A 56,472-nucleotide genomic window follows, 5' to 3' on the forward strand; every position below is an offset into this window, starting at 1 on the left:
ATTGGCCGGGACCATCCCCACACCCGATGTCCGGCTGCCCGGTCTGGCGGTGACCACGCTGCCCTCGCTCAGCTCCGACGGTAAGTTCGCCGGTCTGGTCATGGACGGCGCGATGACGCTCGTCGATATCTCCGATCCCGCGAAACCGCGTGCGGGATACCGGTTTTCCAATGCCATCGGGCTGGGATTCGCCGTGGACCGGGCGCTGCTGCTCACGATATCGGCGACACCGCCGAGCTTCCAGGCGTGGAATTACGCCGATCCGGCACATCCGGTGCCGCTGGGATTACCCGTGCAGGTGCAGATCTCGTCGAAGGTCGCCTCGACCGGCGCACAGGTGTCGATGACCCGGGACGGCGAACTGATCGCGGCGTTGACCGACAAGCTGATGCTGTGGGACGCCGATATCCGCAAGCTGGGACCACCGCTGGGCGCAACGGGGGCCGATTGGTCCGGTGGCGGTTTGGGACTCGCGATCAGTCCCGATCATCGAATCGCCGTCGCGGCGGGCGATTTCGGCCTGGTGCGGCGCTGGGATATCAGCGATCCGGCGCACATCGAACCGATCGGCGAACCCTTCCGGGCCAGTGAGATCACCGTCACCGCACTGGATCTCAGCGCCGATGGCCGCCTGCTCGCCACCGGCGGCACCGACTCCACCGTCCGGCTCTGGAATTTCGCCGATCCGGCGCATCCGGTGCCCTACGGCCAATCGCTGACCCCGCCGTCGGCCAGCCCTTGGCACGTCGCCTTCCATCCGAAGGCGAACTACCTGTTCGGCGGCGGCGACAATGGCGCACTGCGGGTCTGGGATCTCGACCCGCGGCACGCCGTCACCCGCCTGTGCGCGTTACTCGGCTCACGAATAAACGCCGACCTCGCCGATCACTTTCCCGCACAACGGCTTCCCCGCCTCTGCGCGTGAAATCGACTGCGTCCCGGTGTTGTTCAGCGGCCCGGGATCGGATGGTCGGCCGGGACCACCACCGCCGGACGCGGCTGGGCGGGAGTGCCCGAGTGCTGGGCGTAGCCGAGCCAGCCGGTGCCCACGAAGATGGCCAGCAGCACGGCGGTGGGGAGTTCGAACAGCAACCAGCCGGGGGCCATCACCGATTCGCGAGCGGTGGGGTACGGGGTGCGGACCGGATGGGTGAGGCGGTGGGCTCGAACGGGTGGACGTTGCCTGCCGATGCTGCCGTGCCTCGTATGTTGCTGTTGCCGGACCACCCATTGCCTCCGTAGCTAGAAATGTGCCGAACCCCAGGATGCCGAATCAGCGGCGAGCGCACAGCGGTGAATGAGCGGACAACAGGGTGTCCGGTCTTTTCAGCGCATGCTCGCATTGGGTAGTCGTGCGGGGCAGGACATTCCGGGCACGGTGACCAACTCGAAGTGCCACCACTCATTGTCGTACGTGCGGCACAGCCCCCAGCGATTGCCATTGTCCTCGAGCCATTGCGCGCCCGCGCGCGGGCCGACATCGATGGCCTGGCCGGAGACGTGCGTGGATTCCTCGGGCGGGAGCACCCACTGGCGGGCCGCCTCCGGACTGCCGTAGGTGCGAATTCCGTCCTCCCACATGGCCTGCTGTTCGGCAGGCGAGCGGTAGCCGGAGGTGATCCAGATGGTCACGCCCTCCTCGCGCGCCTGTGCGGCGGCCGAGGAGTACGCCGAGGCCAGCAGTGGGTCCAGGCCCTCGGTTTCGGCGGAGATGGCCGAGGCGGACGGCAGCGGGGGTACGCCGAACACATTCCCCGGCAGCGGACTCGCGGGCAGATCGATGATCTCCCCGGGCGCGGCGATCGCGGGCGCGGCATGCGCGGACGGCGATGCGGACGGCAGACCCGCGACGAACAGGCCCGCCCCCGCGATCAGCGAGACCGCGGCGGCTCTGCGGGTACCGCGGCTGATTGCCGGATTCGCCCGGAATGCAAGCTTTTCCGGCTCGCATACCGGATTGTCGTCGCGGCGCTCAGCGCGCATACGGCCCTCTTCCTCGTTCAGATTCGTTCCTTGGACCGCTCGCGGACACGCAGCGCGATCGGCTTGGAGGTTTCGGCGAAGAAGTCGTTGCCCTTGTCATCGACCACGATGAAGGCCGGGAAATCCTCGACCTCGATCTTCCAGACGGCTTCCATGCCGAGCTCAGGGTATTCGAGAACTTCGACGGATTTGATGCAGTCGAGGGCGAGTCGCGCCGCGGGTCCGCCGATCGAGCCGAGATAGAAGCCGCCGTGTGCGTTGCACGCCTTGGTGACCTGCGCGGAACGATTGCCCTTGGCCAGCATGACATGTGAGCCACCCGCAGCCTGGAACTGATCGACGTAGGAGTCCATCCGACCGGCGGTGGTCGGGCCGAACGACCCCGAGGCGTACCCGTCGGGGGTCTTGGCCGGACCGGCGTAGTACACGGCCATATCGCGCATGTACTGCGGCATCGGCTCGCCCGCGTCCAGGCGCTCCTTGATCTTGGCGTGCGCGATATCGCGCGCAACGACCAGCGGGCCGGTCAGCGAAAGCCGGGTCTTCACAGGGTATTTGGACAGTTCGTCGCGGATCTCGGACATCGGCCGGTTCAGGTCGATCTTGACCACGTCACCGCCCAGGATGGCATCGGTCTGCTCCGGAAGGTACTGCGCCGGTTCCCGCTCGAGCTGCTCCAGGAACACGCCCTCGGGGGTGATCTTGGCCAGCGCCTGGCGATCCGCCGAACAGGACACCGCGATGGCGACCGGCAGCGACGCGCCGTGCCGGGGCAGGCGGATGACGCGCACGTCATGGCAGAAGTACTTACCGCCGAACTGCGCGCCGATCCCGAAGGACTGGGTCAGCTTGAAGACCTGCTCCTCGAGTTCCAGATCGCGGAAGCCGTGCGCGGACATCGAGCCCTCGGTCGGCATATTGTCCAGATAGTGCGCGGAGGCGTATTTCGCTGTCTTCAAAGCGAATTCGGCGCTGGTGCCGCCGATGACGACCGCCAGGTGGTAGGGCGGGCAGGCCGCGGTGCCGAGCGAGCGGATCTTCTCGTCCAGGAATTCCAGCATGCGATCCGGGTTCAGGATCGCCTTGGTCTCCTGGAACAGGAAGGACTTGTTGGCCGAACCGCCGCCCTTGGCCATGTACAGGAACTTGTACGAGGGCTTGGCGGGATCGCCTGCGGCCGAATACAACTCGACCTGCGCGGGCAGGTTGTTGCCGGTGTTCTTCTCATCCCACATATTGATGGGCGCGAGCTGGGAGTAGCGCAGGTTCAGCTTGGTGTAGGCGTCGAACACACCACGCGAGATCCACTCCGCGTCATCCGCGCCGGTGAGCACGCCCTCGGACTTCTTACCCATCACGATGGCGGTGCCGGTGTCCTGGCACATGGGCAGGATTCCGCCCGCGGAGATGTTCACGTTCTTGAGCAGGTCCAGCGCCACGAACCGGTCGTTACCGCTGGACTCCGGATCGTCGATGATCTTGCGAAGCTGTGCCAGGTGCGCGGGCCGCAGGTAGTGGCTGATGTCATGCATCGCCTCCGCGGTCAGCATGCGCAGCACCTCGGGCTCCACCTGCAGGAAGGTGCGCCCGTTCACCTCGAACGTGCTGACCCCCTCGGTCGTCAGCAACCGATACGGCGTCTCATCGGCACCGATCGGCAGCAGATCCGAATACAGGAAATCAGGCGCGGTCAAGGTTCGCACTCCTCGAGCAGGGCTGGGGGCTGTCCAGCCGACGGTTCAAGCACAGAGACTTTATCCACCGCCCCGGTACCGCCTCCGCGCAGGCAGTCCTAACCGGAAATATCGCCCGTGGGATCGCATTTGCACTTGCATTTGCACACACGAAGTTTGCTGAGACCGTTTCCCGGCCCGCGTCGCGCTGTCAGACTCGGTCCGTGGCTATTCCACGCGGGGCTCGGGAACGCCGAGCCGAGAACACCGATCGACACCAAACCATCAGCAGGCGAAGGCCTTTGCCCGCCATCCTGGGCGACCGCTTCCGGCGACTACGCGAAGCCGGCGATATCACCCAGCGGACCGCGGGTAGGGCCATCCACGCCGACGCCTCCAAGATCAGCCGCCTCGAATCGGGGCGCACCCACTGGCATGAGGACGACGCCGCGGTCCTGCTCGACCTCTACGGCGTCCCCGCCGCCGCCCGGCAGCGCTATCTGACCTGGGCACAGCGGGTGAACGGCCCGAGCTGGCCGGATTATGACGATACGGACGCCGACTCCGGACTGGACGCACTGCTCGGTGACGTGCCGCTGCAACTCGTCCGCGGCTATGAGCACGGGGTCATTCCGGCGCTGCTGCAGACCCGCGAGTACGCGGACGCGGCGCTGCGCATGTCCCGGGAAGAGCTGTGCGAGGACGATGTGGCCGCGGTACTGGAGTTGCGCATGCGCAGCCAGGAGATGCTCTTCGACCGGCATCCGCCCACGGTCTGGCTCGTCGTCGAGAAGACCGCGCTACTGCGGCCCGTCGTCGATACGACGCTGTGGCACAGGCAGATCGATCATCTACTCATGCTCGCCGAACTCCCCCACGTGACGGTACAACTGCTCGACGACGCCGCGTGCGGACCCGCACGAACCGGCGAATCCTTTACATACCTCCGATTCCGGAATTTCCGGCTGCACGAATTGGTGCGCACGCAACAGCTGTCCGGGGCGATCTGCCGGGATCTGCCCGCGGACACCGAACCGTATCTGCGCACCGCGGACCGGCTGGCCATGCTCGCCGCGGCCCCGCGAGCGGGCATCGAGCGAATCGGCGAACTCCGTCGCGCGGTACCCGAGCCGGGTGCACAACCCGGCCCCGGGGCGGGCTAGCGATGCCCGAGACGCGATGTCCGAGTGCGGATTTGTGTGAATACCGGTGCGGATTGTGCGAATCCGCACAGGTTGCACCTTCAAGTCGGGGGGTGTTACCTGTGATGATGCGCTTGTCGGCGGCGGGGAGGATCTAGCATGGCAGCAGACACCGGGAGTGGAATCGTGACCGAAACCCGTTGGCTCGACGATGTCGAGACGCGTGCGTGGCTGGGATTCGTGTTCACCCGCGACCTCATCGCCGCCGCGGTCGGGCGGGATTCGCTGCGCGAATCCAATCTGACCTATGTCGAATACACGGTACTGGCCCGGCTGGCCGACGCACAGGACCATCGGCGCAGCTTCGCCGAACTGGCCGGGGTGCTGGAATGGTCGCAGAGCAGGCTCTCGCATCAGATCACCCGGATGGAGAAGCGCGGGCTGGTGGCCCGCGAATCGATTCCCGACGATGCCCGGCGCACCGCCGCTGTACTCACCGCCAAGGGCGAGCAGGTACTGGCCGGAGCCGCGCCCGCACATGTGGAAAGCGTGCGGCGGCACATGATCGATGTGCTGGACAGCGGGCAGCTCACCGCGCTGGCCGATATCTACGACACCTTATTGGCGCACCACCGAAGACCCGATACGAGGAACCCCATCTGAGCGAAAAATACCCGTCGACCGGCGTTTGGTTTGGCACACGGGGGGTAGTGGGTAAGACTAGGCTCGGCACCGGCTTCCGACGGCGGTCGGCACCGAGCGCATGGTCGGCAAACGACCGCCGCGCTAGTTGACTCGAGTGTGTGCACCCCGACCTGGCCTTAGCGAAAGGGGCAGGAGTTTTCATGTCCGACGTGTCCATAAGCCTTTCGGCGGATTCGCAGCCCGCGGGTTCTGTCGACAACCTGCTCCCGCAGCTCGTCGAACACCTGCGGCAGAACCGCACCGAACTGCGCGAGGAGTGGGCCCGTCGCATCACCGATGCCCAGCTGCTGACCGCCATGACCCCGGAGGAGATCTTCTCCGAAGCGACCTCGGTCTACGACAACTACGTCGAGGTGCTCGAGACCGGTAGCGTCGAAGCGCTGCAGGCCTACGCGCGTGATCTGTCCGAACGCATCATCCCGCGAGGCGTCGAAACCGACGAGGTCGTCGGCATCGTGCTACTGCTGCGAGATGTGCTGGCCCGCAGCCTCTTCGAGAAGTATCAGACCGACTTCGAATTGCTCAAGCGGGTGCTGGACGCGTACGAACCGGCTGCCAACCGCATCGCCAACACCGTGGCCGTGTCCTTCGTGCAGGAGCGCGAGCGCGTTATCCGCCAGCAGCAGGAGGCGATTCGCGAACTCTCCACCCCGGTGTTGCAGGTGCGCGAGCAGCTGCTCATCCTGCCCATCATCGGCGTGCTGGACTCCCAGCGGGCACGCCAGCTCACCGAACAGCTGCTGCGCGCGATCCGCGCCAACCGCGCCAAGGTCGTCGTCATCGATATCACCGGTGTCCCCGCGATCGACTCCACGGTCGCCAACCACCTGGTGCAGACCGTGGACGCGTCCGGCCTGATGGGCGCGAACGTGATCATCACCGGTCTGTCCTCGGAGATCGCGCTCACCCTGGTCACCATCGGCCTGGATCTGTCGAAGATGAACGCGGTCGGCGACCTCCAGGGTGGTATCGAAGAGGCCGAGCGGCTCCTGGGCTACGAAGTGTCGCGTGTCCCCGCTGACCGCGACGGACGGTAACCCGGGACAGGGCCCATGCCGGTACCCATTCTGAAGCAAGGCACCTATCTGATCGCGTCGGTGCAGTCCGCACTCACCGACGCCGATACCGAACGCCTGCAAGACGATCTGATGAAATACGTCAGTAAGTATCGAGCACAGGGCATCATCGTCGATGTCACCGCAATCGACGTAATGGACTCCTTTGCCGCGAGATCACTGCGTACCATCGCCCACATGACCAAGCTGCGCGGCGCGGAGACGGTCATCGTCGGTCTGCAACCCGAGGTCGCTTTCGCGATGGTGCAACTCGGCCTCACCTTCGAAGGTATGCATACCGCACTGGATCTGGAGGAAGGGCTGGCCTGGCTCAACCACAAGATCAGTAATCGGGGCCAGCGAGACGGTCGTGATCGTGGCCGCTGAAGTCATGGTGATCGCGGTGAAGGTGTCCAACGACATCGTGACCGCTCGGCAGGCGGGGCTGGAGCTGGCAAGCACTCTCGGCTTCTCGCTATCCGATCGCACCATGATCGCCACCGCGATCTCCGAAGTGGCGCGCAATATCACCAGTTATGCGGGCACCGGCGAGATCAGGCTCGCGGTCGGCGAACGGGAAGGCCGCCGCTCGATGGTGGTGCAGGCCCAGGATCAGGGGCCGGGAATCATCGATATCGATCGCGCGCTGGAAGACGGCTATTCCACCGGACGCGGTCTGGGACTTGGTCTTCCGGGTGCGCGCCGGCTGATGGACGGCCTCGTCATCACCTCCAAACCCGGGCACGGCACGCTCGTGGAGATGTGGAAGTGGGTGCCGCGCAATGCGTGAGGACGGGTTCATCGGCACGGTCGAATGGGCCGTCGCCGGGCGTGCCCTCCCCGGGCAACGCGTGTCCGGGGACCGCTCCGTCATTCTCGACGCGGGCGGCGGCTCAGTGCTTTTCGCGGTCCTGGACGGACTCGGGCACGGCGCGGCGGCGGCGGACGCGGCCGATCGCGCGGCCCAGGTGCTGTCCGAAAACCGCGCCGAGCCTTTGGATGTGCTGATTCTGCTGTGTCATCGCGCCATGTCCGACACCCGCGGCGCGGCGGTATCGCTGGCGCTCTTCGACGCCGGTGATCGACTGACCTGGCTCGGTGTCGGCAATGTCGAATCCCGCATTGTCGCGGCGGCTCCCGGTAAACCGGCGATTCGCGCGGCGGCCCTGCTGTCCGGCGGCATCGTCGGCTATCTGCTGCCGCCGAATCTGCAATCGCAGACCGTGCCGATCCGGCCCGGCGATCTACTGCTCATGTCCACCGACGGAATCACCAGCGACTACTCCGACGGAATCGATTTGGCCAAGCCGACTTCCGAGATCACCGCCGATATTCTGGCGCGGCACGCCAAGGACACCGACGACGCGATCGTGCTCGCGGCCCGCCATCGCGGGCATACGGTGCGATCCCTGCACTCACCACCGGAGCACCACGCATGAGTTCGGCGCTGGCGGCCTTCCGCGACGCGTACACCGGTGCGCTGCGGCTGCATCTGCGCGCACCCAATCAGAACACCCTGGCCGAGGGCTATGAACTCGGGCGGCGCGCGCTGGTCGAGGGCGTGAGCATTCTCGATCTCACCGAACATCACTTCCGCATTCTGGAAGAGCAGGGCATGGCCCCGGTCAGCGATGACGAACGCGCCGAGGCCGCACTGGAATTCCTGTTGCAGACCATGGCCGCGCTGGACGTGGCCACCCGCGGCTTCCTGGACGGCACCCGCCGGTACGAGCAACAGCGTTCGCGCGCGGACGATCTCGCGGGCCGCGACGCCTTCCGCACCGCGCTGGTGGAATCGCTGCAGGACGGTTTCTTCGTGGTGGACGCGGATGGCACGCTGGTGGAGGTCAATACGGCCTTCGGCGCGCTCACCGGGTACGGCCCCGATGGCGTGCCCTATCCGCTCCCCCATCCGTGGACCGTGGCCGAAGCGCCGCGCTATCCGGATCTGGGCACCGACGCCGCGCGCTTCGTCATGCCGATTCGCCATCGCGACGGCCGCCGCCTCTGGCTGGCCGTCTCCACCAGTTCACTGGTGAAACCCGAGAACGGCGAACGCATTTTCGTCGGCACCATTCGCGATGTGACCGCCGAACACGACGCCCAGGCCCGCGATCAGGCGGTCTCGCGGCTGGCCACCGCGGTCGGCGCGGCCACCAGCGTGGTCGAGGTGCTCACCGTCGGCCTGGAGGAATTGCGCAGGGCGGTCGGCGCGGAATCCGCGGTGGTATCGGTCTGGCCGAATCGCCACACCGGTCCGGAACTCTATGTCTCCGAGGACAATCCGCAGTTGGAGACGGTCGCCGCCGGCGGTATCGCATTGCGGTCCGGTGCGAGCGCGAATCCGATTCCGCTGGGCGGCAGGGAATCCCGGCAGGTGCTCGATGCCCGCGCCCGCGCCCTGCTGGATCGGGCGCGACTGCGGCCCGGCCGCACCATGTTCGCGATTCCCGAGGGCGCGTCGAGTTCGGAGGGCATTGTCGCCCCGCTCGGCGAGGCCGGGGATTCGGCGCTGTGGCTGCGATTCGCCACGCCTCGTGCCATCGCCCCCGAGGATTGGGCGCTGTTCTCGCTGCTGGTGGGGCATTTGAGCCTGGCGGTGCAGCGGGCGCGCAACTTCGATCAGGCGCGCTCGACCTCGCTGACGCTACAGCGCGCCATGCTCGGCCCGATCGAATTGCCGCCGCGCTTCTCGGTGCATTACGAACCCGCCCTGCCGCCATTGGAAATCGGCGGCGACTGGTACGACGTGGTGCGCCTGGCGGACGGCACCATGGGCGTGGTGGTCGGCGACTGTGTCGGACGAGGGCTGTCCGCCGCCGTCGTCATGGGCCAATTGCGCACCGCCGCACGCGCATTGCTGCTACGCGGGGCCGGACCGGCGCAGTTGCTCGCCGAACTGGACACCGTCGCCGCCCGCATTCCCGGCGCCATGTGCACCACCGTATGCGCCGCCATCCTGGATCCCGTGCGCGGTCTGGTGCGCTATTCCAGTGCCGGGCATATGCCGCCGGTGCTGGCCGAACCCGGTACGCGCGGAAGGCTTCTCGAAGGCGGGCGGGCGGTGCCGCTGGCCACCTTCGATCCGCCGCGCCGTCCCGAGGCCACCACCGCACTGGCCCCCGGCTCCACCCTGGTGCTGTTCACCGACGGCCTGGTCGAACAGCGCGGTGTCGATATCGATGATCGCTTCGTCGAGCTCGCCGACGAATTGACCGGCGTCGCTGGACAATTGCCGCGCGAGGTGGCCGATTCGGTGCTGTCCCGGCTCCGCCCGGCGGGCGGCTACGACGATGACGTCGCGCTGGTGGTCTACCGCCAGCCGCCCAAACCGCTGCGTCTGGACGTGCCCGCAACCCCGAGCGAATTGTCCCGTATGCGCCGCGAACTCAAATCCTGGCTGGCCGCCGCCGCGATTCCGCATGACAGGGCGGGCGATCTCATCGCGGCCGCCAATGAGGCACTGAGCAACAGCATCGAACACGCCTACCTCAACGGCGACTCCGGACGCGTCGAGCTGACCGCCGAATGTGGGCTCGACGCAGTCACTCTCATCATCACCGATACCGGTATCTGGCGGCCGCAACCTTCGGATCCCGGCCATCGCGGCCGCGGTATCGCCATGATGCGCGCCCTCACCGATGAGCTGGAGATCGATCACGCCGGACCCGGCACCCGGGTCCGCATGATCTCCCGTTTGCCCGCAGTCGCTTTCTCGGCGGCCAGTCGCGTGTGAACATGGAAGGCACATATGCGCCATTGCCTTCCTGACCAAGCAGAAACGGTGCGGTAGCTGGGTATTTCGCGATCATCCGGCAACTGAAACGAAACCGATGTCGCAGACGATGCAACATGATTGGACGGATCATGGCAGATTGTTCCAACGTGACCACTAACTCCGGAGACGCGTATCCCCCCGGCGAGACGATGACCACCACGGTCACCGTGCACGACGGCGCCACGGTCCTCGCGGTGATCGGTGAGGTCGACCTGGCGACTGCGCCCGCACTCGAGAACGCGATCGATTCGACACTGTCCGGTAAACCCGGCGCGCTCGTCATCGATCTGTCCGAGGTCAGCTTCCTGGCCTCCGCGGGCATGGCCGCCCTGGTTGCCGCCCATCAGCGCGCGGGCGGTACCCGTATCGCCGTCGTCGCCGATGGGCCCGCAACCAGCCGCCAATTGAAGATGACCAATCTGGATCAGGTGTTCGCACTGCACTCCACGCTGGACCAGGCGCTCACCGCGCTCGGCGAGAACTGAGCTCCGGCACATTCGAGAATCGAGTTCGGGCACAGACGAATCGAGCCCCGCCGCGACGGTCGCGGCGGGGCTCAGCTCTGGTACGGGGTCGGTACGGAATCAGTCGCAGATGGCGCGCAGCTGCTCGATCAGCTTGACCCGATCGGCGGGCGTGGCGGCCAGCGGCACCACATTGAGCGCGGTCACCCCGGCCTCGCGGAACGCGGCCACGCGCTCCTTCACGAAACCGGCCGAACCGATCAGGCAGACATCGCGCACCAGATCATCCGGCACCGCCTTGGCGGCCTCATCCTTTTTGCCCTGCAGGAACAGTTCCTGGATGCGATCGGCCTCGGCGCCGTAGCCGTACTTGGTGGCCAGGGTGTGATAGAAGTTCTTGCCCTTGGCGCCCATACCGCCGATGTACAGCGCCAGATGCGGCTTCACGAATTCGCGCAGCGGCTCCACGTCATCGCCGATGGCGAGCGCGGGCCCGGCGAACACCTCGAGCTTGCCCAGGGACGGATCACGCTTGGCCAGACCGGCTTTGAGCGAATCGCCCCAGATGTCATCGGCCTTCTCCGGCAGGAAGAAGATCGGCTGCCAGCCCTCGGCGAGTTCGGCGGCGAGCTCCACGTTCTTCGGGCCCAGCGCCGCGAGCAGCACCGGAATGTTCTCGCGCACAGGGTGATTGATCAGCTTGAGCGGCTTGCCCAGCCCGGTGCCCTGCCCCTCGGGCAGCGGAATGTTGTAGTACTTGCCCTGGTACTCCAGGCGTTCGCGCTTCCACACCTTGCGGCAGATCTCCAGCGCCTCGCGGGTGCGGCCGATCGGCGCGTCATAGGGCACACCGTGGAAGCCCTCGATCACCTGCGGGCCGGACGCGCCCAGACCCAGAATGAACCGGCCGTCCGAGACGTAATCCAGACCCGCGGCCGTCATGGCCGTCAGCGTGGGCGTGCGGGTGTACAGCTGCAGAATGCCCGACGCGAGCTGCACCCGTTCGGTCTTGGCGGCCAGATAGCCGAGCGCGCTCACCGCGTCGAACGAGTACGCCTCAGGCACGAAGACGATATCCAGGCCCGCCCGTTCGAGGTCGGCGACCTCGGCGGCTACCTCTTTGAAGCCGTCCGTGTAGTTGATCGATAGACCGATACGCATGACCCGGACCTTACCGATCTGCCCGATGCCCGCTCACACGGGCCGGGTCCGGACGAACCCGGCGGACGGCCCAGCGACGGCCGAGCCACCGCGCACCGGTACCGTTAGCGGCGAATCTCGCTCGATCACACGCACTCTCAAGGAGGCCATTCCTCATGACTCAGGACGCCGCGCAGACCGGCACCAGCTTCGGTGACTCGACCCTGCAGGGCTACCTGGATGAGCTGGCCGCCAAGGTGCCCGCGCCGGGTGGCGGCGCGGTGGCCGCGCTGCACGCCGCGCAGGGGGCCGCGCTGGTCGCCATGGTGGCGCGCTACACCACCCGCGCCAAGGACGCCGAGAACCGGCCGGTCATCGATCGCATCATCGTGGCGGCCGATATCGCCCGTGATCGCGCGCTGGCGCTGGCCGATGCCGATGCCGCCGCCTTCACCGCGGTCGGCGCGGCCTATAAACTGCCCAAGGAGTCCGGCGAGGAGCAGGCCGCGCGCGCCGAGGCCATCACCGCCGCCCTGCTGGGCGCGGCGCGGGTACCGGCCGCCGTGGTGGCCGCCGCCGACGAAGTCGTCTCGCTCGCAAGCGAATTGCTGCCCATCGGCAATCCGAACGTGGTCACCGATATCGGCGCGGCCGCCGATGCCGCGCGCGCGGCCGCGGCAAGTTCGCAGCTCAATATCGCCATCAATGTGGCCTCGCTCGACGCCGGGGCGGGCGCGGAGTTCGCTCCGGTGCTCACCCAGATCGAGGAGATCATCGCGCGCGCCGAGGCGCTGCATAACGACGTAGTGCTCTCGATCACCAAATAGCCCCTCGATCAGGCGTTTCCAACTTCCCACGCCGCAAACTAGGTCACGAAGCGGGAACATTTCCGGAAGAATGGGATGATCAGGTCATAGGCTGAGCCTCCAGACCACACCCTTTCGAAGGGATGGACCCATGCGGAAAGCATTGCGCCTTCTGTTCGTCGCATCGACACTCGCGGCAGCAGCCGCATTCGGCTCCGGAGCCGCGGGGGCGGTGGGTGTCTCACCCAATCTCCCGGCGGTGCAGGCGATTACGCCGGGGCCCGGTGAAACTGTCGGGATAGCCGCACCGGTCAGGGTGCGCTTCGCCGAACCCGTCGCCGACCGCGCTCGCGCCGAACAGGCCATGAGCGTTCGCGCCGACACCTCCCTCGCCGGGCACTTCTCCTGGGTAGACGACCGACAGTTGACCTGGACTCCGGCCGCGTACCTGCCCACCTCATCGCCTATCACGGTGTCGGTGAGTCGCCTGCACACCCAGTTCGAAACCAACGGCGGCACAACGGCGGACGCGGATATGTCCGCGCACACCTTCACCGTCTCCATCGGCGGGGTACCGGTGCGCACCATGCCGGCCTCGATGGGCAAACCCGGCTGGGAGACCCCGACGGGCACCTTCCCGGTGCTGTCGCACGATCGTTCGGTGACCTTCGATTCGCGCACCATCGGCATTCCGCTGAGCGATCCGCAGGGCTATCTGATTCAAGGTGAATTCGCCGAAAGGCTCACGTGGGGAGGCGTTTACGTACACTCCGCCCCGTGGTCGGTGGATTCACAGGGCAACTCGAACGTCAGCCACGGGTGCATCAACCTCGCACCGGCCGACGCCGAGTGGTACTACGACAATGTCTCGCTCGGCGACCCCGTCACCGTCCACTGGTAGTGGGAGGAACAGGTGTGGGGGCACGCCCCCACACCTCCTGACGCGAACGAATGATCAGCGTGCGGATTCGGCGGCCTGGACGACATGACGCATGAGCAGGGCCGTGGTGACGGGACCGACGCCACCGGGAACCGGGCTCAGGGCAGCTGCCTTGCCGGTGACGGATTCGGCATTCACATCGCCGGTGATTCCGCCGTTCTCATCCTCATTGGTGCCGACGTCGATGACCGTCGCGCCGTCCCGAATGTGCTCGGCGGTGACCAGGCCCGCGCGGCCGACCGCGGCGACGACGATATCGGCGGCCGAGGTCACGGCCGGGAGATCGGCGGTACGGGAGTGCGCGACCGTGACGGTGGCATTCTCGGCCAGTAGCAGCTGAGCCAGCGGCTTACCGACGATATTGGAGCGGCCGATCACCGCCACCAGGCGGCCTTCCAGCGGAATGCCGTGGAACTTGGCGAGCTCCACGACCGCCTCGGAGGTGGCGGGCGGGAAGCCCGGCAGGCCGGAGGCGAGCAGGCCCAGCGAGAGCGGGCTGACGCCGTCCACATCCTTGGCCGCGGCGATCGCCAGGCTCACATCATCGAGACCGACGCCCTTGGGCAGCGGCGTCTGCAGCATGATCGCGTCCACGGACGGGTCGGCGGACAGTTCGGTGAGCTTGGCGCGAATCTCCTCGGCGGTCGCCTCGACACCGAGATCGACGTTCTCACAAGTGATTCCATTGCGCTCGGCGGCGCGATTGAGCGACTTCACGTACCAGGTGCTGGCCGGATCGTCATTGGCGATCACCAGTGCCAGGCGAGCCGGGGCCCCGTTCTCGGTGAGCGCGGCGGCGCGGGCCTTGGTGTCGGCATTGATGGCGGCGGCGAGTTCCTTGCCGATGAGCGAAGTCGTGTCCACGGAAGTACACCCTATCGCCCGGGCGATGCCGCCCGGTAACCCGCGCACGCCCGATGGACTCGGCACCCGGGCCGCAGTGCGCGATCACACGCGCGGGCGCGCGTCCGCGACACGCGCGTGTTCCCGCCCGTGGTGACCGTCAAACCCACGAAAATCACTTCGGCAAATACCCGACAACGGCTGTGGTCAGCCGTATTGTGTCCCCAATCGGTACCGAGCCACCAGTCAGCAAAGTGAGTAGATAACCCAGCAAGCATGCGTGACCCTCTTTCGGAAAGGTCGACAGCAGTGCAGATCGCCAGGCGTTTTCCTACAGTTCTCGCGGCGGCGGCAGCCGCCCTGACCCTGTTCGGCCCGGGCATCGCCCACGCCGACCCCGGCCCGCTCTACAACTCCGCACAGGACAATTTCACCGACGGTGACGCCGGCGCGGGACTCGCGGACCTGCGGAACCTGCTCGCCGAATCCCCCGATGACGCGCAAGCGCTTGCGCTGCAAGCCATTTGGTCCGATTACACGGGCGATCTGCTCACCCGTGAGGTGGCGCTGAACCGGCTGCAGGGCGTCGACCCGCAGCTCGCGGACCGCACCCGCAACCTCTTCCACGCCATCGGCGCGGCCGTGGGCACGCTGCCCAATCCGATTCCGGCCATCGCCGGACCGAGCACCGGCATCGCCGTGCTGGGCTACGGTCTGCTGCCCGACGGCAGCATGCGCCCCGAACTGGTGAACCGGTTGCAGGCGGCCTGGCTGCAGGCCATCGCCTCGCCCATGTCCCCGATCCTGGTCACCGGCGGCAACCCGCAGAACGGCATCACCGAGGCCGCGGCCATGCAGGGCTGGCTGATCGGCCACGGCATCCCCGCCGCCCGCATCATCGCCGACCACCGCGCGGGCTCGACCGTGCAGAACGCGCTCTACGGCGCGGATATGCTCCGCAAGGCGGGCGCGACCAGCGCGATCGTGGTCACCTCCCCCAATCACATCCGCCGCGCGGTGGCCGATTTCATCGTCGCGGGCATCCCCGTCGTCGGTGCCACCACCTCCCTGGAGCAGCTCGTCTCCCAGCTCCCCCCGCCCGCCAAGAACAGCCAGCGCGGCATCTACCTCGACGCCACCCGCACCATGCTGCTGCCCGTCGAGCGCTGATCCGCCGAGCTCCGCACCGTGCCCGTTTCGACCCGCGTGGGAACCGCGCAGGTCGGAACGGGCACAATTGCGCGGTGAGCACTACCGGAATCGATACCCTTATCGCTCGTCTGCGGACGGCGGGGTGCGTTTTCGCGGAGGACGAGGCGGCGCTGCTGATCGCGGCGGCCACCGATGACGAACAGCTGGAAACGCTGGTCGAGCGCCGGATCGCGGGCTTCCCGCTGGAACATCTGCTGGGCTGGGCCGAATTCCGAGGACTCCGGGTCGCGGTCGCGCCGAATGTGTTCGTGCCCCGGCAGCGCACCGGATTCCTGGTCGAACAGGCAATCGCCTTGGGGCGCGCGATGATTCGAACCGAGAGTGCCGATCGAAACGACGAAACGAAGGATGTCACCCTGAGCAGCAGTGAGCCGATGACCGTACTCGATATGTGCTGCGGTAGTGGCGCATTGGGCATGGCCTTCGCGATCGAGGCTGCGGCCGAAGGCATTCGGGTCGACTTGACCGCGACCGATATCGAGCCCGCCGCCGTGGCGTGCGCGCGAACCAATCTCGCGCCGCTCGGCGCACGAGTCGTCGAGGGTGACCTCTTCACGCCCGTGCCGACCGAACTCCGCGGGCGAGTGCGCATCCTGCTGGCGAACACCCCGTACGTGCCGTCCGCGGCCATTGCCTCCATGCCGCCCGAGGCCCGCGATCACGAACCGCGCGTGGCCCTGGACGGCGGCGCGGACGGCCTGGACGTGCTGCGCCGCATCGCGGCGGTCGCCACCGACTGGCTGGCACCGGGCGGGCATCTGCTGGTCGAGGAGAGCGAGGCACAGGCTCCGCGCGCCGTTCAGCTCATGCGCGACCATGGTCTGCACGCCCGCATCGCCGAGGATGACGAACTCGGCGCGACCGTGGTCATCGGCACCCGGCCCGCGCTATCGGGCGCGGCCGCATGAGTATTCGCGGGATTCTGTTCGATATCGACGACACGCTCATCGACTATTCGGCGACGGCCCGGGTCGGTCTGCTGCGGCATTTGCGGGCGGAGGATCTGCTGGATTACTTCCTCTCGCCCGAGGAGGCGGTGCTGCTGTGGCGGGCGCTCGAAGAGGAGGAGTATCCGCGATTCCTGGCGGGTGAGCTCACTTTCACTGGGCAACAGCAATTGCGGACCAAGCGCTTTCTGTCCCATATCGGGGTGAAGGAGCGGGATCCGGTGGCGTGGTTCGCACGCTATGCCGCGCGGCGCGATACCGCGTGGGCGGCCTTCCCCGATGTGCCGCCGACGCTGCGCGGACTGTCCGGGCAGGTCGCGCTCGGGGTGGTGTCCAATTCGTCGCGGGCGCATCAGCAGGGCAAGCTCGAGGCCGTGGGATTGCACGAGCACTTCGGCAATGCCGTGCTGTGCTCGGCGGAATTCGGTGCGGCCAAACCGGATCCGAGCATTTTCCTGGCGGGCTGCGCGATGATCGGCCTGCCGCCGGACCAGGTCGCCTACGTCGGCGATCGCTTCGACACCGACGGCATCGGCGCGCGCGATGCGGGCCTGCGCGCCTACTGGCTCGATCGCACGGCGCGCGGTGTGGCGCATCGCGACGGCGTCACCGTGATCCCGTCGCTTTCCGAATTGAGCGCGACGACCTTCGGGCACTTCGACTCGCACTGAGATGAGCGTGCCGCCGGACACCGGGTCCGGCGGCGCGACATCGTGCCGAAAAGCTATTTGCGGCCGGTGAATTCGTCCATGGAGTGGTAGACGCCGACGGAGTTGAGATAGAAGTCGCGCACCTTGAGCGGTAGCAGCCCGGAGATGGCGCGGTTCAGGCGCGAGGTCCAGGGCAGCACCACCAGCGGGGAGCCCTTCTTCATTTCCTCCCAGGAGGTGTTCACCACCTCGTCCTGTTCCAGGATCGGGGTGAACAGGAAACCCTTGGCGCCGTCGAACATTCCGGTGTTGATGTAGGTCGGGCAGACCGTGGTCACCTTCACATGCGTATTGCCGGACTGCTCCAGTTCCAGTCGCACCGAATCCGACCAGCCCAGTGCCGCCCACTTGGAGCCCGCGTACACGCTCATGCGCGGATTGGCGACCAGCGCCGCCGAGGACGCGATGTTCAGCACCCGCGCGTCACCGGTGCCGTTGACCATGGCGGGCAGGAATTCCAGCGTGATGTACATGGGCGCAAGGGAATTGATGGCGACGGTCTTCTCGATATCGCCGCGGTTCTCGGTCTCCCAGAAGTATCCGTTGCCGCGCACGATGCCCGCGTTGTTGATGAGCACATCGATATCGCCGACCTCATTGCGCACCGCCGCCCCGGATTCGGCGATGGCGTCGCGATCGGAGACGTCGACCACATAGTGGTGAATCCGGCTGCCGCCCAACGCCGCCAGTTCGGTGGCGGTCTGCTTGAGCGCCTCGGCGTTGATATCCCACAGCACCACATCGGCGGCCCGTTCGCGCACCGCGCGCTCGGCGAACGATTTGCCCAGGCCCATGGCCGCGCCCGTGACCAGAACCTTTTTGCCCGCAACGTCTTTCATTACCCCGGTACCCCTTTGTCTCGAGTCAGCGAATCACTTCTGGCGCAGCGTCTTCATCACGCCCAGGAAGAGCGTCATGGTCTTGGCCCACACCTGCTCGGACATGCCCGGCAGCGGGGCGATGGGCAGCATGCGCTGCACCGCGATGGTCTGGGTGTCGACGTATTTGAGCAGGCCCTCGGGACCGTGCCGGCGGCCGGTGCCGGAGATGCCGAGTCCGCCGGACGGTGCGGCGACCGAACCCCAGGCGGCGATGAAGCCCTCGTTGACGTTCACCGATCCGGCGTTCACGCGGGCCGCGACCTCGCGCCCGCGCTCGGTATCCCGGCTCCACACACTGGCATTGAGCCCGTACGCGGTGTCATTGGCCTGCGCCACGGCCTCGTCGTCACTGGCGACGCGGTAGACCGAGACGACCGGGCCGAAGGTCTCCTCGCGGTACACGGTCATGCCCTCGCGCACCTCGGCCAGAATGGTGGGCTCGTAGAAGTACGGGCCGAGTTCCGGGCGGGCCTTACCACCGGCGAGCACCTTCGCGCCCTTGCTCACCGCATCGTCGACATGCGTGCTGACGGTGTCGATCTGACGCGGGAAGGTGAGCGAGCCGATCTCGTAATCGAAATCGAGGGTCTTGCCGAGGCTCAATTCCTTGGTGTTGGCGACGAATTCGGTGATGAACTGGTCATACACCTTGTCGTGCACGTAGATTCGCTCGATCGATTCGCACAGCTGCCCGGCCGAGGCGAAGCAGGCGCGCACCGCGATCTTGGCGGCCTTGGACACATCGGCATCCTCGAGCACCAAAAGCGGGTTCTTACCGCCCAATTCGAGCGAGTACCCGATGAGCCGCTCCCCCGCCTGCTGGGCGATGGTGCGGCCGGTGGCGCTCGAACCGGTGTAGTCGACGTAGTCGGCGCGTGCGATGACCTCGGGACCCAGCTTCGCGCCGCGACCCAATACCGCCTGCCACAGGCCCTTGGGCAGGCCCGCGCGCTCGGCGATATCGATGGCCCACAGCAGGGTGAGCGCGGTCTGATTGTCCGGGCGGCCTATGACGGCATTACCGGCAAGCAGTGCGGGCAGCGCATCGGAAGCGCCCAGCGCCAGCGGGTAGTTCCACGGTGAGATGACCGCGACCACGCCCTTGGGCCGGTTGCGCACCTCGACCTGGGTGAGCACCGGCATGACCCCGCGCGGCTTGCGGTGTGCGAGAAGGCGTTTGCCCTCGGCGGCATAGTAGCGGGTGTTCACCGCGACATCGGAGACCTCGTCGAACGCGTGCACGCGGGACTTACCGGTCTCGAGCTGCACGATATCGAGGATGGTGTCTTGTTCGGCCAGCACCAGATCGTGAATGCGGCGCAGCAGCGCGGCGCGCTCGCCGACCGGCGTCCTGGCCCACTCGGCCTGTGCGGTGCGGGCGGTGGCGAAGGCGGTCTCCACATCGGCGATGGAGGACTGCGGCAGATCGGCGATCTTGGCGCCGGTGGCGGGTGCGAACACCTCGACCGAGGGCGCGCCGCCCGCGACAGCGTGCGCGAGCAAGCGCTGCACCAGGTCGAACGGCAGTGCGTCAGCGGCGGCGAGCTGCGGGGCAGTCGACATTGGTCGCCCTCTCGATAGCGCCCGCGGGTCCGGCCGCGGTGCGTGGAAGCAATTTTCTGAACACCTCTGTTAGGTGAACACTAGTGTTAGATTAATGTCCGTGCCACACCCCATGTCAAGCACCTGGAGCAGTCGATGACCTCGGCCACCCCCGCCACCCGCCGCGGCCGCCCGCCGCAAACGGCCCAGCAGGCCGATCAGGTGCGCGCCCGCATCGTGCTGGCCACCGCCGACGTCTTCGCCCAGCACGGTTCGCGCGGTTTGAGTGTGGCCCGAATCATCGAGGCCGCGGGTCTGGCGCGCCCCACCTTCTACCGCTATTTCGCCAATGCGACCGAACCGCTGCACGCGGTGCTGGCCATCTCCAATGACGATCTGGTCGGCGGTATCCGCACCGCGCTCGAACGCACCGAGGAACCGGTGCAATTGGGCATCAATATGATCGAGGCCTACCTCTACTGGGCCGACGGCCACGGCCCCATGCTCTCGCCGCTGTTCGCCGAACTCCACGATCCGGGCTCCCCCGTCTCCCCATACCGCGAGCGAGCCATGGACGATATCCGCGCCCTCATCCGCGCCAAGTTCGAAAAACTCGGCCGCCCCACCCCCGCCGACCTCGACCTGGACACCTGCCTGCAAACCTGCGAATTCGTCGTCTACCGCATCTCCGCGAACGGCGAACCAACCCCGGAAACCATCGCCGCGGCCCGCCTCACCATGATTCGCAGCTGTCTGGTCACCCTCGGCAGCCGCGAAGACGTCGAATACGCCCTCACAATTCCGGGCCTGTTCGCAGGCTGAGCGATCCCGCCGAGCGCGTCAGCGCGCAGCGCGTCAGCGCGCAGCGCGTCAGCGCGCAGCGCGCAGCCCATCGCAAATGACGGACACGATCGGCTCGACCACGGTGATATCGCACGACATGGTGCCCGCCAGTAGGGCTTTCACCTCGTCGTAGCCGACGTCGGCGCGCACCGCGCCGGCGCGCTGGGCATGGTCCAGCAGATCCCGTAGGCGGCCGGGCATATCGTGCCCGGCTCGCTGTCCGGCGCTCTCGACGTCGAATCCCGAGCCCGCCAAGGCTTGTGCGAGGCCGCGGTGGGTCGCACCCTCGCGGACGATGGCGGCGAAGTAGGAGAAGAAGGCCGGGCCGGGTTCCTCGGTGCGGGCGAGATCGTCGGCCAACTGGACCAGTGCGGCCATGCGATCGATGAGGATCGCCGCGAACAGTTCCTCCTTGGTCGGGAAATGCCTGCTGACGGTTCCGGTGCCGACCCCGGCCCGGCGCGCGATCTCATGGACGGGCACCGACAGCCCCTCGACGGCGAAGACCTCGGCTGCCACCCGCAGCACCGTGTCCCGATTCCGCTGGGCGTCCGCGCGCAGGGGTCGATCGTTTCGCGGGTTTTCCATAGGCGGCACAGGGCCTTTCGCATCGGACGACAAACGGGATGGCCATCCCGTATAGTCCTAACCGGGATGCGCATCCCGATTCTAACGACTCCCTCGTGATCGAAGGCACGGATGAACTCGACGACACCCGGGCAGCGCTTCACCGCCGCCCGCATTCCCGATCAGAGCGGCCGTACGGCCGTTATCACCGGGGCCAATACCGGCCTCGGCTTCGAAACCGCCCGCATGCTCGCCGAACACGGCGCGACCGTGGTGCTGGCCTGCCGCGATCTCGGCAAGGCCGCGGCCGCCGCGGCACGCATCCGGATCGCCGCACCCGCCGCGGAGGTGCGCGTCCAACACCTGGATCTGGATTCGCTCGCCTCCATTCACGCTGCGGCCGAACAACTCCGGGCCGACCACGCGCGCATCGACCTGCTGATCAACAATGCGGGCGGTATGCGCACCCGCTACACCGTCACCGAGGACGGCTTCGAATCGACTTTCGCCACCAACCATCTCGGCCCGTTCGCGTTCACGGGACTGCTGCTGGATCGGCTGACCACGACACCGGGATCGCGCATCGTGACGGTCAGCAGCATCGGGCATCGACGCGGCGATATCCATTTCGACGATTTGCAGGCCGAGCGCGAATACCGGTACGGCACAGCCTATTTCCAGTCCAAGCTGGCGAATCTTATGTTCACCTACGAGCTGCAGCGCAGGCTCGCGGCGGCGGGTGCGCAGACCATCGCGGTCGCCGCGCATCCCGGTAACGCGCAGACCGAATTCGGCCGCGAACTGCCCCGGATCGCACAGCTTCTGCTGCACCCCGGGGCCCGGGTCGTCACCTGGTGGCTGCTCCAGAGCGCGACCATGGGCGCACTGGCGTCCGTGCGGGCCGCAGTCGATCCCGAAGCGCATGGCGGGGATTACTTCGGCCCGCCGGGTCGCCTCCAGTTCACCGGTTATCCGGCCAAGGTCGAATCCACCGCGAAATCCCACGATCGAGCGGCGCAACTGCGGCTGTGGGCCGAATCCGAGCGACTCACGAAGGTGATCTATCCCTTGGCGCAACGGGTGGATCACTGAGTCGTCGAGGTCGCGCGACACGCTGTCGGCGTACTCGGGGCGACGCGGTGACGCCGAGTTCGTGAATACCTTCCGCCGCCTACGGCATCGATGCCCGAAATGGACCTACCGTGGGGTATGCGTACTTTCGTACATCTGCTGCTCTTCGCCTGTGCCATCGTGATCGCCGTCGGAACATTCGGCCCATTGCTCGGCAGCGTGAACGCGCGCGATGTCCGGCTGGGGGATCTGCGCAATGGCTTCGATGCCGGTAAGACCCTCGATCAGGTCGGGCATCAATCCGCGTCGTTCTGGTCCTCGCTGGCCGTGGTGCTGCTCGGGGTGGCGGCGGTCGTGCTGATCTCCGCGCTCGTCGGCTCGCGGGCGCTGGGCGGTCTCGGGGTGCTGGCCGGGCTGGCGGCGCTGGGCGTACTCGCCTGGCGGCTGTACGACAGCTTCGACCAGCAGCTCCGGGACGACTACCGCGATCTGCTGAACGGCAGCTGGGGCCTCTACCTGGTGGGCGGCGGATTGGTGGTGGCATTCCTGGCGCTGCTGTTCTCCCGTGAGCGCGTCCGCCCGATCGGCGCTCCCGCCGCCCGCTAGGGGTGGCGGGTCACGATGCGGTGGATGAGCCGGGCCGCGGTGCGCGCGGTGCGATTGTCGATATCCAGGCCGGGGTTGAGTTCGGCGACGTCGACGGCGATCAGCTTGCCGCTCATGGCCACTCGGTCACAGACGCGCTGAATGGTCTCCAGCGGAACGCCGTACGCCGCCGGGGCGCTGACCCCGGGGGCGACGGCGGCCGGGAGCACATCCAGATCGATGGTCAGATACAGCACGTCGACCGCGTCGAGCAGATCGGCGACGAAGGCGTCGACGAGCGCGTAATCGGCTGGGCCGCAACGATCGTCCAGTAGATAGTGCACGTCGAAGCGGTCGGCGGTGTCGAACAGCGCGCGGGTATTGCTCGGCTGGCTGATGCCGAGCACGTCGTAGCGAATGGACATGCCCGCCGCGTGTTCGGCCTCCAGTATCTGCCGGAAGGGCGTACCGGAACTCGGCGTCGCCTCGCCGCGCAGGTCGAAATGCGCGTCCAGATTGAGGATTCCGAGCCGGGTGCCCGTTCCCCGAGCCGCGGCGGCGGCCACACCCAGATAGGTTCCGTACGCGACCTCGTGTCCGCCGCCGAGTACCACCGGCAATCTGCCGGAGTCGATGGCCCCGGCGACAGCCCGGCCCAATCGGGCCTGACCCGATTCGAGATCGGCATCGGTGACCGCGACCGTTCCGGCGTCCTCGAGCACTACCGGATCATTGAGCGCCATGGATGCCAGCGCGGCGCGCAGGGCATGCGGACCTGCTGCCGCGCCCTGACGGCCCTTATTGCGACGCACACCCTCATCGCTCGCGAAACCGATGAGGACACAGCGGCTTTCGGTAGCGGCCGGATCGTACGGCCGGATGGCCTGATGCCACCGCAGATGCTCGGGCGTATCGCCGTCATTGCGCCCGGTCCATGCGGCGGGCGGGATATCGACCGGAATCTCCGCGCTCATACCGCGACTCCCGGGGTGACGAGCACGCCGTCCTTCCAGACCTCGCGCACCAGCGCCACACCGGGTCGATAGGCCAGGTGCAGGTACGAGGGCGCGTCCAGGGCAATGGCATCGGCGCGGGCACCGATGGTCAGCTGACCGATATCGTTGCGCCGCAATGCCTTCGCACCACCCATGGTCGCCGACCACACGGCTTCCGCGGGAGTCATATGCATTTCGCGCACCGCGAGGGCGATACAGAACGGCAGGCTGGTGGTGTAGCAGGTGCCCGGATTGCAATCCGCGCCCAGTGCCACCGTGACCCCGGCATCGAGCAGCGCCCGCGCGTCCGGATAGGAGTTGCGGGTGCAGAAGTCCGCACCCGGCAGCAGGGTGGCCACCGTGGAACCGCTTGCCAGCGCGTCGATATCGGCCGAGTTCACATAGGTGACGTGATCGACCGAGGCCGCGCCCATCTCCACCGCGAGCCGCACCCCCGGCCCCTGCCCGAGCTGATTACCGTGCACGCGCGGGATGAGCCCGTGCGCCACACCGGCTTTCAGCACCGCCCGGGACTGCTCCTCGTCGAAGGCCCCGCGCTCACAGAACACATCGATCCATTTGGCGTGCGGCGCGCAGGCTTCGATCATCTCATCGCACACCATGGCCACGTAGTCGTCGGCCCGGCCCGCGTATTCCGGCGGCGGCACATGCGCCGCCAGCAGCGTGACCTCATCGGTGAACCGCCCCGCGACCTGTGCGCTGCGCAGTTCATCGCGGGTGGTCTGCCCGTATCCGGTCTTGCATTCCACCGTGGTGCTGCCCGAGCGCAGCGCCTCATTGAGCAGCCGCCGCACATTGGCCTCGAGCAACCCCTCATCGGCGGCGCGGGTGGCCTCGATGGTGGTGCGGATACCGCCGGCGGTGTACGGGGTTCCGGTCATGCGGGCCGCGAATTCCTCGGCCCGCTCACCGGCGAACACCAGATGCGAATGGCTTTCCACGAATCCGGGCAGCAGCGCCCGGCCGCCGAGGTCGACGCCGTGATCGGCGGCGGGCGCGGCGGCGCTGTCGCCGATCCACGCCACGCGGCCGTCGGTGAAGGCGATGGCGGCGTCGCGGCGCACACCCAGCGTGCCCTCGCCGATGGCTGGATCATTGGTGACGAGCGTTCCGATATTCGTGACGACCAGGCTGGTCACGGTCGAATTCCTTTCAGGCTCGGGCCATCTCGGCATCGGGCGGATAGATCATCTGCTCCGGCGGAGTGGCGGTGCGCTTGGCGAGCGGGTAGTAGAGCCCGGCGGTCACCACGATGCCGACGATCCAGGAGATATCCGCGCCGCCGAGCATGTCGGTGACGGGTCCGGTGTAGAACTTGGTCGCCAGGAAGGGAATCTGCACCCCGACGCCGATGAAATAGCAGGCCAGCGCGGGCACATTCCACGCCCCGTAGCGCCCGGAGGCGTCATAGAGCGCGGGAATGTCGATGCGCTCCTTGGAGATCAGGTAGTAGTCGATCAGATTGATCGCACTCCACGGCGTGAACACCATGAGCAGCGCCAGCACGAAATTCTTGAAATTGGCGAGGAAATCCGCGCTGGCGGCAATGGCGATCAGGGTCGCCACGGTGGTGAAGCCGATGATGTAGAGCCCGCGCGCCAGGGTCGAAATGCGTGAGCGCCCTTCGAAAGCGGTCACCGTGGTGAGAATCGACATGAAACCGCCGTACGCGTTGAGCACGTTCACCGTCAGCTTTCCGGTGACGATCACCAGATAGATGAGCACCGCCACAGCGGCAGGTCCGGCGAGATCGCCGATGAAGCCGACCTGATCCTTCATGAACGATTTGCTCGCCACCGCAGCGATGAGGGCACCGAAGGTCATGGACCACTGCGAGCCGATCACGGTGCCCGCGAAGGTGGACCAGAAGGTGGCCCGATCACTGGTCGAGCGCGGCAGATAGCGCGAGTAATCGGCCACATACGGTCCGAAGGTGAGCTGCCAGCCCGCGCCCAGCGAGATCGCCAGCAGGAAGGTGGCGGTCTCGAAGCCCTTCACCCCGAGCTGCGCGGTCACGTCGTATTCGGCGAACAAACGGATTGCCAGATAGGTGAATCCGACAATGCCCACCACCGTGGCGATGCGGCCGACGATATGAATGAGCTTGTAGCCGGTGACCGCGATGAACGCGGTGAGCAGTCCGAAGATCACCATGCCCAATTTGGGGCTGTCGATATGCAGCACCTTGGCCACGGCCTGACCGGCCAATACGGTGCCGGTGGCCGCGAACCCCAGATACATGACGATCGCCAGCAGCAAAGGCAATATCGCACCCCGCACCCCGAATTGCGCACGGCTCGAAATCATTTGCGGCAGGCCCAGTTTCGGCCCCTGCGCGGAATGCAGCGCCATTACCGCGCCACCGGCGATATTGCCGATGAGCAGGCCGATGATGGCCCAGAGCGCATCCGCGCCGAAAATGACCGCGAGCGCTCCGTCGACAATCGCGGTGATCTGCATATTCGCCCCGAACCACAGGGTGAATTGGCTGCGCGGACTGCCGTGCCGTTCCGCATCGGGAATGACATCGATGGTGTGGCGTTCGGGGGTGAGTACTACCTCGGCGGGACCGTCGTGCGTCATGGTCTCAGCCTTTCCTGCTTGGCGACCGCGGTGGATCAGTGCTGATTCTCGGACATGGGGATGCGGACTCCGCGCGTGCGGGCCGTCTCGATGGCGTGTTCGTATCCGGCGTCGGCGTGCCGGATGACACCCATGCCCGGATCGTTGGTCAGGACGGCCTCGATCTTGCGCGCGGCCAATTCGGTGCCGTCGGCGATGATGACCTGTCCGGCGTGCATGGACCGGCCCATGCCGACGCCGCCGCCGTGATGCAGCGATACCCAGGACGCACCGGAGGCGGTATTGAGCAGCGCGTTCAGCAGCGGCCAGTCGGCAATGGCGTCCGAACCGTCCTTCATGGCCTCGGTTTCGCGGTACGGCGAGGCCACCGAACCCGAATCCAGATGATCGCGGCCGATGGCGACCGGCGCGGAAAGCTCACCGCTGGCGACCATTTCGTTGAATTTGCGCCCGGCCAGATGCCGTTCACCGTATCCCAGCCAGCAGATGCGCGCGGGCAGGCCCTCGAAAGCGACCTTCTCCCCCGCCAGGGTGATCCAGCGCTTCAAATGCTCGTTGTCCGGGAACAATTCGAGAATCGCCTTATCGGTGGCGGCGATATCGGCAGGATCGCCGGACAGCGCGGCCCAGCGGAACGGACCCAGGCCCTCTTCGAAGAGCGGGCGAATGTAGGCGGGTACGAAGCCCGGGAAATCGAAGGCGCGATCGAAGCCGCCCTTGCGGGCCTCATCGCGAATGCTGTTGCCGTAGTCGAAGACCTCGACACCGCGATCCAGGAAACCGACCATGGCGCGCACATGCGCGGCCATGGACAACTGGGCCTGTTCGGTGAACCAGACCGGATCCTTCTCGGACATGGTCTTCATATCGCCGAAGTCGACGCCGATCGGCAGGTACGCGAGCGGATCGTGCGCCGAGGTCTGATCGGTGACGATATCGATGGGGGCCTCGCGTTCGAGCAGCGCCGGAAACACCTCCGCCGCATTGCCTTCCACGCCGATGGACAGCGGCCGCCGGGCATCGCGGGCCTCGATCGCCAATTCCAGGGCGTGGTCGAGGTTGTCGGCCTTCACATCGAGGTACTTGTGCGCGATACGCCGGTCGATGCGGGTGACATCGCAGTCGACGCAGATGGCCACGCCCTCGTTCATGGTGACCGCGAGGGGCTGCGCGCCGCCCATACCGCCGAGACCCGCTGTGAGGGTGATGGTTCCGGCGAGGGTGCCGCCGAATCGCTTGCGCGCCACCGCGCCGAAGGTCTCATAGGTGCCCTGCAGAATGCCCTGGGTGCCGATGTAGATCCAGGATCCGGCGGTCATCTGCCCGTACATGGTGAGCCCGAGCTCTTCCAGGCGGCGGAATTCCTCCCAGTTCGCCCAGTCGCCAACGAGATTGGAGTTGGCGATGAGCACGCGCGGAGCCCATTCGCTGGTGCGGAAGACGCCGACCGGCTTACCCGACTGCACCAGCATGGTCTCGTCGTTGTGCAGCGTCTTGAGCGTGGCGACCATGGCGTCGAAGGCTTCCCAGGACCGCGCCGCGCGGCCGGTGCCGCCGTAGACCACCAGGGCGTCCGGATGTTCGGCCACCTCCGGATCGAGATTGTTCATGAGCATGCGCAGCGCTCCCTCCTGCTGCCAGCCGAGCGTGGTGAGCTCGGGGCCGCGCGGAGCGCGCACGGGTCGGGCCTCGTGGCCCGGGGAGTTGATGTCCATGGGATTCCTCGTCCTCGGCTATTTCGCACCTGCGGCCCGGTGACTCCGTTCGCGCTGGGCCGTGAATGTGTGCTGGATCGCATTCTGCAACAGTTGTATAGTCCTGTCTATACAACTGTCAAAATCGCGGGATCCGGGCCGGTAGGCTGCATGCTCGGAACGCGCACACGGTAGGGAGCGGTACGGGGATGGCAACGGTCGCGGGATCGAACAGCTCGGGCGAGACCTCCCTGGCCACCCTGTTCGCCGAGGCGGGCGGCGATGCCGTGCCCGCGTACGAGCGGATCAAGCAGTTGGTGATCAACCAGGTGCGTTCAGGGCGCTGGACGGAAGGCGATCAACTGCCGTCCGAGCATCAGTTCGTGGCGGCGCTCGGACTGTCCCGCATGACGATCAACCGGGCGCTGCGCGAACTCACCGCCGAGGGCTTGATCGTGCGCATGATGGGCGTCGGAACCTTCGTGGCGAGCACCAAGGGTTCCTCCCCGCTGTTCGAGGTGCGCAATATCGCCGATGAGATCCAACAGCGCGGGCATCGGCATCGCACCGAGGTGATTCTGGTGCGCGAGGAGAAGCTGGACGGCACGCAGCCGTCACTGCGGGAATCGCTCGGCCCCAGAGCTTTTCATTCGGTGCTGGTGCATTTCGAGGATGACACCCCGATCCAGGTCGAGGACCGGTACGTGCATCCGGCGCAGGCTCCCGGCTATCTGGAACAGGATTTCGCCGCCACCACGCCCAACGACTATCTGAGCCGGGTCGCACCGCTGGTGCGCGGTGAGCACGTGGTGGAGGCGGTGCTCGGCAGCGCCGAGGAATGCCGCCTGCTCGGTATCGATCGCAGTGAACCGTGCCTGCTCATTCGCCGCCGCACCTGGTCCGAACAGGGCCTTGTGAGCGTCGCCCGGCTGGTGCATCCGGGCTCGCGCAATCGACTCGAAGGCGTCTTCGGGCGCTGAGACCGCTACCGCGCCTCGGCGACCGGGGTCGACTCCCCCGCGCGCTCGAAGCGCATATCCGGGTCGACGATCTTGCCGTAGCGCAGCGTGGGCAGATCGCGCAGATAGTTCTGACGCAACCGCCACGGCACCCGATCACCCTGTTTGGGCAGGTGATCCAGGGCGCGCAGCACATAGCCCGGCTGGAAATCCAGGAAGGGCGCGGTGCCGACCGAGGGATCGCGGATCGGGGTGGCCTTCGCGTAGCCGTTCGAATCCATATGGCGCAGTAGCCGAACCACGTACTCGCACACCAGATCCGCCTTGAGCGTCCAGGAGGCGTTGGTGTAGCCGATGATGAACGCGAAATTCGGGACGTCGGAGAGCATCATGGCCTTGTACGCCATGGCATTCGGGAGTTCGACCTTCTCCCCGTCCACCGTCAATTCCAGGCCGCCGAAGGCGATGAGGTTCAAACCCGTTGCGGTGATGATGATATCGGCGTCGAGTTCACGACCGGATTCGAGCTGCAGGCCGGTTTCGGTGAAGGTCTCGATGCGATCGGTGACCATCTCCAATTTGTCCTGGCGAATGGCGCGGAACAGATCACCGTTGGGCACCAGGCACAGCCGCTGATCCCACGGTTTGTAGCTGGGATTGAAATGCGTCTGAATATCGTAACCGGCTGGGAGCCAGCGCTTCTGGAGGCCGAAGATCCACGAGCGCATACGTTTGGGATAGCGCTGCGAGATCTGATACATGGCGGTGCTGAGCGCGACATTCTTGGCCCGGGCCAGACCGTAGGCCGCCCGCGCGGGCAGGATGCGGCGCACCCGATCGGCGAAGGCATCGCGTGCGGGCATGGAGATGATGTACGACGGTGAGCGCTGCAGCATGACCACGTGCGCGCCCTGATCGGCCAGCGCCGGTCCGAGGGTCACCGCGGTCGCGCCGGAACCGATGACCACAACCTTCTTGCCCGCCACCTCGAGCTGTTCGGGCCAGTGCTGCGGATGGACGACCGGACCCGAAAAGCGTTCCATACCGGCGAATTCCGGGGTGTAGCCCTCGTCGTAGCGGTAGTAGCCCGAACAGCTGAACAGGAAGTTCGCGGTGATGGTCACCGTTTCGCCATCGTGGTCGGCGGTCACCGTCCAGCGCTCATCGGCGGTCGACCATTCCGCGCGCAGCACCCGGTGCCGGTAGCGAATGTGCTTGTCGATACCCGCCTCCACGGCGGTATCGCGCACATAGTTCAGAATCGAATCGCCGTCGGCGATGGCCTTGTCTCCCAGCCACGGCCGGAAGCGATAGCCGAGGGTGAACATATCCGAATCGGAGCGAATTCCGGGATAGCGGAACAGATCCCAGGTCCCGCCGATGCCCTCGCGCATCTCCAGAATCGCGTAGGTGCGCCACGGAAACGCGGTCTGCAGATGATGGGCCGCGCCGATTCCGGACAGTCCGGCGCCGACGATGAGCACATCGACGTGCTCGGGAGTGCTGCTCATCGATACTCCTCCGATTCGCAATATGACGGTGCCCGCGCACCCGATCCCAGCGTATCCAGCACCGCACCCGCGCAGGGGCGAAGCGCACTACGAACGCGAGAAGAATTCGCCGATGATCCCGGCGACGAGTTCGGGGGCCTGTTTGTCGATGCCGAAATGATCGAGGCCCGGGACGGTGCGGCGCTCGCAGTGCGGCAGGGTTTCCGCGAGCCGGGTGTGGTCGGGATCGGTTCGGCGCTGCGGATCCTTGTCCCCGTCCATGAGCAGCACCTCGGCGGTGATCCCGGCATAGGCGCGATAGGTGTCGTTCAGCCGGATGATCTCGCGATGCTCGCGCAGATTCTCGGCGAGCTGGCTCACCACCATGTCCTTTTCGGGCGCGTTCATGAATAGCGGCATCATGCGCCGGAACATCCAGCGCGGCATCTTGCGCATATTCTCCGGACCCATGGCGCGAACGAATTCGACGAAGGCGTCGAAGGGTTTGCCCTGTTCCAGGTATCGCTCATAGGCGGGCATCCAGTCCGAGGGCACCGATCCGGCGATCGAGACGCCCGGTTCGTACAGGGCCAGCTTGCGGATATCCGGATTGTCCCGCGCCGCTTCCAGCGCGATCAGCCCGCCGTAGCTGTGCCCGACGATCAGTCCCGCACCGGTTTTGTCCTGGAGTGCGCGAATATCCTCGCACTCCAGGCTGATTCGATAGTCCGGCCCCTGCGGTCCGCTGTCGCCGCGCCCGCGCCGCTCCAGGGTGTGCACGGTGAACCCGGTACCGAGGGCGGCGGCGAAGCGGGCGAAACCGCTCGCCACGGAGAGCACGCCCGGGAGCACGATCACCGGCGGCCCCTGGCCCACCGTCAGATACGCGATGCGGGTGCCGTCCGCGGACAGCACGGTATCGGCGAACTGTTCGAACCCGGTGTCGGCCATGGCACCCCTCCGGGTTACCAGGCTACGCGCGCAGACCGCTCGCGCGCAGTACCCGGCGGCCGATCGCGGCGCGAATCGATTCGTCGGTGCCCAGCACCCGCACATGTTTGCGGGCGCGAGTTATGGCCGTGTACAGCAACTCTCGGGTGAGCAGCGTCGATTCCGGTCCGGGCAGCACCGCGGTGACGGTGTCGTACTGACTGCCCTGACTGCGGTGGATGGTCATGGCGTAGACGGTGGTGACGCCCGGGAACTGGGTGGGGTGCACCAGATACGGTTCGGTGCCGCGTTGTAGCGCCGCGCGCAGCGTGCCGTCCGGCATGCGCACGATGACGCCGGTATCGCCGTTGTAGATGCGGGCCTCGTGATCATTGGCGGTGACCAGCAGCGGCTGACCCGGATACCAGTGTCCGGGACCGGGTTCGGTGCTGATGCCCGCGGCGGCCACCCACCCGGCGGCCATGCGATCCCAGCGTTCCACACCGTATGGACCCTGACGGTGCGCGCACAGCAGGCGATGCGATTCCAGGGCGGTCAGCGCGGCGGTGGCATCCCCGGCCAGTGCCGCGTCGGTGGCGGCGTGCGCGGCGCGCAGGACGTCCGCGCGCACCTCGGTGTGATCCTCGGGCGTGTGCAGGGACAGTTCGGTGCCGCCCGCGCGCAGCAGGTCGAGGGCGGTATCGGCGTCTCCGGCGCGCACGGCCACCGCGAGTTCGGCGATGCGGCCACCGAAGCGGCGGCCCCGGGTGAGGCGCACGATGCCGCCGCGCAGGCGTTCCCGTTCGCGGGCGGACAGCGCGTCGGGATGTGCGGCGGTATCGCGCATTTCGCCGCCCAGGATCTTGTCCAGGGCCGGATTCGCCTGTCCGGCAATCGGTCCCGCCACCAGATCGGCGAGCACCGCGCCCGCGTCGACCGAGGCCAGCTGATCCGGGTCGCCGACCAGCACCAGGCGGGCATCGGGACGCACCGCGGGCAGCAGGCGGCTCATCATGGTCAGCGAGACCATAGAGGTCTCGTCCACCACGATCACGTCGTAGGGCAGCCGGTTGAATTCGTGATGCTTGAAGCGGCTCGCGCCACCGCGCTGCCAGCCGAGCAGGCGATGCAGGGTGGCGGCGGTCAATTCCGGCAGGCCGATATCGCCCGCCTGTTCGCGCACCGATTCCTGTAGGCGCGCAGCGGCTTTACCGGTCGGGGCGGCCAGGGCGATGCGCAGCGCGGGCGCGCCCGGCATTGCCTCCTGGTGTGCGACCAGCAGGGCCAGCACGCGGGCGATGGTGTGCGTCTTACCGGTACCCGGGCCGCCGGCGACCACGGTGGTCCACTGGGTCGCGGCCAGGGCCACCGCGAGGCGCTGCCGATCCGGCGGCTCCCCCGGGCCGCCCTCGCGCGGGAACAGCCGATCCAGTTCGCGCCGAATGAGTTCCGCGTCCACCATGGGCTGGGTGGTGGAGCGTTCGGTGAGCACCTGCCGGATCGTCTCCTCCTGCCGGTAATACCGGTCCAGGTAGAGCAGCGGCCCGTCCGTGGACCCCGGCGGATCGATGAGGCGCAAGGGTCGGAGCGGTCCGGCCGGACTGCCGCACACCAGCGGGCTCTTGCGCAGTTCGGCGATCACCGCGTCCACATCGGGCCAGGGCAGGGTCGCCGGATCGATCGAGGACTCTTCGGTCCCTTCGGCATCCACGCCGATCTCGTGCATGCGCCGCACCTGGAGACACACCGAGCCGGACCGCACCGCGCGCACGGCCAGCGCGGTGGCGAACAGCACCAGCGGTGAGCTCTCCTGCCCCAACCGGCCCAGTCGCACCGCCACGTGCACATCGGCCGCGGACAGCACACCGGCGGTATTGAAGATCTGCATCGCGCCGGTTCCGCGCTGCGCCAACTGAATCGAGGTCACGCGATCACCCGCCCGCGCACGATGACGGTGTCGATATCGCGGCTCATCGGGCGGCCTCCGGGTCCATGGGTTCACCCGCGAGCAAGCGGGACAGATCCTCCACCAGGGCGGGCGGTGGCATCCAGTCGAAAACGCCCGCGCCGTCCGGGGTGTCGGGGCCGATCATGCCGCGCACGAACAGGTAGCGGATACCGCCGAGGTGCTGGGCCGGATCGTAGCCGGGCAGCCGCCAGCGCAGATACCGGTGCAGGGCAACCGAATACAGGATCGCCTGCAACGGGTAGTGCGAGCGCATCATCTCCGCGGCCATGCGCTCGTGGGTGTAGTGCGCGACGGTGAGGTCGCCGGTGCCCAGGCGGTTGGTCTTGTAGTCGACCACCACGAAACGCGGTCCGGGAATGCGCAATACGGCGTCGATACTGCCGGTGAGGAAGCCGCGCAGCGGGGTGTCGTCCAGATGTTCGAGCTGATCCGCGTAGGGGATGAAGACATCGCCGGGCGGGAGGTGCCTGCGCAGCAGTCCGGCGATCTGCGGCACGCTCACCCGGGTGGCGGTGGGCTGGTCGCCGCCCGCGAGCGGCAGTTCGAAATCGAGTTCGCTGAGCCGGTCGCGCGCGGAAATCCCCGCCAGGGAACCGAATCCGATGGGCGTGTGCATGACGGCGAGCAGGGCGTTCGCGAGCACTTCGGGATCGGCGTCGAACATCTGCTCGGCAACCGCGTGCGTACAGCGGGCGCGCATCTCGGCGGCCAGATCGGCGGCGTCGGTGTCGACGTACTCCAGGATCTCGTGCACCAGGGTGCCGAATTCCGCGCCGTAGGGCAGCGTGTTCATGAGTGACGGTGCGGCCGTGGTGAATACGTCCAGGTCCTCGGCGAGCACGCTCGGGGTGGCCGGTTCATCGGCGACGCCGCCGCCGTCGGGCTGATCACCGACCGGCATGGCGTCGTGCGCTCCGGCGGTGAGCGCCGAGTACGAGGTGCGCCGCCAATCCTGATCCAGATGGCGGTGGAAGCGCGCCACGGCCAGGTCCTGCGCGGTGGTGGCGGTGTGATCGCGGGGCAGCCGGGCGCGGCGGATCTCGTGCACCGGTTCGATGGCGATGACGCCGGGTTCGGCGGTGCTCGCCCACTCCGAGATGCGGTTCAGCACCATCGCATCGGCGGGTACCGCGACCTTGTCCGCCACGGCCGGGCTGCCGGGTTCGCGGCCCAGGATCATGCGGTGCAGGGGTGCGGTCTGGGTGTCGAAGGCGGGTGCCCACCAGGCCACCACCTGTGCGCCCGCGCGGGTCAGCGCCACGTACAGCAGGCGCAGTTCCTCGGCGGCCTCCTCCGCTTCGGCGCGCGGTTTGCGCGTGTTGTAGCCGGAGGCGTCCGGACCGCCCACATCCAGCACGCGGCGGCCCTGGTCATCGTGGAAGAGCAGGGTCTGCGGATTGCGGATCTTGGCGGCATCCCATGCGAAAGGCAGGTAGACGACCGGGAATTCGAGTCCCTTACTGGCGTGCACGGTGGCGATCTGCACGGCCGCCGCGTCCCGGTCCAGGCGGCGGCTGCGATCGGCCACACTGCCCGATGCCGGATCGCGGACCCGATCGGCGAGCCAGCGGGTGAGCGCGCTCAGGCCCAAACCCTCACGCAGCGCGGCATCGTCGAGCAGCTGGGCGATATGGCGCAGATCGGTGAGCTGGCGTTCACCGCCCTCCAATCCGAGCAGGCGCGGTGCGAGTCTCGTTTCCGCGCTCATCTTCTCGAACACGGCCGCGAATCCGGCGCGAGCGAACAGCCGGGCCGAATCGCGCAGTTCGGCACTGAGCCGTCCCACCAGATCCGCACCGCCGGAATCGATCTCCTCGGCGGCGAGCCCGAGCAGCGCGGTACCGGCGGCCAGGCGCACCCGGTCGGCGCGATGCGGCTGCTCCAAAGCGTGCAGCACCCACAGCCACTGGGTCGCCGACGGCGTGCCGAAAACGCTCGCACCGCCCGCCAGCACCGAGGCCACCCCGGCGAGTTCGAGTTCCTTGCGCACCATGTCGAGCTGGTTCCGATTGCGCACCAGCACCGCGATATCGCCCGGGCCGAGCGGCCTTTCACCATCGGCGTCGATGGTGGTGCCGGATTCCAGCAGTCGCACGATATCGGCCGCCACATCGGTGGCCACGCGTTCACGCTGGCGGCCGACGGTCGGATAGCCGGAACGATTGAGCGGTCCGGCCCCGGTGCGCGGTAAACACCTGAGCCGGAAGGGAATCACCGCTTCGGGCTCGCCGGTCAGCCTGCTGTACGGCCGGGTCGCGGCCACCGTGTGCACGGTGATCTCCTTATGCCCCAGGGCCGCTCCGCCGTGCAGATGCTCCAGCGCCGCCAGCAGTCCGGCATCGCTGCGCCGGTTGGTGGTCAGTTCGCGCCGAGAGTCCGCGTGCGCCACCGCATCCAGATAGCTGAGCACCTCCGCGCCCCGGAAGGCGTAGATCGCCTGTTTGGGGTCACCGACCAGCACCAGCGTGGTGTGCCCGTGGAAAGCGCGCCGCAGAATGTCCCACTGCAACGGATCGGTGTCCTGGAACTCGTCCACCAGCGCCACCCGGAATCGATCCCGGATGCGCTGACAGGCGCGCGGGCCGTGCTCGGCGTCGGCGAGCACATCGTGCAGCAGCACCAGCAGATCGTCGAAATCGCGCAGTCCCGAAAGCTGTTTGCGCCGTGCGGTTTCCGCGCGCGCGGCCGCCGCGAACGCGACCCGCTCCCCCGCCGGATCGAGTTCGGACTCGACCTCGGGCACCAGCATGGCGGCCCCGTCGTGCACGGCCGCGGCCGCCAGCCGCTGCGCGTCGGCCGGACTGAACGGCGGCAGCTCGCGCGCGTACCGGCTCAGGTACAGATCATCGGCGACGGTGGACACCACCTCGTCGACATTCTCGACCAGCCGGACCCCCGGATCCTGCTCCCCCGCCAGCCCCAGCTCATCGAGCATGCGCTGGCAGAAACTGTGCGTGGTGGCGATGGTCCCCGCGTCGAAATCCGACAGCGCCGCCAGCAGCCGCTCCCGGCGCGCCGCCACCTCCGCCGGATTCGCCTGCGCCAGATGCCGAATCAGCTCATCACCGGTGGCCTGCGCCCGCTCCGGTTCCGCCAGCGCCGCCGCCACCGAGACGAACCGATCCCGCGTCCGCTCGCGCAACTCCTGGGTGGCCGCCCGACTGAACGTCACCAGCAGCAATTCCGAGATATCGACCCCGGCCTCGGCGACGAACCGCACCGCCAAACCCACGATGGCATAGGTCTTCCCGGTACCGGCGCTGGCCTCCAGCACCGTGGTCCCCACCGGCAGCGGCCCGGTCAGCTGAAACCCACTCCCCGAATCCTCCTGCTCACCACTGACATTCGGCACCGGATCGGTGACATTGTCGGCGGCCCAGAGTCCTTCGCTCTGCGACGGCGGGGCATCCGCGTCGACCTCCGTCTCGTCAGCCGCACCGCCGGTCATCGCACCCGAACGCGCGGTGGGCGCATCGGGGGTGATGTCCGCGCCCAGGGTGAACAGGTCCACGCCGTCGTCGCCCACCGGATCCGGGTGGGAGTCGCCACCCGCGGAGTCGTCGCGGTGACGGGCTCGGGTGACCGCCGGGCGGACGGACAGGTCCGGATCGGTGAGCGAGAACAGGTCGTCGGTCATCCGCGCCTTTCGCATTCGGGGCCGGATTGTGGGGCCGGGCGGTGGATCGTCATGGCTGGCCTTGATTCTCGTTGCTGAGCAACGGATTCCAGAGACGGCGCGCCAGTTCACCGAAACGAGTCGGTTCGGCTTCCATCGCGGTGGGGGCGGTGGTGAGCGATTCGGTGAGCTGATGGAAGCGCGGGGTGGGGCCCAGGACGTAGCGCAGATAGCGGTCGGTGTGTTCGCCGTAGCGGCCGGGACCGTCCTTCCCACCGTCGAATTCGTGTTCGGCGGCGAGCAGGGCATCCTCGGCGGAGGAGCCCTGGCAGCGGCGCTCGGCATAGGCCGCAGAGGCCGCGGGGGCGATGGGCAGCGCCTCGGCCAGGCCCTCGTCTCGCAGTGCCGCCAGATCGCGCAGCAGCAGGCGGGCGGCATGCGCGTTGGGCGCGACGAGCGTGGATTGCCATGCGGGCCGCGACATCTTCCCGCGGCCAATGGTGATGGCCCGCCAGCTCTGATGGTCGCCGGTGGCGGCGAGCGCGAGCAGCCGCACCCAGGCCGCTATCCGGTGTTTGGGCGCGAGCCGGGAGAAGGTGGTGCGCAACAGCGCGTCATCGTGCACATCGGGGACGGTGCCGGTGAGGCGGCGGCCGTCTCCCAGATCGACCGCGATATCGACGGTGCGGGAGGGGATTTCGTGTAGCGGCTGCGCCACCCGCACCAGGCGGTCGACGGTGTTCTCCACATCGTCGAGCACGGCCGCGCCGAGCGCGAACGGCGGCAGCGAGCCGCGCCGCCATTCGGCCGCGCGCAGCGCGTTGGGGTCCACCCCGGTGAGCCGGGCGGACAGCATGCGTTCGCCCATACCCCATTTGGTGAGCCCGTCCAGCTCGATGGGCAGCCGGTCGGCGATCTCCTCCTCGCTCTCGGGGACGCGAATCCCCAAGCGCTGCCACAGGAACGCCCGAATCGGATGTTCGGCGAAGGACACCAGATCGGCCAGTTCCACATCCCCGCGTTCGGTCGCGGGCAGTGCGGCGGCCAGGAACGGCGGGCGCGCGGCGGGCGGGCGCTGGGCCGCGAGCGCACCGGCGAGCGCGACACCGTCGAAGCTGAACGGCTTTTCGGGATCGAAATTGCGACGGTCGAAGGGCTGCAAGGGATGTCGCATGACGACGTGCTCGAGCCCGGCGGGACCGACGTGCGCGCGCACGGTGTCCAGGAGTTCGGCCAGCGGAATCGCGGGCGGCCGATGCGCACCGGTCACCGGATCGGATCCGGTGTGCAGCAGCACGAGTCGCTCCCCCGCCGCCATGATGGCGTCCAGCAGCAGCTGCCGGTCCTCACTGCGCGGATCGCGATCGCCCGGGCAGCGATGCCGCGCCAGCACATCGTCACCGTCCACGCCGCCGGTGCGCGGGAACACCTCGTCATCGAGCCCGAGCAGCACCACCACCCGATGCGGTACCGACCGCATGGGCACCATGGTGCACACGGTCAGCTCACCGGTGCGGAAGTTGGCCCGCGAGGGCCGTCCGGCCAGCCTGGCGGCCAGTAGTGCGGCGATATCGGTGAGCCGCAAGGGAATCTGCCCGGCGTGCTCGGTGGCGGCGGCCAGTTCCCGGCGCGCCTGCACACCCTGCCAACCCTGGGTCAGCGGCACATCGGTCAGCAGATCCAGCGCTCGCCCGAGCACCGAAGCCCATTCCGACGCGGGCCGTGCGGATCCGGCCGGTTCCTCGAGGGTCGGCCCGCGCAGATCCCGCAGGCAGACCGCCAGCCGGTCCACGAATTCCGCGAAGCGCCCGGCCAGATCGATGTCATTGCTGTCGACATCGTCCAGCGGCAGCACCAGATCCAGCCAGTCCTCAGTGGATTCACCGGCCGCCACACCCAGCAGAATGCGGTCCACCGCCGCGTTGAGCGTGTTCTGCGCGAAATCGCCCAGCCCGAACGCCTGTCGCTGCCGCTGCCCGATCCCCCAGCGCGCCCCGGTCTCGGCGGCCCAATCGCGCAATCGCTCGATATCGTCTTCGTCGAAACCGCAGCGCAGCCGAACCGGTTCCGTCGCAGCCAGATCCAGCACCTCGGTGACAGTGACGCGCCCGTCGGCCAGCTCCAGCAGCGTGGCGATCACATCGAGCAGCGGGTTCACCGCCCGCTGGGCGCGATCGGCCAGCCGCACCCGCAATCCGTGCGCCGGATGCCCCGGCGCGGATCCGTCCAGGGACCACTGCCCGAACGCCGCGCGCACCAGCGGCGCGTAGCTCTCCACATCCGGGCACATGACGATCACATCGCGCGGCTCCAAAGTCGGGTCGGCGCTGAACAATCCGAGCAGCGCATCCCGCAGCACCTCCACCTGCCGAGCCGGGCCGTGACAGGAGTGCACCATGACGCTGCCGTCGGCCAGCGCCGGTTCCGGCATGAGCGACCACCGGTCCTGCCGGATGGCGGCCTGCAATTCGGTCAGCAGCGTGCGCGGCGTAATCGGCTCCAGCCGCGAATCGGCCGCACCCGCAGGCGAATCCGGCGTACCGGACAGCTGCGTCCGCGGATCCGACATCCCCGACCGGTGCGGCTCCGGGGCGGGGTGGTAGGTATCGATGTGGTCGTAGCCCGCGAGCCGCTGCTGCAATTCCCGCACATCCCGGCCCAATGCCGCGAGCAGCGGATGCCGCACCCGCACACCGGAATTCGGGATCACCTCGGCATCGGCGAGTTTGGTCCACAGCGCCGGGCTCGGATGCACCAGCCACAGGTGCACGCCCCGCCCGGCGGACAGCGCGGACAGCACCTCGAGCTGATCGGTGGTCAATCGGGTCACCCCGAACAGCGAGAGGCGATCGGGCAGTGACACCACGGCCGGATCGGTTCGCAGGCGCGCGCACGCGTCCGAAAGTCGTTCGGCCGGAGAGGGTTCCCCGACTGCCGCGCGCAGTCGCCGCCACAGTTGCGGCTGCCAGAGCAGATCCTCGGGCAGCGGATGCCCGGCACCGTCGGTATCGGAACCGGCCGCCCAGTCCGTGATCATGCCGGGCCGCTGCGTGGCGTAACCCGCGAACAATTCCGCGATCCGCGCCGCCGTCGCATACCGCCGCCCGACCCGATGCCCGCCCGCGTCACCATTGCCGAGATGCCGTGCCAGCACGGCACTCCAGGGCTCGGACAGCACCTCGTCCAGCACCGGCAGCAGCGTCCACACCACGCGCTCGCCCGCCCACGGATCATCCTCGGGCACCCAGCCCGTCGCCTCGGCCAGCACCCGCGCCACCAGCGCGGCCGGATCCGCGAAATCGATATTGGCCGCGACCCCGTCGGCGTGCGCGGCGCTGCCGAGCACCACCCCGAGGCGCTGCTGCAACCAGCGCTCGATGCCCTTGGCCGGAACGGCTACCACTTCCGGGGTGAACGGATCGCCGAGCGGTGCGGCGAGCAGCTCGGCCAGCGCGTCGGCGAGTGTGTCCGCACGCTCGGCCCGGTGAATGTGCACGACCTGTGTTTATACAGTCAGCGAACGACATGCAATCACCGGGTCCCTCGGCTCGCCGGGTGACACCTGCCACACGCCGGAGATTAGCTAGGGCGCGTCACCCCGAAATTCGAGTGTGGTATGCGACAGTGCTTTTCGGGGAGGTCGATTGTGCTGTGAGGAAAGGCTGGTTGCGTCGATGTCTGCGTCGGTGATTCCCATGATCCCGAGGCGCGGGTTCACTGTCCGGCGGGTCGGAGAACGCTGGGAGCTGGTGAATTCCCGCTGCTACGGGCGCACCGTGGTACTCGCGTCGTGGGCCCGGGATCAGCATGCCGAGGCATTCGCGCACTGCTATCGCCTCAACGGTCGCAGTGTCGAGGAACTGTCCGCCGCATTCCGCTGAGCACCCCTTTCGCACGGCGTGTCCGCCCGCCTTGCGGCGCAAGGCAATCCGGCGCGCCGAAGCGAAATTCGAAACCCGCTGTGACAGCGGGTTTTCCATAGCACAGCCAGTCAATCCACTCAAGACGTGCACATCGGGCATTGTGATGTCTATTGTTTCCCACCGTGCGTTCTCCGATGGCCCGGAACTCCCGTGTGGCCGCCTCCGCTTGCGTCCTCGCCGCCGCTGCCCTGATTCCCGCTGCGCCGGTATTCCTCCCCTCCGCCGCCGCGCGGCCCGTACTCGCGCAGGGCTGCCTGCCGGGATTCGACTGCGATTTGAGTAATCGCATCGCGTCGGTCGACAACTATCTCGCGGGCAGACCCGGTATCACCGGATATGTGGTGCGCGACCGCGTCTCCGGCGGTATCTACCGGAACGCGAACTCGGACAACATGTTCTGGACCGCCTCCACCATCAAACTGGCGATCGCGGAGGATCTGCTGAATCGCGCCCGCATCGGCGCGATCGTGCTGGACCCGGGCGACCGCTCGCTGATGGAGTCCATGCTGGCAACCTCCAACGACAATGCCGCCGACATCCTGTGGAACAAGTTCGCAGGTCTGGACCGTATGGCGTTCAACAACGCCTTCCGCGCCAACGGTATGGCCGGGCTCGTCCCGCTGCAGCCGAGCACCTCCCTGGAGCAGATGAAACTGTTCCCGGACTGGGGCTTCCAGCAGTGCTCACCGTCCGATCTGGACCGGCTGATGGATAACGTGCTCACCCGCATGCATCCGGACGATCGCGCCTACCTGGTGGACCGCATGCGCCGCGTCGACACCAATCAGCACTGGGGCGTCTGGGGCGCGGGCGCGGCCATGCAACCCGGTCTCAAGAACGGCTGGTCCGATGAACAGGGCGGCTGGGTGGTCAACTCGGTCGGCTTCGCCGGACCCGGTGAGCGCTACACGCTGGCCATCATGACCGAACAGGGTCCGAACGGTAGCTACACCGACGGATCCGAGACCACCACCCGGGTGGCGCAACTGCTGTTCGCGGGTCGATGAGCTGAACCGGCGACCATCGCACTACCCTTGACGTGAGAAGTGTCGTAGTTTCACCGTCTGGCTAGGAGCAGGGACTAGATGAACGCCGATAATTCCGTCGCACAGCGCCACCGCGTGGTGGTGATCGGGTCCGGGTTCGGCGGCCTCTTCGCTTGCAAGCACCTGCGGAAGGCCGACGTCGACATCACGCTCATCTCCAAGACCTCCACCCACCTGTTCCAGCCGCTGCTGTACCAGGTGGCCACCGGCATTCTGTCGGTCGGTGAGATCGCGCCCGCCACCCGCATCGTGCTGCGCAAACAGCAGAACGTGCGGGTGATCATGGGTGAGGTCGACGAAATCGACGTCAAGGGTGGGACGGTGACCTCGCGCCTGCTCAACCAGGACACCGTCACTCCCTTCGACAGCCTCATCGTCGCCGCGGGCGCGCAGCAGTCGTACTTCGGCAACGATCAGTTCGCGACCTACGCGCCCGGTATGAAGACCATCGACGACGCGCTCGAATTGCGCGCGCGCATCCTGGGCTCGTTCGAAGAGGCCGAACTGGCCAAGGATCAGGAGACCCGCGACCGCTTCATGACCTTTGTGGTCGTGGGCGCGGGCCCCACCGGCGTCGAATTGGCCGGGCAGATCGCCGAACTCGCGGACCGCACCCTCGATGGCACCTTCCGCAATATCGACACCCGCGACGCCCGCGTGATCCTGGTCGAGGGCGCGGGCGCGGTGCTCGCGCCGATGGGCCCCAAGCTCGGCGGTAAGGCGCATCAGCGGCTGGAGAAGATGGGCGTGGAGATCCAGCTCAACGCCATCGTCACCAATGTCGACGCGCGCGGAGTCACCATCAAGGACGGCGACGGCACCCGGCGCATCGAATCCGCGTGCAAGGTGTGGTCGGCCGGTGTGCAGGCAAGCGGACTCGGCAAGATCCTGGCCGAGAATTCCGAGGGCACCGAGACGGACCGGGCCGGGCGCGTGATCGTGGAACCCGATCTGACCATCAAGGGCTACCCCAACGTCTTCGTGGTCGGCGACCTCATGTCGGTACCGGGCGTGCCCGGACAGGCGCAGGGCGCGATCCAGGGCGGCACCTACGCCGCCAAGGCCATCAAGGCGGGCCTGGCCGGTCACGAACCCGCGGAACGCAAGCCGTTCAAGTACTTCGACAAGGGCTCGATGGCCACGGTGTCGCGGTTCTACGCGGTCTGCCAGGTCGGCAAGCTCGAGTTCAGCGGTTTCCTGGCGTGGCTGGCCTGGCTCGGGCTGCACCTGTATTACCTGGTCGGTTTCCGCAGCCGGTTCGTCACCGTGCTGGAGTGGTTCACCTCGTTCCTGGGCCGGCATCGCGGTCAGATGGCCGCCACCGAACAGTGGGTGTTCGCGCGGCTGGCCCTGGAAGCGCTCGATAATCCGGATGACGCGCGCGAGCTCGCCAAGCAGATCGGCGGCGAATCCGCTTCGGAGAACGGCAAATCCGTAGCGAACGTCAAGGACGCGGCCGCCTCGTAACGACACGCTGGCGGGCGGCGATGCCGCCGCGCCACGCAGGGATGCCCTGACCGGGCGGCACCGGGACCAATCCGGCATGCCGTCCGGATCCGAATGTCCGACATCTGTCGACATTCGAATCGGAAAGGTCATCCATGGGCAAACGCCAACCGGCTGATCAAGTTTCACCGCGCCGCCGCCGTCTCGGGTCGCTTGCCATCGCGGGAGCACTCCCGCTGGTAGCCGCCCTGTCCACCGCCGGAACCGCTGTGGCGGATCCGGCGAGCACCGAGGACAACCAGTCCACGGTCGTGGAGAAGCAGCCCGGCACCGACGCACAGCCCGGTCTCGTTCTCGACTCACCGTTCGGACAGCTCTCGGTTCCGGTCCCCCCGATGATGTCGGACGAGACCAAGCCCGAGGCCAAGCCGACCGCGGGCGAAGCGGGTTCCTCCGCCGAAGCCGCACCGGTGCTCGAGACCGAGGGCGTAGAAACGGTCACCGCGCCCGCACCCGTCGTCCGGGTCGGCCGCAATTCCTCCACCGGCGTGCGCGATATCCCCAATGGCCCCGTCGCGGCGGTGGACATGCAGGGTCTGCGCATGCCGAACCCGGCCCTCGCGGCCGATGTCGCGCCGATCGCGGCGCCGGAAGGCAAGCTGCGTTTCGGCGATACCGTGATCGACATCCCGTCGTTCCTCACCCCCGAGCAGGCCGCTCAGGTCAATGAGCTCTCCGCGGGCGCGGAGGCCAACCTGGCGCGCACGCTCGATTCGGCCGGCTTCGAGCCGAGCCGGTCGGATCGCATCGCCGCGCAGACGGTCGGCACCGCCGCCGTCGGCGCCGCGGTGGGCGTCGGTGTGGCCGCGCCCGCCGAGATCGCCGGTGCGGTCATGGGCGGGTTCATCGGGGCCATGGCGGGCACGCCGTTCGCACCGGCCGGTTGGGTCTTCGGCCCGGCCATCGGCGCGACCGCGGCGGTCTCCCTGATCGCGATTCCCGCGGCCACCGTAGGCGCGAGCATCGGTGCGGCGGTGGGCATGGCCAATGGCGTGCTCGCGCCCGCGACCGGTCCCGCGGCAACGGTGGACCAGCCCGCGGCCTCCGCCGACGATGCCGGAGCAGCTATCAGCGAGTGATAGCCGTTTTGCCGGGGCCGGAATCCATCAACTGGGATTCCGGCCCCGTTCTCGTGAATACGCAAGCAAATAGCTAACTTTCGGCAATGCGGACGTTCTACGCGAGTACGAAATCCGACCAATCCGGTTGACCGACGGGTCCGAATGTCGGGCGTCGATGTTCCCCCGAGCAAGAAAGGTCGTGAATTGGCCGCAGGCAAGCACAGAGCCCTCAACCCGCATCGCAATAAAGTCGGAAACGTGGTGGCGGCGGGCGCCGTTCCGCTAGTCATGGCGATCGTCGGAACCGGAGCCGCGAATGCCGCACCGGTGCAAACTGATCCGGTCGCGCAGCACGATGGCGCGGCTGCCCAGTGGCCCGCCGCCGATGCGCCCAACGTGATGCCGTACGAGGGCCTGCAGATTCCCGGTGACACCAAGAGCTCCATCCAGTGGTCGCGTCAGGCCCCGGACAAGAGCTATCTTGCGCCCGTCGGCGCACTGCACGCACCGATGCCGGTGCCCGCGGTGCCCCCGATCGCACCGCCCGCCGGTAAGTTCCGGTTCGGCGATGTGATCGTCGACGCGCCGAACTGGATCGATAGCGAGCAGGCGATCCAGATCAATGACAACTCCGCTCAGACCGAGGCGAATCTCGCGACGTTCCTCGATTCGATCGGGTTGGAGCGCAGCCGTTCCGACCGCATCGCCGGCCAGACCGTCGGCACCGCGGCCATGGGAGCGGTAGCGGGTGCGAGCGCATCAATGCCGATCGCTCTCACCTCGGCGACCGTCGGCGCGGCCCTGGGCCTCGTGGTCGGACTGCCGTTGTTCCCGGTCGGCCTGGTGGCCGGACCCGCGGCGGGCGCCGCGGCCGGTGCCGCGGTGATCGCACTGCCCGCAGCCGCGGCCGGTGCCGCGGTGGGTGCCGTGGTCGGCGCCGTGAACGCGTTCAACGCTCCACCGCGCGTCGTCGCGAACTGAGTTCGGTTCGCCGACAGGCTTTTCGCGCAACAGTGTGCACGGCGGGAACCAGGGGTGAGGTCTGGTTCCCGCTGTTGCGCGTCGATCCCCATCCAACCGGAAAGAATGGAGTGCCCGCATGTTTCGCTTCTTCGGACACCGCATCAGCGCCGACTGGATTTTCGCGCTGCTGAATCTCGACTCGTTCGCCTCGGCACTGCGGCCCTGACGGGTTAGACGCGCAAAAGCGTTGCGGTACGGGTGAACAGGGTTCCACCCGCGGCGAGCGGCAGCAATGCCGCTGCCACGCCGGTGAATTCGGCCGCGCGCACATCCGGGTAGGTCAGAATGCTCTCCAGCGCACGGGGTCCGGACAGCGCGTCATCGGTACACGCGTCGGCTCCGAGATCCAGGCGATGCCGCAGCAGCGGCACATCACCGATATCGGCATTCAGCTCACCGGACCAATAACCGTGATCCTCGCCGATGCGACCGACCTGCACCCGCTCCCGAAGCCGTAGCCGCGCACCGTCTTCCAGCCGAACGGTGCTGAGCGTCTCATGCTCGGCCCCGCCCGCGACCACGGTCGGCTCCGGATCGAAATCCAGTTCACCGCCCGCCGCCACCTCGACATGCCAGTGCGCGAACGACTTCGGAGTCGCTCTGCCCGGCAGCGCGATGGTGGCCGCCACCGAGCGCACCGATAGTCGCGCACCCGCGCCCACGGTGATTCGGATATCCAGCTCGTCACCGCCCAAAGGCGTTGCGGCCGTGCCGATCAGATGCACCGTATCCGGACCGGTGAGCCGCGCCGCCAGACCGCCCACCGCGTGAATCCGCGGCAGTCCCCCGGCGGTGGCATCGATCCGCAGTTCAGTGCGCACCGGATATCCATTCCCCGGCCGCTGTGCCGAACGCGACGCTCAGGGCCCCGGTCGCGGCGACCCCGGGCCCCGCGGCGTCCGCGCGCACCGCGAGGTCAGTGCGTGTGCGCGGCACCGGACTTCGCATCCTGTTCCGCGGCCAGGGCCAGCTGTTCGCGCACCCAGGTGAGCACCGGGGTGGCGGCCGGATCCTCGGTGAGGGAGGTGAAGACGAAGGGGCGGCCCTCGCGCACCTTGGTCGAATCACGGTCCATCACACCCAGATCCGCGCCGACCATGGGGGCCAGATCGGTCTTGTTGATGACCAGCAGATCGGACCAGGTGACGCCCGGGCCGCCCTTGCGCGGCACCTTATCGCCGCCCGCGACGTCCACCACGAAGATCTGGGCGTCGATCAGACCCGAGGAGAAGGTGGCGGTGAGATTGTCGCCGCCCGATTCCACCAGGATCAGATCCAGCGGCGGATTGGCCTCGATGAGGTCATCGATGGCATCGAGGTTCGCGGTGATGTCATCGCGAATGGCGGTGTGCGGGCAGCCGCCGGTCTGCACCGCGGTGATGCGCTCGTCCGGGAGCACCGCATTGCGGCGCAGGAAGTCGGCATCCTCGGTGGTGTAGATGTCATTGGTCAGCACGGCCAGGGACAGCTCATCGCGCAGCTGCCGGCACAGTGCGGCCACCAGCGCCGTCTTACCCGAACCGACCGGTCCGCCGACGCCGATCCGCACCGGTTCCCCCGGCGTGCGCTCGCGCTTGGGCCGATCGTGGTGCTCGTGCGGTTCCCCGTCGATGAAATGAGGTGGCATGTAGGTGTGCTCCTTTCCGGGCTTCATCCTGTCGGACGCACGTAAAGCGCTTGTTACCCGGCTCGATTCCGCAGGTCAGGACGCGAACAATGGCATATCGCGGGCCAGATGACGCTCGGCGAGCACATCCTGGAGCGGATCGGACAGCGCGACCAGCCCCTTGGTCGCCGACCGCGCGGTGCGATCGCAGACCTCACCGAGCCTGATGGTGCAGGCCGCCACGGCCGCCGGATCCAGGGCCAGCAATCGCTGCGCCGCCGTGGCCGCACCGGTCATGGTCGTGTAGACCACCACCCCGGCGATCTCCTCCGGTGACGCCCCGCAGACCGCGCCGACCACGCCGAACACCGTGGACAGATGCGGGCGCGGACCCAGCCCGCGCCAATCCGCCTGCGGCCAGACCTGTTTCGCCAGCCGCAGCAATCCGCGCCCCTGCGCCCGCGACGCCGTGCGCGCGGACGGCGACGGGGTCCGGGCATCGGCTTCGAGCTCGGCCCGAGCCGGATCGAGCGCACCCGCGCACACCGCGGCCGCCAGCGAGGCCGCCACCGCCCCCGAGGTCCGGATACGCCTGCGCAGATACAGCTCCACCGAGGCCACATCGCGCAGCAGACCCGAGGACACCGCTTCCTCCACACCGCCCGAATGCACATGCCCGCCGATGGGCAGCCGGGAGTCGGCCAGGGTCAATAGCGTGGCCAGACTCATCGCCGCACCTCCGGATATCGCATCGCCCGATCCTAAGCGGCGGCGCAGCGAGCACACGCTCCCGGCTCGATCCGCCGCGTCACGAGAGCCGAGTGCGAGATCGAAGGTCTTGACCTGAACCCCGGTCGAGGTTGCAAGCTTGGGCGCGCGACCAGCTTTCGATCTCCAGGAGTTCTCATGCACGCCATTCGCCTGCACGCCTTCGGCCCCGCCGAGAATCTCGAGTACACCGAAGTGCGGGATCCCGAGCCCGGACCCGGACAGGTGCGCATCGCGGTCGCCGCCTCGGGCGTACACCTCATCGACACCACGATCCGCAAGGGCGTGGCGATGGGACCGATCCAGCTGCCGGAACTGCCCACCATTCCGGGCCGGGAGATCGCGGGCATCGTGGACGCCATCGGATCCGTAGCCGACGAAAACTGGCTCGGGCGCAGGGTTGTCGCGCATATCGGCCAGGTCCCCGGCGGCTACGCCGAGTTCGTGGTCACCGAAGTCGAACGGCTACAGGAGATTCCGGCGGAGCTGGATCCGGCCGCGGCCGTGGCGATGATCGGCACCGGCCGAACCACCATGGGCATACTGCAATTCGCCGATATCTCCCCCGAATCCGTTGCGGTGGTACTGGCCGCGGCGGGCGGTATCGGCACCCTGCTCGTGCAATATCTGAAGAACGCCGGGGCGACCGTGATCGGCCTCGCGGGCGGTCCGGAGAAGGTGGATCTGGTGTCCCGCAACGGGGCCGATCTGGCCGTGGACTATCTGCTCCCCGACTGGCTGGATCGCATCCGAGCCGAATACGGCGACCGCCCCGCCACATTGCTGTTCGACGGCGTGGGCGGCGGTGTCAGCCGCACCGCGATCACCCTGCTGGCCAAGAGCGGCCAGTGGCTGACCTACGGTTTCGCCGCCGGACCGACCGGAATCACCGAAGCGGAACTGACGGACCTGGGCATCACCCCGGTCGCCACGCTCGGCCCGAAAATGTACGAACGAGCCGGAGGGATGCGCGCCCTCGAGGACCGGGCCCTCGCGGAAGCCGCCGCCGGACGCCTGGTCCCCGGCCTGCACCGCTTCCCCCTCGCCCAGGCGGCGGCTGCCCACCGCGCCCTCGAATCCCGGGCCACCACGGGCAAAGTCGTCCTCATCCCCTGACGATCACGCTCCGCGCGGGGCGGGTCAGTGCCGGAAACTGCGCTCCATGAAGCGCTGGGCCGCCCCGCGCCGGAGATCGGTCCACGCCTGTACGGGTCCGGTCCACCACGGGGAGATCTCGCGAGGACGGGAGACCACCGCGTGGGAGATGAGGTTGGCGGCCTCGTCCGCGGTCAGGCCGGGGACGCCGGTGAAGTCGGTGGGTGCGCTCATTCGGGTGTGCACCAGGGGCATGTAGATGGAGGTCGTCGTCACATCGTCGGCGGCGATTTCGGTTGCGACGGTGCGCAACCAGACATCGAAGGCGGCCTTCGACGCACCGTAGGCCGCCCAGCGCGGGGCCGGGGGCATGCGCAGACCCCAGGTGGAAATGTTCACGATATGGCCGTGGCGGCGCTCGCGCATACTGGGCAGCAGGGCCAGCAGCAGGCGAACCGGGCCGAGGTAATTGATATCGATGGTCCGGGTGAAATCGTGGAAGCGGTCATAGGATTCGTCGACGGGGCGGCGAATGGATTTGCCCGCGTTATTGATTACGACATCCACGTGACCGTGTTCGGCGAGCAGGGCCGCGCCGAGTTCGGCGGTGGCGTCCATTTCGGTGATATCGGCCTGGTACACATGCGCGATACCGCCGTCCGCGCGGATTTCCGCGGCCACCTTCTCCAGATCATCGAGCGTGCGCGCCACCAGCAGTACGGTCGCGCCCGCGGCCGCGAGTTTGCGGGCCGCGGCCTTGCCGATACCGTGTGACGCGCCGGTGATCAGAATGACCTGACCCGCCACGGCCTCGCGCAACGATTTCTCGCGCGGGCGGGTGGTCGGATAGAACAGCCTGGTCGCGACGCGTTCCGCGAAGGGACGGCCGTTCGATTCGGGCTGCTGCTGGGGGTCCGAGGTCGAGTTCTCACCCACGCCTCGACTCTAACCGCCCGACCGGTCCGCGACCGGAGTTGAGTGGAAATACCCAGGGCGCGAGGCACTTTGCCGTACCAGGATGGAGGCAGTGCACGGGGAGAGGACGGGGATGATGTCGGTACGGGAGCAGCGGGAAGGGCCGCCGGAGCGTATTTCGATAGCGGGCTGGGTCGCCCGAATAATCGCGGTAGTGGTGTTCGTCCCTGTGCGATTGCTGTGGGAGGGCTGCAAATTCGTGGGCCGCGCGATCGTCGCGGCGGCGGAGTTCTGCTTCGACAAGCTCATCGAGCCGCTGGCGAAACTGCTCTGGTACTGGCTGATTCGCCCGGCCTGGGCGTTCTGCAAGGATTTCCTCTGGGGCCTGCTGATCCATCAGCTGCTCTGGGGCATGATCCTGACCCCGCTCGGCGCGCTGATTCTCGACTTCCTGCTGCGCCCGCTGAAACGGGCGGTGGAGGAATGGCTGTGGCGGCGCATTCTGAAGCCCGGCCTGATCTGGCTGTGGGACAGCGTTATCGAACCGGTCGGCGACTGGATCGGCCGCTGGATTCTGGTGCCCGTCGCCAAAGCCGTGCTGTGGCTGGTCTATTCACTCGGCAAATGGCTGATCGTATGGCCGCTCCACCAGCTGTGGCGCTGGGTGCTGCGCCCGATCCTGCTGGCGCTCTCGGCCGCACTGCTCTTCGGCTGGCGGGTCGCCACCACCATTGTGCGAGTGCTGGTGGTGACGCCCTGCCGCTGGCTGTACCGCACGGTGCTGCGACCGATTCTCGCGGTGTGCGGCACGGTCTGGCGGGCCACGGTGGTCCGCCCGGTCCGCTTCCTCTATCTACGGGTGATCACACCGATGAACAAGGCCGCGGCCGAACTCATGACTTCACTTTTCGGCCACTGAGCACGGCGATCACCGCCATGATCGCGAGCAGGATCGCACCGGCCGTGGTGGCGACGTGCATACCGTGCACGAAGGAATCGCGGGCGGAGTCGATCAGCGCGGTATCGCCATTCGCATGGGTGAGGGTCTCCCCCAGCGTCGACCCGAAGTCACCGCCGGACCGGAAGACCAGCGCCGCAAGCGAACCCAGCAGCGCCAGACCCAGACCGTTGCCGAGTTCGAAACTGGTCTCGGAGATGCCGACCGCGGAACCGGCCCGCTCCGGCGGCACCGCGGCCACCGCTACCTCCGACACCAATGTGAACGCCATACCGAAACCCGCACCGGCGACCACGGTTCCGGCGATGTACCACCCGATACCCCCGTTGACGCCGATACCGAGCAACATAAGGTTGCCCGCCGCCGCCATGCTGAGCGCCAGCACGAACGCGGTCCGGGTGCCGAGCAGGCGGCCGATGCGCGCACCGCTCACCGAGCAGACGAACACCACGATGGCCATCGGAATACCCAGCAGCGCCGCGCCCAGGGCATCGCGCCCGGTCACCGATTGCAGGTACACGCTGGTCAGATAGCTCATACCGGCCAGTGCCAACATGCCGACGGTGCTGGAACCGATTGCGACGGAGAACAATCCATTGCGGAACAGACTCAGATCCAGCAGCGGTTCGGTCAGATGCCGCTGCCGTCGCACGAACGCGATCAGCAGCAGTACACCGATGACCCCGATACCGATCACCGGCAGATCGAAGCCCTCGGCCGCGAAATGCTTGACCGCGTACACGATCGGCAGAATGCCGCCGATGGACAGCACCACACTCGGCAAATCCAGGGGTCCGAGCGCGGCCGAACGATGCTCGGGCAGCAGCAGCGGCCCGAAGACCAGCAGCACCACCAGCACCGGGGTATTGATCAGGAAGACCGAGCCCCACCAGAAGTGGTGCAGCAGTACGCCGCCGATGATCGGCCCGACCGCCGACCCGCCCGCGAAGAACGCGGTCCAGACGCCGATGGCGGTCGCCCGCGCCCGCGCCTCCGGGAACATGGTGGAGATCAGCGCCAGGCTGGACGGCAGCAGGGTCGCGCCGCCGACGCCCATGAGCGCCCGCGCGGCGATGAGCACGCCCGCGCTCGGCGCGAAAGCCGCCAGCACCGAGGCCAATCCGAAGACGGTCGCGCCGACGAGCAGAATATTGCGCCGCCCGATGCGATCGCCGAGATTGCCCATGGTGATGAGCAGGCCCGCGATCATGAAGCCGTAGATATCGAGAATCCAGAGCTGCTGGGTGGCCGAGGGGTCCAGATGTTCGGTCAGGGTGGGCATGGCCAGATACAGCACGGACATGTCCATCGACACCAGCAGTACCGGCAGCAGTAGCACCGCGAGTCCGGCCCACGCGCGGCGCGGCGTGCGTACGACGGGACGCGCGAGAATGCTGGTCATCACCTATCCTCCGAGCTGATCAAGGGGCTTTACGAGAAGAGCGCGCGTACGTCGTACGCGCGGCCGGAGTACAGTGTACGCAGATCCGCGGCGGGAAGGAAAGAATTCATCCGATGACCGAGGCCAAGCTCACCCGGGCGGCGATCGTCGATACCGCCATCACCCTGGCCGACGAGTCCGGAATCGACGCCCTGTCCATGCGCCGGATCGCCGAGCGTATGGGCGCGGGAGCCATGTCGCTGTACCGGCACATCCCCAATAAGGACACGTTGCTCGCGGCCATGACCGATGAGGTCTCGCGTCGCAATCCGTACCCGCCACCCGGTCAAGAGGTCTGGACCTGGCGCGATCGCGTGCGCATCGCCGCCGAGGTGGATTGGCGGCTGTACCAGGAACATCCGTGGGTGCTGTTCACCTTCGCGGTCCCGCGCTACAACTTCGGCGAGAACAGCCTGGTCGTATTGAGCTGGCTGGTCGAGGGATTCAGCGAACTCGGCGTGAGCACCCGCGAGGCGACCCGCATGTCGCTGGCGGTCTGGAGCTATATCGCCGGGGTCGCGCTCCAGCATGTCAGTGCACGACTGCTCATCGACCGCGATTCCGAAACCGATGAACGGTCCGGTCTCACCGCACTTCTGGAGGGTGCGCCGCGCTGGCCCACCCCGCCCGCGCTCACCGATCTGATCGGCACCGGCGAAGACGATCTGCTGAACCCGGAGCAGCTCCTGGAATCCGGTCTGCGGGCGATCTGCGATGGTTTCGAGGCCAGAGCGCGACGGTAGCGCGGCGAATCAGCCTGTCCGGCACCATCCGCCGCGATGCATCGAGTGCAATCGTGCGGTCGGCGCGAATCCGCGCCCGCCGCTCACCCTTCCACGTCGCCGTCGAGGTAGACCCAGGCCCCGCCCTCGCGGCGGAACCGGCTGTGCTCACGCATTTCCCCCGCCGCACCGCCCGATCGATAGTGCGCGCGGAACTCCACGGTGGCCTCGGAATGAAACGGCCCGCCACCGGTCGTGGCGAGGATTTCGAGCCGCTCCCAGCGCAGACCGGGATCGAAATCGACATCGGCCGGGCGGGTCTCCGGATCCCAGCTGCGCAGCAGATACGCCTCATCCCGCACCGCGAAGGCGCTGTAGCGCGAGCGCATCAACTGTTCGGCCGTGGTCGCCGCCGCCTCGCCCCGATGCAGCCGCCCGCAGCAGTCCGCATAGCTCGCGGGCAGGCCGCAGGGACAGTCCACGGGGGCGGGACGGGGTTTTCCGCGCTTCGACATCCGAACATTCTGTCAGTAGAAGCTGCGACCGCCTTGACCGCCGGAGACCGACCACACCTCCACGATCTGCCCGTTCTCGGTGCGCAGGATGTCATTGCCGCTGAGCGCGACCGCGGTGCCGTCCGGGCGGGTGATGCGGGCACCGTAGGGCCGGGCGATCAATCCCGTTCGGGTGTCATCCATTTCGACCACCGGCACGCCCTGCACCTCGAATTCCAGACCGGGTCGCTCGGCCCGGAAGACCTCGATCTGCTTGGTGAAGGCCGCACGATCGTGGATGTCGTCGTATTCGACCGCACCCGGCTGGGCGTAGCGCAGCGTGAATTCGGGGGCCATGATCTCCTCGGCCAGGGCCAGATCACCGTTCCACATGGCGGTCCAGCGGTCGAACAGGTCGATGGCGAAGTCGCGCATGGTCAAGCTCCTCAATAGTATCTCTGATACGGTCTCACTGGAACGAACATATAGTCTCAGTGATACGGTGTCAACAGGAACCGAAGGAAAGGGGCTGCGCGATGGCCGAACTCGGCCAGCAGGACCACATAGTGCTGGGATTGATCGCCAGGCATGGACCGCTCACGCCCTATGAACTCAAGGCCAGGGTCGAGGAGAGCGTCGAATACTTCTGGCCCATCCCGCACGCGCAGCTCTATCGCATCCCGCCGCGCCTGGCCGAGCAGGGATTACTGCGCGAGGAGGCCGAGACCGAGGGCCGGCGCCGTCGCGTCTTCCATCTCACAGCGGCGGGGCGCGCCGAACTGTCGCGCTGGCTGGGTGATCCGGTGGCCGCGCCGCCCGAGACGCGCGATCCGGCGCAGGTGAAACTGTTCTTCGCCGATCTGGGGCAGCCGGAAGATGTTGTGGCGCTGGCGAATAAGCAGGCGGCCGAACATCGCCGATGGCTGGAGCTCTATCGGAAATTGCACGCCGAGATCGATCCGGCCGATAGCGAGCGGGCGGTCTCGCGGGGACGCATTCTGCAACTCGGCATCAAGCATGAGCGGGCGTACGTCGATTTCTGGGAGGATCTGGCCGCGCATCCGGACGATGCGCCGTAGCTAGCTCGGGTAGTCACCCTGCAGCATGATGGCCGCGAGCACGCCGACCGTGAGCGCCAGCAGGGCGATGGGGGCGATCAGAATCGCCAGACCACGCAGGCGTTCTCGGGTGCGGCTCGGATGTTCACTCATGCCATCGAACGTATTGATTCAAAATTCGACCGACAACCGAGTATTGGCAAATTCTCGGCATATCGGGTGAATCCGGCAGGAAACCGCCAGGTCACCCGATAGCCGTGAGCTGAGACACGCTCAGTCCTGATCGACCACCACGGCATAGGCGAAACCGTCCCAGCCCTTACCGCCCACGGTCTGCAGCACGGTGGCGTCCAATCGTGGTTCGGCGGCGAGCAATTCGATAACCTCGCGGCTGGCCCGCACCGCGGCATCGGACGAATCCGCGTGCGCGATACCGCCGTTGCGAACCACATTGTCGACGATGACGACCGATCCGGGCCGGGTCAGCCGCAGCGCCCACTGCACATAGTTGGCGTTGTTCACCTTGTCGGCGTCGATGAACACCAGATCGAACGGTTCCGGATTCTCCCCCGCGAGTACCGGCAGACTGTCCAGGGCCGCGCCGACCCGAATCTCCACGCGGTCACCGACTCCCGCGCGATCGAGGTTCTCCCGCGCCACCTCGGCGTGCTTGGGTTCGTATTCGAGGGTCAGCACCTGCCCCTCCTTACCGACCGCGCGCGCCAGCCAGGTCGTGCTGTAGCCACCGAGCGTTCCGATCTCCAGCACACGGCGCGCCCGCGACGACTTGGCGATGAGGTACAGGAATTTGCCCTGCGGCGGTGACACATCGATGGCGGGCAGCCCGGCGGCGGCATTCGCGCTCAGGGTCGCGGAATCCCCGTCTCCCACCAGGGTATCCACGAGATAGCGATCAACTTCGGCCCAGTCGGAAGTGGTCATATGGCCAGTCTGCCACGCGTTCCGACCGGGCCGCGGGGATTAATTCGGCCTGATCGCAGCCCTCAGAACAGGAAATACCGCTGTGCCATGGGCAGTTCGGTGGCGGGTTCCTCGGCCCACACCTCACCGTCGATGCGCACGGTGAAGGTATCGGGATCGACCTCGATGCGCGGCATGGCGTCATTGCGCGGCATATCGGCCTTCCCGCGCCTGCGGACATTGGCCACCGGCACCAGTTTCCGATTCACCCGCAGGCGATCGGCCAGACCGTCCTCGATGGCCTGTTCGGAGACGAAATGCAGCGAGGTACCCGCCGCCACCGCCGGGGACGCGCCGAACATGGGACGCGGCAGCACCGGCTGCGGGGTCGGAATGGAGGCATTGGCATCGCCCATGGCGGCCCAGGCGATGGTGCCGCCCTTGAGCACCGCGTGCGGGCGCACCCCGAAGAAGGCCGGTTCCCACAGCACCAGATCGGCGAGCTTGCCGACCTCGACCGATCCGATCTCATGATCGAGACCGTGCGCCACGGCCGGGCAGATCGTGTACTTGGCCACGTACCGCTGCACCCGATTGTTGTCCGCCGCACCATCTCCCGGCAGTGCGCCGCGCCGCCGCTTCATCACGTGCGCGGTCTGCCAGGTGCGCATGACGACCTCGCCGATGCGGCCCATGGCCTGGGCATCACTGCCGATCATGGAGATCGCGCCCATATCGTGCAGCAGATCCTCCGCCGCGATGGTGGAGGGCCGAATCCGGCTCTCCGCGAA

At 67.4% G+C, this 56,472-nt stretch carries 54 protein-coding genes (2 of these 54 only partly in view); 27 read left to right on the forward strand and 27 right to left on the reverse strand.

Features of this window, described 5'->3' with window-relative positions; genetic code table 11:
* On the forward strand, window positions 1-925 hold the end of the coding sequence (locus ACFC0O_RS40905) for an NACHT and WD repeat domain-containing protein (RefSeq protein WP_375967612.1). 2,921 nt of this gene lie to the left of the window's left edge; the window shows 925 of its 3,846 coding nt (coding positions 2,922-3,846); its start codon lies off the left edge, out of view; its stop codon occupies window positions 923-925.
* Window positions 926-948: 23 nt separating this feature from the next.
* Here ACFC0O_RS40905 and ACFC0O_RS40910 read toward each other — a convergent pair whose 3' ends face one another.
* From ACFC0O_RS40910 to ACFC0O_RS40920, 3 genes are all read right to left on the reverse strand, one after another.
* Window positions 949-1,227, reverse strand: coding sequence for a hypothetical protein (locus tag ACFC0O_RS40910; RefSeq protein WP_364633875.1), 279 nt, complete (start codon window positions 1,225-1,227; stop codon window positions 949-951).
* 99 nt (window positions 1,228-1,326) lie between these two features.
* Window positions 1,327-1,749 carry a M15 family metallopeptidase gene (locus ACFC0O_RS40915; protein ID WP_364635988.1) on the reverse strand — a complete coding sequence of 141 codons (423 nt, stop codon included), beginning with the start codon at window positions 1,747-1,749 and terminating at the stop codon, window positions 1,327-1,329.
* A gap of 251 nt (window positions 1,750-2,000) precedes the next feature.
* On the reverse strand, window positions 2,001-3,677 hold the full coding sequence (locus ACFC0O_RS40920) for a fumarate hydratase (RefSeq protein WP_375967613.1): 1,677 nt from the start codon (window positions 3,675-3,677) through the stop codon (window positions 2,001-2,003).
* Between the two features lie 281 nt (window positions 3,678-3,958).
* Here ACFC0O_RS40920 and ACFC0O_RS40925 point away from each other — a divergent pair, with 281 nt between their 5' ends.
* From ACFC0O_RS40925 to ACFC0O_RS40960, 8 genes are all read left to right on the forward strand, one after another.
* A complete protein-coding gene (locus ACFC0O_RS40925) occupies window positions 3,959-4,819 on the forward strand; it encodes a helix-turn-helix domain-containing protein (protein WP_375967614.1) in 861 nt (286 codons plus the stop codon).
* A gap of 138 nt (window positions 4,820-4,957) precedes the next feature.
* Window positions 4,958-5,461, forward strand: coding sequence for a MarR family winged helix-turn-helix transcriptional regulator (locus ACFC0O_RS40930; RefSeq protein WP_364633869.1), 504 nt, complete (start codon window positions 4,958-4,960; stop codon window positions 5,459-5,461).
* A gap of 182 nt (window positions 5,462-5,643) precedes the next feature.
* The gene (locus tag ACFC0O_RS40935) at window positions 5,644-6,540 is read left to right on the forward strand and encodes an STAS domain-containing protein (RefSeq protein ID WP_364633867.1); all 897 of its coding nucleotides are present in this window, start codon (window positions 5,644-5,646) and stop codon (window positions 6,538-6,540) included.
* Window positions 6,541-6,555: 15 nt separating this feature from the next.
* Complete coding sequence (locus ACFC0O_RS40940; RefSeq protein ID WP_364633865.1) at window positions 6,556-6,945, forward strand: STAS domain-containing protein; 390 nt, start codon at window positions 6,556-6,558, stop codon at window positions 6,943-6,945.
* Window positions 6,935-7,348 carry an ATP-binding protein gene (locus ACFC0O_RS40945; protein ID WP_364633863.1) on the forward strand — a complete coding sequence of 138 codons (414 nt, stop codon included), beginning with the start codon at window positions 6,935-6,937 and terminating at the stop codon, window positions 7,346-7,348. Before ACFC0O_RS40940 ends, ACFC0O_RS40945 begins: the two co-directional genes overlap by 11 nt.
* Window positions 7,341-7,997 (forward strand): SpoIIE family protein phosphatase, encoded by a 657-nt coding sequence (locus ACFC0O_RS40950; RefSeq protein WP_375967617.1) that lies wholly within the window; start codon window positions 7,341-7,343, stop codon window positions 7,995-7,997. The genes ACFC0O_RS40945 and ACFC0O_RS40950 overlap by 8 nt, the downstream gene beginning before the upstream one ends.
* Window positions 7,994-10,294, forward strand: coding sequence for a SpoIIE family protein phosphatase (locus ACFC0O_RS40955; RefSeq protein ID WP_375967619.1), 2,301 nt, complete (start codon window positions 7,994-7,996; stop codon window positions 10,292-10,294). Before ACFC0O_RS40950 ends, ACFC0O_RS40955 begins: the two co-directional genes overlap by 4 nt.
* A gap of 191 nt (window positions 10,295-10,485) precedes the next feature.
* The gene (locus ACFC0O_RS40960) at window positions 10,486-10,821 is read left to right on the forward strand and encodes an STAS domain-containing protein (protein WP_375967783.1); all 336 of its coding nucleotides are present in this window, start codon (window positions 10,486-10,488) and stop codon (window positions 10,819-10,821) included.
* A 99-nt stretch (window positions 10,822-10,920) separates the two neighbouring features.
* Here the strand turns inward: ACFC0O_RS40960 and ACFC0O_RS40965 are convergent, their stop codons facing one another.
* On the reverse strand, window positions 10,921-11,961 hold the full coding sequence (locus ACFC0O_RS40965; protein ID WP_375967621.1) for an LLM class F420-dependent oxidoreductase: 1,041 nt from the start codon (window positions 11,959-11,961) through the stop codon (window positions 10,921-10,923).
* Window positions 11,962-12,116: 155 nt separating this feature from the next.
* Here ACFC0O_RS40965 and ACFC0O_RS40970 point away from each other — a divergent pair, with 155 nt between their 5' ends.
* Together ACFC0O_RS40970 and ACFC0O_RS40975 are read left to right on the forward strand one after the other, a co-directional pair.
* Window positions 12,117-12,767, forward strand: coding sequence for a cyclodeaminase/cyclohydrolase family protein (locus ACFC0O_RS40970; RefSeq protein WP_375967623.1), 651 nt, complete (start codon window positions 12,117-12,119; stop codon window positions 12,765-12,767).
* A 130-nt stretch (window positions 12,768-12,897) separates the two neighbouring features.
* On the forward strand, window positions 12,898-13,647 hold the full coding sequence (locus ACFC0O_RS40975) for a L,D-transpeptidase family protein (RefSeq protein ID WP_375967625.1): 750 nt from the start codon (window positions 12,898-12,900) through the stop codon (window positions 13,645-13,647).
* A gap of 54 nt (window positions 13,648-13,701) precedes the next feature.
* On the opposite strand, the gene ACFC0O_RS40980 is transcribed toward ACFC0O_RS40975, so the two are convergent.
* Window positions 13,702-14,550, reverse strand: coding sequence for a bifunctional 5,10-methylenetetrahydrofolate dehydrogenase/5,10-methenyltetrahydrofolate cyclohydrolase (locus tag ACFC0O_RS40980; RefSeq protein ID WP_375967627.1), 849 nt, complete (start codon window positions 14,548-14,550; stop codon window positions 13,702-13,704).
* A gap of 288 nt (window positions 14,551-14,838) precedes the next feature.
* Here ACFC0O_RS40980 and ACFC0O_RS40985 point away from each other — a divergent pair, with 288 nt between their 5' ends.
* The 3 genes from ACFC0O_RS40985 to ACFC0O_RS40995 all read left to right on the forward strand — a co-directional run bounded on the left by ACFC0O_RS40985 (window position 14,839) and on the right by ACFC0O_RS40995 (window position 17,359).
* On the forward strand, window positions 14,839-15,699 hold the full coding sequence (locus ACFC0O_RS40985; RefSeq protein ID WP_364633849.1) for a YdcF family protein: 861 nt from the start codon (window positions 14,839-14,841) through the stop codon (window positions 15,697-15,699).
* A 74-nt stretch (window positions 15,700-15,773) separates the two neighbouring features.
* Window positions 15,774-16,649, forward strand: a complete 876-nt coding sequence (locus ACFC0O_RS40990; RefSeq protein WP_375967628.1) for a putative protein N(5)-glutamine methyltransferase — start codon at window positions 15,774-15,776, stop codon at window positions 16,647-16,649.
* Window positions 16,646-17,359: an HAD family hydrolase gene (locus tag ACFC0O_RS40995; protein WP_375967630.1), complete on the forward strand. Its 714-nt coding sequence runs from the start codon at window positions 16,646-16,648 to the stop codon at window positions 17,357-17,359. The genes ACFC0O_RS40990 and ACFC0O_RS40995 overlap by 4 nt, the downstream gene beginning before the upstream one ends.
* A 53-nt stretch (window positions 17,360-17,412) precedes the next feature.
* On the opposite strand, the gene ACFC0O_RS41000 is transcribed toward ACFC0O_RS40995, so the two are convergent.
* Window positions 17,413-18,237 (reverse strand): SDR family NAD(P)-dependent oxidoreductase, encoded by an 825-nt coding sequence (locus ACFC0O_RS41000; RefSeq protein WP_375967631.1) that lies wholly within the window; start codon window positions 18,235-18,237, stop codon window positions 17,413-17,415.
* A gap of 33 nt (window positions 18,238-18,270) precedes the next feature.
* Window positions 18,271-19,842: a succinic semialdehyde dehydrogenase gene (locus ACFC0O_RS41005; protein WP_364633841.1), complete on the reverse strand. Its 1,572-nt coding sequence runs from the start codon at window positions 19,840-19,842 to the stop codon at window positions 18,271-18,273.
* Window positions 19,843-19,977: 135 nt separating this feature from the next.
* On the opposite strand from ACFC0O_RS41005, the gene ACFC0O_RS41010 reads away from it, so the two are divergent.
* Window positions 19,978-20,643 (forward strand): TetR/AcrR family transcriptional regulator, encoded by a 666-nt coding sequence (locus ACFC0O_RS41010; protein ID WP_364633839.1) that lies wholly within the window; start codon window positions 19,978-19,980, stop codon window positions 20,641-20,643.
* A gap of 48 nt (window positions 20,644-20,691) precedes the next feature.
* Here the strand turns inward: ACFC0O_RS41010 and ACFC0O_RS41015 are convergent, their stop codons facing one another.
* On the reverse strand, window positions 20,692-21,252 hold the full coding sequence (locus ACFC0O_RS41015; RefSeq protein WP_375967633.1) for a TetR/AcrR family transcriptional regulator: 561 nt from the start codon (window positions 21,250-21,252) through the stop codon (window positions 20,692-20,694).
* Window positions 21,253-21,363: 111 nt separating this feature from the next.
* Between ACFC0O_RS41015 and ACFC0O_RS41020 the strand changes: the two genes are divergently transcribed.
* Together ACFC0O_RS41020 and ACFC0O_RS41025 are read left to right on the forward strand one after the other, a co-directional pair.
* Window positions 21,364-22,323: an oxidoreductase gene (locus ACFC0O_RS41020; protein ID WP_375967634.1), complete on the forward strand. Its 960-nt coding sequence runs from the start codon at window positions 21,364-21,366 to the stop codon at window positions 22,321-22,323.
* Between the two features lie 117 nt (window positions 22,324-22,440).
* Window positions 22,441-22,908, forward strand: coding sequence for a hypothetical protein (locus tag ACFC0O_RS41025; protein WP_375967635.1), 468 nt, complete (start codon window positions 22,441-22,443; stop codon window positions 22,906-22,908).
* Here ACFC0O_RS41025 and hutG read toward each other — a convergent pair.
* The 4 genes from hutG to hutU are packed head-to-tail and all read right to left on the reverse strand — an operon-like array spanning window position 22,905 to window position 28,201.
* Window positions 22,905-23,861 carry a formimidoylglutamase gene (gene hutG / locus ACFC0O_RS41030; RefSeq protein ID WP_375967636.1) on the reverse strand — a complete coding sequence of 319 codons (957 nt, stop codon included), beginning with the start codon at window positions 23,859-23,861 and terminating at the stop codon, window positions 22,905-22,907. The genes ACFC0O_RS41025 and hutG overlap by 4 nt on opposite strands.
* Window positions 23,858-25,078: an imidazolonepropionase gene (gene hutI / locus ACFC0O_RS41035; RefSeq protein ID WP_375967638.1), complete on the reverse strand. Its 1,221-nt coding sequence runs from the start codon at window positions 25,076-25,078 to the stop codon at window positions 23,858-23,860. The genes hutG and hutI overlap by 4 nt, the downstream gene beginning before the upstream one ends.
* Complete coding sequence (locus ACFC0O_RS41040; RefSeq protein WP_364633828.1) at window positions 25,056-26,486, reverse strand: cytosine permease; 1,431 nt, start codon at window positions 26,484-26,486, stop codon at window positions 25,056-25,058. The genes hutI and ACFC0O_RS41040 overlap by 23 nt, the downstream gene beginning before the upstream one ends.
* 35 nt (window positions 26,487-26,521) lie before the next feature.
* Window positions 26,522-28,201 carry a urocanate hydratase gene (hutU, locus tag ACFC0O_RS41045; protein WP_375967640.1) on the reverse strand — a complete coding sequence of 560 codons (1,680 nt, stop codon included), beginning with the start codon at window positions 28,199-28,201 and terminating at the stop codon, window positions 26,522-26,524.
* 188 nt (window positions 28,202-28,389) lie between these two features.
* Between hutU and hutC the strand changes: the two genes are divergently transcribed.
* Complete coding sequence (gene hutC / locus ACFC0O_RS41050) at window positions 28,390-29,160, forward strand: histidine utilization repressor (protein ID WP_364633824.1); 771 nt, start codon at window positions 28,390-28,392, stop codon at window positions 29,158-29,160.
* Window positions 29,161-29,165: 5 nt separating this feature from the next.
* Here hutC and ACFC0O_RS41055 read toward each other — a convergent pair whose 3' ends face one another.
* From ACFC0O_RS41055 to recC, 5 genes are all read right to left on the reverse strand, one after another.
* Window positions 29,166-30,650: a flavin-containing monooxygenase gene (locus tag ACFC0O_RS41055; protein WP_375967642.1), complete on the reverse strand. Its 1,485-nt coding sequence runs from the start codon at window positions 30,648-30,650 to the stop codon at window positions 29,166-29,168.
* Between the two features lie 87 nt (window positions 30,651-30,737).
* The gene (locus tag ACFC0O_RS41060) at window positions 30,738-31,580 is read right to left on the reverse strand and encodes an alpha/beta fold hydrolase (RefSeq protein ID WP_375967643.1); all 843 of its coding nucleotides are present in this window, start codon (window positions 31,578-31,580) and stop codon (window positions 30,738-30,740) included.
* A 22-nt stretch (window positions 31,581-31,602) separates the two neighbouring features.
* Window positions 31,603-33,486, reverse strand: coding sequence for an exodeoxyribonuclease V subunit alpha (gene recD, locus ACFC0O_RS41065; RefSeq protein WP_375967645.1), 1,884 nt, complete (start codon window positions 33,484-33,486; stop codon window positions 31,603-31,605).
* 43 nt (window positions 33,487-33,529) lie between these two features.
* Window positions 33,530-37,165, reverse strand: a complete 3,636-nt coding sequence (locus ACFC0O_RS41070) for a UvrD-helicase domain-containing protein (RefSeq protein WP_375967647.1) — start codon at window positions 37,163-37,165, stop codon at window positions 33,530-33,532.
* A gap of 49 nt (window positions 37,166-37,214) precedes the next feature.
* Window positions 37,215-40,640 carry an exodeoxyribonuclease V subunit gamma gene (recC, locus tag ACFC0O_RS41075; RefSeq protein WP_375967649.1) on the reverse strand — a complete coding sequence of 1,142 codons (3,426 nt, stop codon included), beginning with the start codon at window positions 40,638-40,640 and terminating at the stop codon, window positions 37,215-37,217.
* 199 nt (window positions 40,641-40,839) lie between these two features.
* Between recC and ACFC0O_RS41080 the strand changes: the two genes are divergently transcribed.
* The 5 genes from ACFC0O_RS41080 to ACFC0O_RS41100 all read left to right on the forward strand — a co-directional run bounded on the left by ACFC0O_RS41080 (window position 40,840) and on the right by ACFC0O_RS41100 (window position 45,661).
* The gene (locus ACFC0O_RS41080) at window positions 40,840-41,025 is read left to right on the forward strand and encodes a hypothetical protein (protein WP_375967651.1); all 186 of its coding nucleotides are present in this window, start codon (window positions 40,840-40,842) and stop codon (window positions 41,023-41,025) included.
* Between the two features lie 194 nt (window positions 41,026-41,219).
* Window positions 41,220-42,074: a tat pathway signal sequence gene (locus tag ACFC0O_RS41085; RefSeq protein ID WP_375967652.1), complete on the forward strand. Its 855-nt coding sequence runs from the start codon at window positions 41,220-41,222 to the stop codon at window positions 42,072-42,074.
* Between the two features lie 78 nt (window positions 42,075-42,152).
* On the forward strand, window positions 42,153-43,580 hold the full coding sequence (locus ACFC0O_RS41090; protein ID WP_375967654.1) for an NAD(P)/FAD-dependent oxidoreductase: 1,428 nt from the start codon (window positions 42,153-42,155) through the stop codon (window positions 43,578-43,580).
* 134 nt (window positions 43,581-43,714) lie between these two features.
* Entirely contained in the window at window positions 43,715-44,698 is a 984-nt protein-coding gene (locus tag ACFC0O_RS41095; RefSeq protein ID WP_375967655.1) for a hypothetical protein, read from the forward strand.
* Window positions 44,699-44,968: 270 nt separating this feature from the next.
* Window positions 44,969-45,661: a hypothetical protein gene (locus ACFC0O_RS41100; RefSeq protein WP_375967656.1), complete on the forward strand. Its 693-nt coding sequence runs from the start codon at window positions 44,969-44,971 to the stop codon at window positions 45,659-45,661.
* A gap of 212 nt (window positions 45,662-45,873) precedes the next feature.
* On the opposite strand, the gene ACFC0O_RS41105 is transcribed toward ACFC0O_RS41100, so the two are convergent.
* The 3 genes from ACFC0O_RS41105 to ACFC0O_RS41115 all read right to left on the reverse strand — a co-directional run bounded on the left by ACFC0O_RS41105 (window position 45,874) and on the right by ACFC0O_RS41115 (window position 48,038).
* Entirely contained in the window at window positions 45,874-46,524 is a 651-nt protein-coding gene (locus ACFC0O_RS41105; protein WP_375967657.1) for an urease accessory protein UreD, read from the reverse strand.
* Between the two features lie 95 nt (window positions 46,525-46,619).
* On the reverse strand, window positions 46,620-47,330 hold the full coding sequence (gene ureG / locus ACFC0O_RS41110) for an urease accessory protein UreG (protein ID WP_375967658.1): 711 nt from the start codon (window positions 47,328-47,330) through the stop codon (window positions 46,620-46,622).
* Between the two features lie 75 nt (window positions 47,331-47,405).
* Complete coding sequence (locus tag ACFC0O_RS41115; RefSeq protein ID WP_364633802.1) at window positions 47,406-48,038, reverse strand: urease accessory UreF family protein; 633 nt, start codon at window positions 48,036-48,038, stop codon at window positions 47,406-47,408.
* Window positions 48,039-48,215: 177 nt separating this feature from the next.
* Here ACFC0O_RS41115 and ACFC0O_RS41120 point away from each other — a divergent pair, with 177 nt between their 5' ends.
* Window positions 48,216-49,193, forward strand: a complete 978-nt coding sequence (locus tag ACFC0O_RS41120; protein WP_375967659.1) for a zinc-binding dehydrogenase — start codon at window positions 48,216-48,218, stop codon at window positions 49,191-49,193.
* Window positions 49,194-49,217: 24 nt separating this feature from the next.
* Here the strand turns inward: ACFC0O_RS41120 and ACFC0O_RS41125 are convergent, their stop codons facing one another.
* Entirely contained in the window at window positions 49,218-50,108 is an 891-nt protein-coding gene (locus ACFC0O_RS41125; protein WP_375967661.1) for an SDR family NAD(P)-dependent oxidoreductase, read from the reverse strand.
* A 193-nt stretch (window positions 50,109-50,301) separates the two neighbouring features.
* On the opposite strand from ACFC0O_RS41125, the gene ACFC0O_RS41130 reads away from it, so the two are divergent.
* Window positions 50,302-51,006 carry a hypothetical protein gene (locus ACFC0O_RS41130; protein ID WP_375967662.1) on the forward strand — a complete coding sequence of 235 codons (705 nt, stop codon included), beginning with the start codon at window positions 50,302-50,304 and terminating at the stop codon, window positions 51,004-51,006.
* On the opposite strand, the gene ACFC0O_RS41135 is transcribed toward ACFC0O_RS41130, so the two are convergent.
* Window positions 50,981-52,447, reverse strand: coding sequence for an MFS transporter (locus ACFC0O_RS41135; protein ID WP_375967663.1), 1,467 nt, complete (start codon window positions 52,445-52,447; stop codon window positions 50,981-50,983). The genes ACFC0O_RS41130 and ACFC0O_RS41135 overlap by 26 nt on opposite strands.
* A 113-nt stretch (window positions 52,448-52,560) precedes the next feature.
* Here ACFC0O_RS41135 and ACFC0O_RS41140 point away from each other — a divergent pair, with 113 nt between their 5' ends.
* Entirely contained in the window at window positions 52,561-53,229 is a 669-nt protein-coding gene (locus tag ACFC0O_RS41140; RefSeq protein WP_375967664.1) for a TetR/AcrR family transcriptional regulator, read from the forward strand.
* Between the two features lie 83 nt (window positions 53,230-53,312).
* Here ACFC0O_RS41140 and ACFC0O_RS41145 read toward each other — a convergent pair whose 3' ends face one another.
* Together ACFC0O_RS41145 and ACFC0O_RS41150 are read right to left on the reverse strand one after the other, a co-directional pair.
* Complete coding sequence (locus tag ACFC0O_RS41145; RefSeq protein WP_375967665.1) at window positions 53,313-53,723, reverse strand: YchJ family protein; 411 nt, start codon at window positions 53,721-53,723, stop codon at window positions 53,313-53,315.
* A 12-nt stretch (window positions 53,724-53,735) separates the two neighbouring features.
* Window positions 53,736-54,137, reverse strand: coding sequence for a nuclear transport factor 2 family protein (locus ACFC0O_RS41150; RefSeq protein WP_375967666.1), 402 nt, complete (start codon window positions 54,135-54,137; stop codon window positions 53,736-53,738).
* A 101-nt stretch (window positions 54,138-54,238) separates the two neighbouring features.
* On the opposite strand from ACFC0O_RS41150, the gene ACFC0O_RS41155 reads away from it, so the two are divergent.
* Complete coding sequence (locus ACFC0O_RS41155) at window positions 54,239-54,781, forward strand: PadR family transcriptional regulator (RefSeq protein WP_375967667.1); 543 nt, start codon at window positions 54,239-54,241, stop codon at window positions 54,779-54,781.
* Here ACFC0O_RS41155 and ACFC0O_RS41160 read toward each other — a convergent pair whose 3' ends face one another.
* The 3 genes from ACFC0O_RS41160 to ACFC0O_RS41170 form a co-directional block, all read right to left on the reverse strand.
* Window positions 54,782-54,913: a hypothetical protein gene (locus ACFC0O_RS41160; RefSeq protein ID WP_364633785.1), complete on the reverse strand. Its 132-nt coding sequence runs from the start codon at window positions 54,911-54,913 to the stop codon at window positions 54,782-54,784.
* 120 nt (window positions 54,914-55,033) lie between these two features.
* Window positions 55,034-55,702, reverse strand: coding sequence for an O-methyltransferase (locus ACFC0O_RS41165; RefSeq protein ID WP_375967668.1), 669 nt, complete (start codon window positions 55,700-55,702; stop codon window positions 55,034-55,036).
* 62 nt (window positions 55,703-55,764) lie between these two features.
* A protein-coding gene (locus tag ACFC0O_RS41170; protein WP_375967669.1) for an urease subunit alpha crosses the window boundary here: on the reverse strand, window positions 55,765-56,472 show its final stretch. It continues 1,014 nt past the right edge of the window; the window shows 708 of its 1,722 coding nt (coding positions 1,015-1,722); the start codon falls outside the window, past its right edge — the gene reads right to left on this strand; its stop codon occupies window positions 55,765-55,767.

Source organism: Nocardia sp. NPDC056100 (assembly GCF_042266325.1).
Taxonomy (GTDB): Bacteria; Actinomycetota; Actinomycetes; order Mycobacteriales; family Mycobacteriaceae; genus Nocardia.

Excerpts from the sequence above, each read along its gene's own strand:
- ACFC0O_RS41040 (WP_364633828.1), bottom strand. The coding sequence starts at position 26,486 with ATGACGCACGACGGTCCCGCCGAGGTAGTACTCACCCCCGAACGCCAC.
- ACFC0O_RS40965 (WP_375967621.1), bottom strand. The coding sequence starts at position 11,961 with ATGCGTATCGGTCTATCGATCAACTACACGGACGGCTTCAAAGAGGTA.
- ACFC0O_RS41070 (WP_375967647.1), bottom strand. The coding sequence starts at position 37,165 with ATGACCGACGACCTGTTCTCGCTCACCGATCCGGACCTGTCCGTCCGC.
- ACFC0O_RS40995 (WP_375967630.1), top strand. The coding sequence starts at position 16,646 with ATGAGTATTCGCGGGATTCTGTTCGATATCGACGACACGCTCATCGAC.
- ACFC0O_RS40935 (WP_364633867.1), top strand. The coding sequence starts at position 5,644 with ATGTCCGACGTGTCCATAAGCCTTTCGGCGGATTCGCAGCCCGCGGGT.
- ACFC0O_RS41005 (WP_364633841.1), bottom strand. The coding sequence starts at position 19,842 with ATGTCGACTGCCCCGCAGCTCGCCGCCGCTGACGCACTGCCGTTCGAC.
- ACFC0O_RS41000 (WP_375967631.1), bottom strand. The coding sequence starts at position 18,237 with ATGAAAGACGTTGCGGGCAAAAAGGTTCTGGTCACGGGCGCGGCCATG.
- ACFC0O_RS41135 (WP_375967663.1), bottom strand. The coding sequence starts at position 52,447 with ATGACCAGCATTCTCGCGCGTCCCGTCGTACGCACGCCGCGCCGCGCG.
- ACFC0O_RS40975 (WP_375967625.1), top strand. The coding sequence starts at position 12,898 with ATGCGGAAAGCATTGCGCCTTCTGTTCGTCGCATCGACACTCGCGGCA.
- ACFC0O_RS41100 (WP_375967656.1), top strand. The coding sequence starts at position 44,969 with ATGGCGATCGTCGGAACCGGAGCCGCGAATGCCGCACCGGTGCAAACT.
- ACFC0O_RS41055 (WP_375967642.1), bottom strand. The coding sequence starts at position 30,650 with ATGAGCAGCACTCCCGAGCACGTCGATGTGCTCATCGTCGGCGCCGGA.
- hutI (WP_375967638.1), bottom strand. The coding sequence starts at position 25,078 with ATGCCGAGATGGCCCGAGCCTGAAAGGAATTCGACCGTGACCAGCCTG.
- hutC (WP_364633824.1), top strand. The coding sequence starts at position 28,390 with ATGGCAACGGTCGCGGGATCGAACAGCTCGGGCGAGACCTCCCTGGCC.
- ACFC0O_RS41025 (WP_375967635.1), top strand. The coding sequence starts at position 22,441 with ATGCGTACTTTCGTACATCTGCTGCTCTTCGCCTGTGCCATCGTGATC.
- ACFC0O_RS41120 (WP_375967659.1), top strand. The coding sequence starts at position 48,216 with ATGCACGCCATTCGCCTGCACGCCTTCGGCCCCGCCGAGAATCTCGAG.
- ACFC0O_RS41090 (WP_375967654.1), top strand. The coding sequence starts at position 42,153 with ATGAACGCCGATAATTCCGTCGCACAGCGCCACCGCGTGGTGGTGATC.
- ACFC0O_RS41150 (WP_375967666.1), bottom strand. The coding sequence starts at position 54,137 with ATGCGCGACTTCGCCATCGACCTGTTCGACCGCTGGACCGCCATGTGG.
- ACFC0O_RS41115 (WP_364633802.1), bottom strand. The coding sequence starts at position 48,038 with ATGAGTCTGGCCACGCTATTGACCCTGGCCGACTCCCGGCTGCCCATC.
- ACFC0O_RS41020 (WP_375967634.1), top strand. The coding sequence starts at position 21,364 with ATGAACTCGACGACACCCGGGCAGCGCTTCACCGCCGCCCGCATTCCC.
- ACFC0O_RS41095 (WP_375967655.1), top strand. The coding sequence starts at position 43,715 with ATGGGCAAACGCCAACCGGCTGATCAAGTTTCACCGCGCCGCCGCCGT.
- ACFC0O_RS41160 (WP_364633785.1), bottom strand. The coding sequence starts at position 54,913 with ATGAGTGAACATCCGAGCCGCACCCGAGAACGCCTGCGTGGTCTGGCG.
- ACFC0O_RS41015 (WP_375967633.1), bottom strand. The coding sequence starts at position 21,252 with ATGGAAAACCCGCGAAACGATCGACCCCTGCGCGCGGACGCCCAGCGG.
- ACFC0O_RS40970 (WP_375967623.1), top strand. The coding sequence starts at position 12,117 with ATGACTCAGGACGCCGCGCAGACCGGCACCAGCTTCGGTGACTCGACC.
- ACFC0O_RS41010 (WP_364633839.1), top strand. The coding sequence starts at position 19,978 with ATGACCTCGGCCACCCCCGCCACCCGCCGCGGCCGCCCGCCGCAAACG.
- ACFC0O_RS41155 (WP_375967667.1), top strand. The coding sequence starts at position 54,239 with ATGGCCGAACTCGGCCAGCAGGACCACATAGTGCTGGGATTGATCGCC.
- ACFC0O_RS40930 (WP_364633869.1), top strand. The coding sequence starts at position 4,958 with ATGGCAGCAGACACCGGGAGTGGAATCGTGACCGAAACCCGTTGGCTC.
- hutU (WP_375967640.1), bottom strand. The coding sequence starts at position 28,201 with ATGGACATCAACTCCCCGGGCCACGAGGCCCGACCCGTGCGCGCTCCG.
- ACFC0O_RS41165 (WP_375967668.1), bottom strand. The coding sequence starts at position 55,702 with ATGACCACTTCCGACTGGGCCGAAGTTGATCGCTATCTCGTGGATACC.
- ACFC0O_RS41060 (WP_375967643.1), bottom strand. The coding sequence starts at position 31,580 with ATGGCCGACACCGGGTTCGAACAGTTCGCCGATACCGTGCTGTCCGCG.
- ACFC0O_RS41080 (WP_375967651.1), top strand. The coding sequence starts at position 40,840 with ATGATCCCGAGGCGCGGGTTCACTGTCCGGCGGGTCGGAGAACGCTGG.
- ACFC0O_RS40960 (WP_375967783.1), top strand. The coding sequence starts at position 10,486 with ATGACCACCACGGTCACCGTGCACGACGGCGCCACGGTCCTCGCGGTG.
- ACFC0O_RS41145 (WP_375967665.1), bottom strand. The coding sequence starts at position 53,723 with ATGTCGAAGCGCGGAAAACCCCGTCCCGCCCCCGTGGACTGTCCCTGC.
- ACFC0O_RS40940 (WP_364633865.1), top strand. The coding sequence starts at position 6,556 with ATGCCGGTACCCATTCTGAAGCAAGGCACCTATCTGATCGCGTCGGTG.
- ACFC0O_RS41140 (WP_375967664.1), top strand. The coding sequence starts at position 52,561 with ATGACCGAGGCCAAGCTCACCCGGGCGGCGATCGTCGATACCGCCATC.
- ureG (WP_375967658.1), bottom strand. The coding sequence starts at position 47,330 with ATGCCACCTCATTTCATCGACGGGGAACCGCACGAGCACCACGATCGG.
- ACFC0O_RS40950 (WP_375967617.1), top strand. The coding sequence starts at position 7,341 with ATGCGTGAGGACGGGTTCATCGGCACGGTCGAATGGGCCGTCGCCGGG.
- hutG (WP_375967636.1), bottom strand. The coding sequence starts at position 23,861 with ATGAGCGCGGAGATTCCGGTCGATATCCCGCCCGCCGCATGGACCGGG.
- ACFC0O_RS40955 (WP_375967619.1), top strand. The coding sequence starts at position 7,994 with ATGAGTTCGGCGCTGGCGGCCTTCCGCGACGCGTACACCGGTGCGCTG.